General features: G+C 51.2%; 56 protein-coding genes and 1 tRNA gene. 6 read left to right on the plus strand and 51 right to left on the minus strand.

Going from position 1 to position 56,308, the window contains the following annotated elements; genetic code table 11:
* Positions 1 to 105 precede the first annotated feature (105 nt).
* Positions 106 to 900, minus strand: a complete 795-nt coding sequence (locus EFBL_RS10505; RefSeq protein WP_096182094.1) for a 2-keto-4-pentenoate hydratase — start codon at positions 898 to 900, stop codon at positions 106 to 108.
* Between the two features lie 17 nt (positions 901 to 917).
* On the minus strand, positions 918 to 2,393 hold the full coding sequence (locus EFBL_RS10510) for an aldehyde dehydrogenase (RefSeq protein WP_096182095.1): 1,476 nt from the start codon (positions 2,391 to 2,393) through the stop codon (positions 918 to 920).
* Positions 2,394 to 2,585: 192 nt separating this feature from the next.
* Here EFBL_RS10510 and EFBL_RS10515 point away from each other — a divergent pair, with 192 nt between their 5' ends.
* Together EFBL_RS10515 and EFBL_RS10520 are read left to right on the plus strand one after the other, a co-directional pair.
* Positions 2,586 to 3,482 (plus strand): LysR family transcriptional regulator, encoded by an 897-nt coding sequence (locus EFBL_RS10515; RefSeq protein ID WP_096182096.1) that lies wholly within the window; start codon positions 2,586 to 2,588, stop codon positions 3,480 to 3,482.
* Positions 3,472 to 4,383 (plus strand): LysR family transcriptional regulator, encoded by a 912-nt coding sequence (locus tag EFBL_RS10520; protein WP_096182097.1) that lies wholly within the window; start codon positions 3,472 to 3,474, stop codon positions 4,381 to 4,383. The genes EFBL_RS10515 and EFBL_RS10520 overlap by 11 nt, the downstream gene beginning before the upstream one ends.
* A gap of 54 nt (positions 4,384 to 4,437) precedes the next feature.
* Here the strand turns inward: EFBL_RS10520 and EFBL_RS10525 are convergent, their stop codons facing one another.
* The 3 genes from EFBL_RS10525 to EFBL_RS10535 all read right to left on the minus strand — a co-directional run bounded on the left by EFBL_RS10525 (position 4,438) and on the right by EFBL_RS10535 (position 6,550).
* Positions 4,438 to 5,529, minus strand: coding sequence for an ABC transporter substrate-binding protein (locus EFBL_RS10525; protein WP_096182098.1), 1,092 nt, complete (start codon positions 5,527 to 5,529; stop codon positions 4,438 to 4,440).
* A 71-nt stretch (positions 5,530 to 5,600) separates the two neighbouring features.
* Positions 5,601 to 5,912, minus strand: a complete 312-nt coding sequence (locus tag EFBL_RS10530; protein WP_096182099.1) for a hypothetical protein — start codon at positions 5,910 to 5,912, stop codon at positions 5,601 to 5,603.
* Entirely contained in the window at positions 5,912 to 6,550 is a 639-nt protein-coding gene (locus EFBL_RS10535; protein ID WP_096182100.1) for a non-oxidative hydroxyarylic acid decarboxylases subunit B, read from the minus strand. The genes EFBL_RS10530 and EFBL_RS10535 overlap by 1 nt, the downstream gene beginning before the upstream one ends.
* Before the next feature lie 199 nt (positions 6,551 to 6,749).
* On the opposite strand from EFBL_RS10535, the gene EFBL_RS10540 reads away from it, so the two are divergent.
* A complete protein-coding gene (locus EFBL_RS10540; RefSeq protein WP_096182101.1) occupies positions 6,750 to 8,162 on the plus strand; it encodes a UbiD family decarboxylase in 1,413 nt (470 codons plus the stop codon).
* Between the two features lie 5 nt (positions 8,163 to 8,167).
* Here EFBL_RS10540 and EFBL_RS10545 read toward each other — a convergent pair whose 3' ends face one another.
* From EFBL_RS10545 to EFBL_RS10725, 36 genes are all read right to left on the minus strand, one after another.
* Positions 8,168 to 8,368, minus strand: coding sequence for a hypothetical protein (locus tag EFBL_RS10545; protein ID WP_096182102.1), 201 nt, complete (start codon positions 8,366 to 8,368; stop codon positions 8,168 to 8,170).
* Between the two features lie 208 nt (positions 8,369 to 8,576).
* Positions 8,577 to 9,860, minus strand: a complete 1,284-nt coding sequence (locus tag EFBL_RS10550; protein ID WP_231705765.1) for a Rieske 2Fe-2S domain-containing protein — start codon at positions 9,858 to 9,860, stop codon at positions 8,577 to 8,579.
* A gap of 221 nt (positions 9,861 to 10,081) precedes the next feature.
* Positions 10,082 to 10,843: an ABC transporter permease gene (locus EFBL_RS10555; protein WP_096182104.1), complete on the minus strand. Its 762-nt coding sequence runs from the start codon at positions 10,841 to 10,843 to the stop codon at positions 10,082 to 10,084.
* Positions 10,843 to 11,646, minus strand: a complete 804-nt coding sequence (locus EFBL_RS10560; RefSeq protein ID WP_172899685.1) for an ABC transporter ATP-binding protein — start codon at positions 11,644 to 11,646, stop codon at positions 10,843 to 10,845. Before EFBL_RS10560 ends, EFBL_RS10555 begins: the two co-directional genes overlap by 1 nt.
* Positions 11,647 to 11,716: 70 nt before the next feature.
* Positions 11,717 to 12,754 (minus strand): ABC transporter substrate-binding protein, encoded by a 1,038-nt coding sequence (locus EFBL_RS10565; RefSeq protein ID WP_165912446.1) that lies wholly within the window; start codon positions 12,752 to 12,754, stop codon positions 11,717 to 11,719.
* Positions 12,755 to 12,876: 122 nt separating this feature from the next.
* Positions 12,877 to 13,869 (minus strand): substrate-binding domain-containing protein, encoded by a 993-nt coding sequence (locus EFBL_RS10570; RefSeq protein WP_096182106.1) that lies wholly within the window; start codon positions 13,867 to 13,869, stop codon positions 12,877 to 12,879.
* Positions 13,870 to 13,995: 126 nt separating this feature from the next.
* Positions 13,996 to 15,093 carry a zinc-dependent alcohol dehydrogenase gene (locus EFBL_RS10575; RefSeq protein WP_096182107.1) on the minus strand — a complete coding sequence of 366 codons (1,098 nt, stop codon included), beginning with the start codon at positions 15,091 to 15,093 and terminating at the stop codon, positions 13,996 to 13,998.
* Between the two features lie 63 nt (positions 15,094 to 15,156).
* Positions 15,157 to 15,957, minus strand: coding sequence for a DODA-type extradiol aromatic ring-opening family dioxygenase (locus EFBL_RS10580; RefSeq protein WP_096182108.1), 801 nt, complete (start codon positions 15,955 to 15,957; stop codon positions 15,157 to 15,159).
* A 447-nt stretch (positions 15,958 to 16,404) separates the two neighbouring features.
* Positions 16,405 to 16,767 carry a c-type cytochrome gene (locus tag EFBL_RS10585; protein WP_096182109.1) on the minus strand — a complete coding sequence of 121 codons (363 nt, stop codon included), beginning with the start codon at positions 16,765 to 16,767 and terminating at the stop codon, positions 16,405 to 16,407.
* The gene (locus tag EFBL_RS21255; RefSeq protein WP_269432694.1) at positions 16,764 to 17,213 is read right to left on the minus strand and encodes a PCYCGC motif-containing (lipo)protein; all 450 of its coding nucleotides are present in this window, start codon (positions 17,211 to 17,213) and stop codon (positions 16,764 to 16,766) included. Before EFBL_RS21255 ends, EFBL_RS10585 begins: the two co-directional genes overlap by 4 nt.
* A 164-nt stretch (positions 17,214 to 17,377) precedes the next feature.
* On the minus strand, positions 17,378 to 17,653 hold the full coding sequence (locus EFBL_RS10600; protein WP_096182111.1) for a hypothetical protein: 276 nt from the start codon (positions 17,651 to 17,653) through the stop codon (positions 17,378 to 17,380).
* Positions 17,654 to 17,936: 283 nt separating this feature from the next.
* Positions 17,937 to 26,240, minus strand: coding sequence for a glycoside hydrolase family 94 protein (locus tag EFBL_RS10605; RefSeq protein WP_096182112.1), 8,304 nt, complete (start codon positions 26,238 to 26,240; stop codon positions 17,937 to 17,939).
* A gap of 271 nt (positions 26,241 to 26,511) precedes the next feature.
* Entirely contained in the window at positions 26,512 to 26,904 is a 393-nt protein-coding gene (locus EFBL_RS10610) for a type II toxin-antitoxin system death-on-curing family toxin (RefSeq protein ID WP_096182113.1), read from the minus strand.
* Between the two features lie 3 nt (positions 26,905 to 26,907).
* A complete protein-coding gene (locus EFBL_RS10615; protein ID WP_231705766.1) occupies positions 26,908 to 27,147 on the minus strand; it encodes an AbrB/MazE/SpoVT family DNA-binding domain-containing protein in 240 nt (79 codons plus the stop codon).
* Positions 27,148 to 27,354: 207 nt separating this feature from the next.
* Positions 27,355 to 27,431 (minus strand) — tRNA-Leu (locus EFBL_RS10620).
* Positions 27,432 to 27,549: 118 nt separating this feature from the next.
* Complete coding sequence (gene trmD, locus EFBL_RS10625; RefSeq protein ID WP_096182115.1) at positions 27,550 to 28,305, minus strand: tRNA (guanosine(37)-N1)-methyltransferase TrmD; 756 nt, start codon at positions 28,303 to 28,305, stop codon at positions 27,550 to 27,552.
* Positions 28,305 to 28,823 (minus strand): ribosome maturation factor RimM, encoded by a 519-nt coding sequence (rimM, locus tag EFBL_RS10630; protein WP_096182116.1) that lies wholly within the window; start codon positions 28,821 to 28,823, stop codon positions 28,305 to 28,307. The genes trmD and rimM overlap by 1 nt, the downstream gene beginning before the upstream one ends.
* A gap of 77 nt (positions 28,824 to 28,900) precedes the next feature.
* A complete protein-coding gene (locus EFBL_RS10635) occupies positions 28,901 to 29,128 on the minus strand; it encodes a KH domain-containing protein (protein WP_096182117.1) in 228 nt (75 codons plus the stop codon).
* A gap of 28 nt (positions 29,129 to 29,156) precedes the next feature.
* A complete protein-coding gene (gene rpsP / locus EFBL_RS10640; protein WP_096182118.1) occupies positions 29,157 to 29,420 on the minus strand; it encodes a 30S ribosomal protein S16 in 264 nt (87 codons plus the stop codon).
* A 68-nt stretch (positions 29,421 to 29,488) separates the two neighbouring features.
* Complete coding sequence (gene ffh, locus EFBL_RS10645) at positions 29,489 to 30,847, minus strand: signal recognition particle protein (RefSeq protein WP_096182119.1); 1,359 nt, start codon at positions 30,845 to 30,847, stop codon at positions 29,489 to 29,491.
* Between the two features lie 19 nt (positions 30,848 to 30,866).
* A complete protein-coding gene (locus EFBL_RS10650) occupies positions 30,867 to 31,229 on the minus strand; it encodes a putative DNA-binding protein (protein ID WP_096182241.1) in 363 nt (120 codons plus the stop codon).
* Positions 31,230 to 31,319: 90 nt separating this feature from the next.
* Positions 31,320 to 32,231 carry a signal recognition particle-docking protein FtsY gene (gene ftsY / locus EFBL_RS10655; protein WP_096182120.1) on the minus strand — a complete coding sequence of 304 codons (912 nt, stop codon included), beginning with the start codon at positions 32,229 to 32,231 and terminating at the stop codon, positions 31,320 to 31,322.
* A 158-nt stretch (positions 32,232 to 32,389) separates the two neighbouring features.
* Positions 32,390 to 32,596 (minus strand): hypothetical protein, encoded by a 207-nt coding sequence (locus EFBL_RS10660; RefSeq protein ID WP_096182121.1) that lies wholly within the window; start codon positions 32,594 to 32,596, stop codon positions 32,390 to 32,392.
* Positions 32,597 to 32,738: 142 nt separating this feature from the next.
* Positions 32,739 to 33,080, minus strand: coding sequence for a YqzG/YhdC family protein (locus EFBL_RS10665; RefSeq protein ID WP_165912445.1), 342 nt, complete (start codon positions 33,078 to 33,080; stop codon positions 32,739 to 32,741).
* A gap of 392 nt (positions 33,081 to 33,472) precedes the next feature.
* A complete protein-coding gene (gene smc, locus EFBL_RS10670) occupies positions 33,473 to 37,048 on the minus strand; it encodes a chromosome segregation protein SMC (RefSeq protein WP_096182123.1) in 3,576 nt (1,191 codons plus the stop codon).
* Positions 37,049 to 37,202: 154 nt separating this feature from the next.
* Positions 37,203 to 37,892 (minus strand): ribonuclease III, encoded by a 690-nt coding sequence (gene rnc / locus EFBL_RS10675; RefSeq protein WP_096182124.1) that lies wholly within the window; start codon positions 37,890 to 37,892, stop codon positions 37,203 to 37,205.
* A 65-nt stretch (positions 37,893 to 37,957) separates the two neighbouring features.
* Positions 37,958 to 39,202 carry a beta-ketoacyl-ACP synthase II gene (gene fabF, locus EFBL_RS10680; protein ID WP_096182125.1) on the minus strand — a complete coding sequence of 415 codons (1,245 nt, stop codon included), beginning with the start codon at positions 39,200 to 39,202 and terminating at the stop codon, positions 37,958 to 37,960.
* A gap of 132 nt (positions 39,203 to 39,334) precedes the next feature.
* Positions 39,335 to 39,568, minus strand: coding sequence for an acyl carrier protein (gene acpP, locus EFBL_RS10685; RefSeq protein WP_096182126.1), 234 nt, complete (start codon positions 39,566 to 39,568; stop codon positions 39,335 to 39,337).
* Between the two features lie 53 nt (positions 39,569 to 39,621).
* Positions 39,622 to 40,362, minus strand: a complete 741-nt coding sequence (gene fabG / locus EFBL_RS10690) for a 3-oxoacyl-[acyl-carrier-protein] reductase (RefSeq protein WP_096182127.1) — start codon at positions 40,360 to 40,362, stop codon at positions 39,622 to 39,624.
* Entirely contained in the window at positions 40,362 to 41,303 is a 942-nt protein-coding gene (fabD, locus tag EFBL_RS10695) for an ACP S-malonyltransferase (protein WP_096182128.1), read from the minus strand. The genes fabG and fabD overlap by 1 nt, the downstream gene beginning before the upstream one ends.
* A gap of 12 nt (positions 41,304 to 41,315) precedes the next feature.
* Positions 41,316 to 42,302 carry a beta-ketoacyl-ACP synthase III gene (locus tag EFBL_RS10700; protein WP_096182129.1) on the minus strand — a complete coding sequence of 329 codons (987 nt, stop codon included), beginning with the start codon at positions 42,300 to 42,302 and terminating at the stop codon, positions 41,316 to 41,318.
* Positions 42,299 to 43,297: a phosphate acyltransferase PlsX gene (gene plsX / locus EFBL_RS10705; protein WP_096182130.1), complete on the minus strand. Its 999-nt coding sequence runs from the start codon at positions 43,295 to 43,297 to the stop codon at positions 42,299 to 42,301. Before plsX ends, EFBL_RS10700 begins: the two co-directional genes overlap by 4 nt.
* Complete coding sequence (gene fapR, locus EFBL_RS10710; RefSeq protein ID WP_231705773.1) at positions 43,294 to 43,869, minus strand: transcription factor FapR; 576 nt, start codon at positions 43,867 to 43,869, stop codon at positions 43,294 to 43,296. The genes plsX and fapR overlap by 4 nt, the downstream gene beginning before the upstream one ends.
* 205 nt (positions 43,870 to 44,074) lie before the next feature.
* On the minus strand, positions 44,075 to 44,275 hold the full coding sequence (locus tag EFBL_RS10715) for an alpha/beta-type small acid-soluble spore protein (RefSeq protein ID WP_096182132.1): 201 nt from the start codon (positions 44,273 to 44,275) through the stop codon (positions 44,075 to 44,077).
* 124 nt (positions 44,276 to 44,399) lie between these two features.
* Positions 44,400 to 44,576, minus strand: a complete 177-nt coding sequence (gene rpmF / locus EFBL_RS10720) for a 50S ribosomal protein L32 (protein WP_096182133.1) — start codon at positions 44,574 to 44,576, stop codon at positions 44,400 to 44,402.
* 36 nt (positions 44,577 to 44,612) lie between these two features.
* Positions 44,613 to 45,119 (minus strand): YceD family protein, encoded by a 507-nt coding sequence (locus tag EFBL_RS10725; RefSeq protein ID WP_096182134.1) that lies wholly within the window; start codon positions 45,117 to 45,119, stop codon positions 44,613 to 44,615.
* A 111-nt stretch (positions 45,120 to 45,230) separates the two neighbouring features.
* Between EFBL_RS10725 and EFBL_RS10730 the strand changes: the two genes are divergently transcribed.
* The gene (locus tag EFBL_RS10730; protein WP_096182135.1) at positions 45,231 to 46,472 is read left to right on the plus strand and encodes a nucleotidyltransferase; all 1,242 of its coding nucleotides are present in this window, start codon (positions 45,231 to 45,233) and stop codon (positions 46,470 to 46,472) included.
* On the opposite strand, the gene EFBL_RS10735 is transcribed toward EFBL_RS10730, so the two are convergent.
* The 4 genes from EFBL_RS10735 to rsmD are packed head-to-tail and all read right to left on the minus strand — an operon-like array spanning position 46,444 to position 49,342.
* Positions 46,444 to 47,493, minus strand: coding sequence for a SepM family pheromone-processing serine protease (locus EFBL_RS10735; RefSeq protein WP_096182136.1), 1,050 nt, complete (start codon positions 47,491 to 47,493; stop codon positions 46,444 to 46,446). The genes EFBL_RS10730 and EFBL_RS10735 overlap by 29 nt on opposite strands.
* The gene (locus tag EFBL_RS10740) at positions 47,459 to 48,274 is read right to left on the minus strand and encodes a patatin-like phospholipase family protein (RefSeq protein WP_096182137.1); all 816 of its coding nucleotides are present in this window, start codon (positions 48,272 to 48,274) and stop codon (positions 47,459 to 47,461) included. The genes EFBL_RS10735 and EFBL_RS10740 overlap by 35 nt, the downstream gene beginning before the upstream one ends.
* A gap of 17 nt (positions 48,275 to 48,291) precedes the next feature.
* Positions 48,292 to 48,783 carry a pantetheine-phosphate adenylyltransferase gene (gene coaD, locus EFBL_RS10745; RefSeq protein WP_096182138.1) on the minus strand — a complete coding sequence of 164 codons (492 nt, stop codon included), beginning with the start codon at positions 48,781 to 48,783 and terminating at the stop codon, positions 48,292 to 48,294.
* The gene (gene rsmD / locus EFBL_RS10750; RefSeq protein ID WP_096182139.1) at positions 48,752 to 49,342 is read right to left on the minus strand and encodes a 16S rRNA (guanine(966)-N(2))-methyltransferase RsmD; all 591 of its coding nucleotides are present in this window, start codon (positions 49,340 to 49,342) and stop codon (positions 48,752 to 48,754) included. Before rsmD ends, coaD begins: the two co-directional genes overlap by 32 nt.
* Positions 49,343 to 50,056: 714 nt before the next feature.
* On the opposite strand from rsmD, the gene EFBL_RS21655 reads away from it, so the two are divergent.
* Positions 50,057 to 50,188, plus strand: a complete 132-nt coding sequence (locus EFBL_RS21655; RefSeq protein ID WP_269432695.1) for a hypothetical protein — start codon at positions 50,057 to 50,059, stop codon at positions 50,186 to 50,188.
* A 13-nt stretch (positions 50,189 to 50,201) separates the two neighbouring features.
* Here EFBL_RS21655 and recG read toward each other — a convergent pair whose 3' ends face one another.
* The 3 genes from recG to EFBL_RS10770 are packed head-to-tail and all read right to left on the minus strand — an operon-like array spanning position 50,202 to position 54,312.
* Positions 50,202 to 52,256, minus strand: coding sequence for an ATP-dependent DNA helicase RecG (gene recG, locus EFBL_RS10760; protein ID WP_096182141.1), 2,055 nt, complete (start codon positions 52,254 to 52,256; stop codon positions 50,202 to 50,204).
* Between the two features lie 12 nt (positions 52,257 to 52,268).
* Entirely contained in the window at positions 52,269 to 53,936 is a 1,668-nt protein-coding gene (locus EFBL_RS10765; protein ID WP_096182142.1) for a DAK2 domain-containing protein, read from the minus strand.
* Between the two features lie 10 nt (positions 53,937 to 53,946).
* Positions 53,947 to 54,312 (minus strand): Asp23/Gls24 family envelope stress response protein, encoded by a 366-nt coding sequence (locus tag EFBL_RS10770; RefSeq protein WP_096182143.1) that lies wholly within the window; start codon positions 54,310 to 54,312, stop codon positions 53,947 to 53,949.
* Between the two features lie 207 nt (positions 54,313 to 54,519).
* Between EFBL_RS10770 and rpmB the strand changes: the two genes are divergently transcribed.
* Complete coding sequence (gene rpmB / locus EFBL_RS10775; RefSeq protein WP_096182144.1) at positions 54,520 to 54,711, plus strand: 50S ribosomal protein L28; 192 nt, start codon at positions 54,520 to 54,522, stop codon at positions 54,709 to 54,711.
* A 31-nt stretch (positions 54,712 to 54,742) separates the two neighbouring features.
* Here the strand turns inward: rpmB and spoVM are convergent, their stop codons facing one another.
* The 3 genes from spoVM to rsgA all read right to left on the minus strand — a co-directional run.
* Positions 54,743 to 54,826 (minus strand): stage V sporulation protein SpoVM, encoded by an 84-nt coding sequence (spoVM, locus tag EFBL_RS21875; RefSeq protein WP_103143249.1) that lies wholly within the window; start codon positions 54,824 to 54,826, stop codon positions 54,743 to 54,745.
* Positions 54,827 to 55,014: 188 nt separating this feature from the next.
* Positions 55,015 to 55,668, minus strand: a complete 654-nt coding sequence (gene rpe / locus EFBL_RS10785) for a ribulose-phosphate 3-epimerase (RefSeq protein ID WP_096182146.1) — start codon at positions 55,666 to 55,668, stop codon at positions 55,015 to 55,017.
* A gap of 2 nt (positions 55,669 to 55,670) precedes the next feature.
* Positions 55,671 to 56,308: ribosome small subunit-dependent GTPase A (gene rsgA, locus EFBL_RS10790; RefSeq protein WP_231705767.1), on the minus strand; the 638-nt coding region annotated here is incomplete at its 5' end.

Consider the following 56,308-nt stretch of genomic DNA (forward strand, 5'->3'; position numbering starts at 1 on the left):
AAAATGGCTTTCAAACTAAACAAAAATGAACGATTGTAGCCACTTCACCCCTTATTCAGACTCAGAATCATGTCTCTAATTCCGAGCTACTATAATATCACCTGATCAAGCAGTAAATCGAACGCTCACTTCTCCCAAATGTGCAAAACGGGCGCTGAAAATGTCTCCCGGCTCAGCGTTGACGGCGGCAGACAGAGCGCCGGACAGAATGACTTCACCCGCCTTCAGCGCAATGCCGAACTCGGACAACTTGTTGGCCAGCCAAGCGACGCATGCCGCCGGGTTGCCCAAAGCTGCCGCTCCAACTCCGGTATTCATGATCTCCCCGTTTTTGCAGAGCACCATGCCTGTCTGGGCAAGGTCAAGCGATTCGACCGCAAGCGGTTTGCCTCCCAGAACAAAGAGTCCGGAGGACGCATTGTCCGCAATCGTGTCCGAGAGTTTGATCTTCCAGTCCTTGATGCGGCTGTCAACGATCTCGAGAGCAGGGAGCACATAATCGGTTGCCAGCAGGACATCGAGCTGGGTTACTCGCGGTCCGGCAAGATCCCTTTTCAGCACAAAAGCGATCTCTCCTTCCACTTTCGGCTGCAGGACTCGGTCAAACGGAATGCTCCCGCCGTTTTCCACAACCATGCTGTCCAGCAAATGACCGTAATCAGGCTGATCTACACCCAGCAGCTTTTGCATCGCCAGAGAAGTGAGGCCTATTTTCTTTCCCACGATGCGGTGGCCGGACTCCACTTTCCGTCCGATTGTCACCAGTTGAACCTGGTAGGCTTCTTCCATGGAGATGTGCGGATCCAGTTCTGTCAAAGGAGCGACGCCGCTTCGGCTCACTTCAGCCTGTGCCAGATGATCCGCCCATCGTCTGATTTTTTCCGTATCCTTGGCGCTCAAATCCGATCCCCCTCTTTTTACAGCTTGATGCAGATGTTGGACAGCTCGGAATAAAACTCAAAGCTGTGCATACCGCCTTCACGTCCGATTCCGCTTTGTTTCATTCCGCCGAACGGAGTCCGCAAATCCCGCAAAAACCAGGTATTTACCCAGATGATGCCCGCTTCGATCTGTGCGGCCACCCGGTGCGCACGGCGCAAATCGTTTGTCCAGATCGAGGCGCTCAACCCGTAATGGGTGTCATTCGCCTGGTCGATCACTTCTTCTTCGGTGTCAAACGGAATCACGGTAACCACCGGCCCGAAAATTTCTTCCTTCACGACACGGCAGCTGCGGTCGAGCCCGACAATGATTGTCGGTTCAAGGAAGAAACCTTTGTCCAGCCCTTCGGGTCTCCGGCCGCCGGTCAAGATCTGCCCGCCCTCCTGCTTCGCCAGTTCAATATAACCGGTTACCCGTTCGTAATGCTCTTCGCTGACCAAAGCTCCTATTTTGGTTTTGGGATCAAAGGGATCACCGACAACCAACTCTTTCGTTCTCGCAACAAACTTGGTGAGAAACTGATCGTACACAGATCGTTCCACATAAATGCGGGAACCGCATAAGCAAACTTCCCCCTGGTTGACGAAACTGGATTTCAAAGTGGTTTCAATCACTTCGTCCAGATTGGAATCGGCAAAAATGATGTTCGGATTCTTGCCGCCCAATTCGTAGGAGAGTCGTTTTAACGTTTTTGCGGCAGCCGCCATGATGATTTTTCCGGTGGTGGTTTCTCCCGTAAAGGAAATCGCGTTGACATCCGGATGTTCCGTTAGCGCGGAACCGGCTGAATTTGGGCCGAAGCCGTGCACGATGTTGACAACCCCATCTGGAACACCCGCGTCGCTGCAGATCTCTCCCAGAACGGTTGCGGTCATCGGTGTCAATTCTGCAGGTTTCAATACTGCAGTATTCCCTGCAGCCAGGCATGGAGCCAGCTTCCAGGTCAACAGCAGCAAAGGCAGATTCCACGGGTTAATCAAGCCTACGACGCCGACAGGCCGACGAATCGCATAGTTGATTGCCACATCATCCATCTGATAAGCTTCAGTTCCCAGAGATCTCAGATAGTCGGCAAAAAAGTGAAAGTTATAAGCGGAACGCGGGATATCAATGCTGCTTGAGAGCCAGAACGGTTTCCCCGTGTCCAATGATTCCAGTGCCGCCAGTTCATCCTTTCTTTCCAAAATGATGTCTCCGATACGACGAATCACAGCTATGCGGTCATTAGCGCTCATTTTTTTCCAGGGACCGTTAAGAGCTTTCCTGGCAGCCTGCACAGCCAGGTCAACTTCCTGTTTTCCGCCTTCTGCCACGATTCCGATTTTTTCGCCCGTTGCCGGATTCACATTGTCAAATGTTTTCCCGTCAAGTGAAGGAACATATTTTCCATCGATATAATGCAAACAGTCGATGGCTTTCACTTCCGTCGGTGCCGCTTGTTGTATTGCCATTTTCACAGCCTCCCCGCGTTTACAATATTTGTACTGTTTTGAACTTATGATAGATTTCTGCCAATATCGAAACAATATCGTTGTTCTTCTATGTGGAATCAGGAGAAAAATCCGGATCAAAGCAAGAGTAATATAAAGAAAGACCCTTTTGACGCATGTGATATCAGTGTGTAAAAATTGTGGAGGATTGCGATGGATACGCAACAGCTGCTGACCTTGCAAAAATTGGCCAGGGAAAAAAGCTTCAGCCGTGCTTCCCGCGAACTCGGGATTTCACAACCTACCGCTACCATGCGCATCAAAGCACTGGAAGACGAACTCGGGGAGACTTTAATTTTACGCACAGGACAAAAAGCCGTGCTCACGCCGGCGGGAGAAATATTTCTGTCGCACGTCGACCGTGCCCTGAAAGTGCTTCAATCGGCGGTTGACCGTATATCCGCCGGACCGGACGGAAATTTTTTGGCGATCGCCGGCACGCCTTCCTTTAATACTTTCGTGCTGCCGGAAATCCTGCAGGAATTTCGCGTTCTTCATCCGGACATTCAGTGGCAAATCTATACGGACGGGACAGAAAACATTCTGAAAATGATTGCAGACGGCATCATAGATATCGGGCTGGTTCGCGGAATGGTGCCAAACAGCACTGTTTCTTCCTTTCCGTTATTTTTCGAGAAGTTTCTGCTGATTCTCCCGAACAATCACCCCCTGGCATTAAAGGAATCGGTAAGCTTGCCCGATCTGCAAAATGAGCCGATTGTGTTTTACCGGCGAAATTCGGATACTTGGGGTGAAATTGAAAAACGTTTTCTTGCGGCGGGAGTCCAGCCAAAAATCACTATGGAGCTGAACCATACTGTGACGGTCAAACAGATGCTGCTGGCAGGGGAAGGAGTCGCCTTTTTGCCGGAGCTGACGGTGAAAAATGAACTTGAAACCGGTCTTTTGACTGCAGGAAGGATAGAGGGGCCGCCAATCCTCCGTCCGATTTCCGCCGTGATTCCGCAATGGGAACTGCCGGAAACCGCAAATTCTTTTCTGCTGTTTTTAAAGAGCAGATTCGTTTTGGGGGATCACGATGGATATTGAACTCCTGAGAACGTTTCAAAAAGTGGCTCATCTGCAGAGTATCAACAAAGCATCCGAAAAGCTGTTCATGAGCCAATCCTCAGTGTTCAGCCGGATCCGGACACTTGAAGAGGAACTGGGGTGCATGCTGTTTTCCCGAAAAGGACGAGGCATTCAGTTGACTTCACGCGGAGAACAACTGCTTCGTTATGTGAATCGGACCCTTGAGCTGATTGACTTGGGTGTTCACGAGATCAATAAAATGAAACATTCCCCCCACATGATTCAACTTTCGTCGGTCCCGACTGTTGCCAGCTATTTCCTGCCCACGCTGATCCAATCATTTCGCGAAATTGATGGCCGGGCTCGTTTTCATGTCACAACCGCATCCACATCGGAGATTGTTGATTGGGTGATGACCGGCCGGGCTGAATTGGGTTTGATTCGCGGTCCGTTTCAGTTGATGGGAATTGAGGTTAAGTGGTTATTTGCGGATCCCATCATTCCGATTGTTTCCCGGCTTCATCCATGGGGTGAAAAACAGTTCGTGTGTCCCGATGATTTCAACCAGGAAACGATTATCGCTTTCGCCCGCAAATCTTCGATTTGGTCATCGGTCACCGCCTGGTTTAAATCAAATGGGGTTGCGCCAAGGATCGGCATGGAACTTGATCATGTGGAAACGACAAAGCAAATGGTCAGCTGCGGACTCGGAATCTCATTTGTCCCCTCAATGGCGGTCCAATCGGAAATATTGGAAGGACGACTGAAAACGGTTCCCCTGAAACCGCCCCTTAATTTGTCGAGGGATACGCTGCTGATTCGTCATCGCAGGAAACCGCTGTCGCCCCACGCCGAAATGTTTTGGAATTCCGATCTTAAAGCCCCGTGCCAACAACAGCGGCATTGTGATCCCCCATAAGAAGAGGGGAATGAAGCGGCATTGCTGTCCGCCACTCCCCTGGCTCCGCATCTTCTATTTTTTCGACTTTAAAAAAAGATCTTCCCACATTTTGTTCCACTTGTCCCATTCGTCCAGGACCACTACAGGATCCGCCATTTTATACTTGAAATTGTTCAGGTTGGTTTTCACCTTTGTACTTGATGGCACCCTGCCGCGGTTATTGATGATTTCCTGTCCTTCAGGCGACAGGACGAAATCTGCAAACAGCAGAGCCGCATGCGGATGCGGGGCATTTTTCATGACTGATATCCCGTTTGGCCGGCCAATCGTCGGTTCCAGCGGCACCCATTCGATCGGGGCTCCCTTTTTCTTCAACTGTTCGGCATAGTGGTTGTACACGGTCAAGGTAATCGGGATTTCGCCGGAAGCAACCAGTTCACCCATCAGGGTATGGCCTTCCCGGATGATCGGGTTCATGTCTGCCAGTGCTTTGAAGTATTGCAAGCCTTTTTCTTCACCCCAGATCTTTGCTAGAGTGGCAAACCATTCGGTATCGGAGGACTCGAGGGCTATTTTTCCCTTCCACTTCGGGTCAAGAAAATCCTGATACGTCTTTGGGGCTTCAGCAGGGCTGACCTTGTTGGTGTTGTACGCCATCACAAAAAAGTTAAAGCGGTCTGCCACCCATTTTTTATGAGCGGGAATCGCTTCCGGCGGCAAATCGCTGAAGTAAGGACTGTAGAACTCATGTGCAAGCTGCTCCCGTGCCAGCATTTCCATTTCCGGACCGTTTGTCTCAATCACGTCGACATCAAATCGTTTAGCTTTTGCTTCTGTGATGGCCCGTTGAACCACTTTTTCGCTGCCGGCCCGCCATAGTACAATCTTAATCCCGTATTTTTTTTCAAACGCATCGGTAAGGGGTTGGGAGTCGTCCAGATTCATTGACGTGTAAAGTGTGACTGTACCTTCTTTTTTTGCGTTTTCAACCAGTTTTTGATCACGGTCGGAACCTTGATAAAGATATATTTGTTCACTTGACGTTTTCTCGGTTGAATCAGAGGGTTTTGGACTGTTGACCGTTTGACCGCAACCGGCAATCAGCGTTCCTGTCAGCAAAGCGATTAATGAAATTGCATTTGACTGCTTTCTTTTAAGAAACATCGCAACCAATGCCCCCTCTCGGTTAACCTTAAAATCCGCCTCTCTCCGTTTGACCCCGATTGCTTTATGCCTCACTCCTTTGCCGTAATTTCCCGAAACGCCCACATATGGACTTTTGCGGATCCTCCGGAAACGCATTCGTTAAATCTGTTCCAAAACGGGGAGTCCCCGGTCTGGCGGATTGTCTTTATCTTGCGGTACTGCTCCATATCCTCTACGGAAAATTCTTCAACAAACAGACCGGCCTGATCTGCCCCTTCGTATGCCCGAAATCGCTTGCCCCCCCATGCCTCCAGTTCCTGCTTCAGCTCCGGAACAAGTCCCAGAAACACATCCCGCTTGTCATCCTCCACCCTGTATTCGACTAACACTGTGATTGCCATTACACTGCCCCTCTCTTTCTGGGAACGGTTCTGTCAGCAAGCTGGGGAACTGTTGAACATTCCGAAACTTGTCCGGGAGGGGCATGATCTTTCCACCGTTTGGTCAGCCGATTCTCAATTCCAAACTGGTCCAATGTCCTTGCGATAATGTGGTTCACAATGTCATCAATGGTGGCCGGATGGTTGTAAAAGGCCGGAACCGGCGGCAGGATTACGGCACCCATTCTGGAAAGCGCAAGCATATTCTCCAGATGGATATCGTTGAATGGCGTTTCCCGGACCAGCAGGACCAGTTTTTTTCTTTCCTTGAGCATTACGTCAGCCGCCCGGTTGATCAACCCGTCAGCCAAACCGACACGAATGCCGGCCAATGTTTTCATGCTGCATGGCGCAATCACCATGCCGTCAACCCGAAATGAACCGCTTGCAATTGACGCGGCTTGATTGGTGGAGGAATGTACAACGGATGCCAAAGCCGCAACTTCAGAAACTGTGTATCCGGTCTCCAACCGGATCGTAGCCTCAGCCCATTTTGACATTACAAGGTGGGTTTCCGCACCGGCAGCCTTAAGCTCTTCCAAAAGACGGATTCCATATATGGCTCCGGTCGCTCCCGTGATTCCAACAACGATTTTCAAACAGCTCACCACTCCTTCCCGACAATTTGTTTTGAATTTTCCATCTTATCTATCCTCTACAGGAATTATATTGGTCATCAATGTTATAAACCATTTCGATTTCATAATGGTCCTATAAAGAGGTTCGAATGATAGATTTTCCTTTTTCATGCTAGGATAAAAGCGACAAACGAAAAACAGAACAAGGAGGAGCGAAATCATGCCTTATCAAGATCTGCGTGAATATCTGGATGCACTAAAAAAAGCCGGAAAATTGAAAATCATCGAAAAAGAGGTTGACAAAGATTGGGAAATTGCAGCAGTGGGACGCATTGCTTTCCAGACGATCCACGAGTCGGAACGCCCTGCTCTTATGTTTACGAATGTGAAAGGTCACGAATCACCTGTAGTGTTTGGCATTTTGGGAGGATCCCGATCGATATACTCACTCGCATTGGAAACGACACCTGACGGGATCCAGGAAAAATGGGCACAGGCACAAAAAAATCCGGTTCCTCCCAGGATCGTTGAAACCGGTCCTTGCAAAGAAAACATTTTGAAGGGCGACGATGTGGATATATTCAAATTTCCCGTTCCGACCTGGACTGTAGGAGAAGATCCTGCCCCTTACCTGACTTCGCCTTTTGTGTTCACGAAGGATCCGGAAACAGGGGTGCAGAATGTCGGGGTATACCGTGTAATGTTGAAAGAACGGAACAAGGTCGGAGTTTGGATCAATTTTGTGCAGCATGGACGCAAACATAAAGAAATGTGGGACGCAAGGAATGAACCGACACCGGTTGCGATTGTTCTGGGAACCGATCCGTCGATCGGACTATGTTCCGTTGCGCGGATGATCTACGGATTGGACGAACTGGCGGCGGCAGGCGGATTGCGGGGAGAACCGGTCGATGTCGTGAAATGCGAGACGCATGATATTTATGTACCGGCCACGGCCGAAATAGTGATTGAAGGGTATTTTCGACCGAATTACCTGGAAGAAGAAGGTCCTTTTGGAGAATATCCCGGTTACATGGGTCCGACCGCGATGTCATATGTGATGGACATCACCTGCATTACTCACCGTGACAATCCTATTTATCAAGCATTCCTCAGTCAGATGCCTCCCAGCGAATCCAGCATGATTCGCAGCATTGGCAGAGAGGCGGCAATCTATAAACATCTGGTACACGACCTCAAGCTGCCTGTCAAGGATGTACACCTGCTGGAAGCGGGTGGAGCGGCCGCTTATCTGGCGATCTCAATGAAAAAAGAGCATGAAGGACAAGTGAGGCAGGTGATGCTGGCTGCATGGTCGGTCGACCCCACATTGGCTAAATTCTGTGTGGTTGTGGATGACGATATCGACATCCGGAACCAATTCATGCTCAACTGGGCTATCTCCTGGCGGGTTCAACCGCACAAGGATGTGTTCATTATTGAAGATATGCCGGCTGTTCGCCTTGACCCGTCACAAGCAGCAGATGAAGTAGCCCAGTTGGACAACTCGAGGAGAACCTCATCGAAAATGGGGATCGATGCGACCCAAAAACACAAGTTCCCTGCAATTGCGCTTCCACCAAAAGAACATTTGGAACATGTGCGAAAAAATTGGCATGAATACTGGAACTGACCACATCAAGAGTACTTTTCTGCCTCATTCCAAGCTGTCCGGTCAGTTACTTTCCGCAAGCCATGACAAATAACAGAAGGGGTTCTGTCTTCCAAATCCAGTTTTTTCAGGAAATTGCAATCAAAACAACGTTCAATGTCAATGTCTCCCTTTAACGGACACGACACCCGTTCTTTGTTGACGTACAACTTACATTGATTAAACATCGCGATTCTCTCCTTTCATGGCTCTACTTGATAAAACTTCGTTATAACAATTATAGACAGAACAAAGTTCAGAAGACATCGGGGAATCCCCTGGTAATTGCCCGTAAAATCCCTGATCTTTTTGACAGCCTATCCTACAGGAAAAGGGCGGTTTCCCGCCCTTTTTGTCGAATTACGCTTGCGTACCCTTTCCCATAGAAAAGAAAACCTAGTAAAGCGCAGTCATCTCTTCCTTTAATGCTTCTTTCCAATCTACTCCTTTAGGCAGTATTTTATCGCACCCCCGTATTCTGTTGTATGTTTGGGAATCGACTCCCCGGGGTTTGTTGCCATTCTGGACTTCTCTTGTAGCCTCAATCAGCAGATGTCTTGCGGCGATAATTGCAGCGTCCGCTGTACCTAGCCGTTCTATGGTGCGATCGACAATTGCCCCGTCCATGTTTTCCTGAAACGCCATATCCTGTGTATTGATTCCTTCAATTCCGGTGAAGGTTTTTGTTCTCTGCACTTCGCGATCGATCAGATAGTCATTGGTTCTGTTTCGCTTCAACCGGTATCCGGAACCGGGAATATAGTCGTCGGGACCCCGACCGAAATATTTCTCCTGTTCCATTACGAATTCATGCGGAAGCGGGACTGACGGATCAGCCGAATACATGAAATTGTATACGTAAGTATTGTAGTCATCGATGGGAACCCACATATGACCTCTGACAGTTGGATACTCTTCTCTGCTTCCATCCGTCCATTTGCACATCTGTCCCCTCATTTGCTGAAACGGCATAACGAACTGGTAAGCCCGGACGTAATTTCCCTCCTCTCCAAGATCCCGTATTCCCGCATAATTGTAACCGTACGGTGTCTTGACAACTTCAAGCTTTGGCGCCGTGGCACGGTTGCGCAACATATTTTTGTCAGCAATGTTGTTGTTATGGGCAAATGATGAATGGGAGGTATCGATGCCTCCTTCCAAAGCCTGCAGCCAGTTGCTTTCCTGATAGGTCTTGGAAATGAACCTGTGTGTCTCCGGTGCTCTTACCCACTCGTAATCAGGGAGCGGAGGTATTTCGGATTCAGGTCCCATGTATGTCCAAACTACTCCTCCCGCCTCATGAACAGGATAAGATTTTATCTTTACTTTATTTTTGAAGTTGCTTTCCGCCGGTTCATTTGGCATATCCACACAATTGCCCTTGACATCAAACTTCCAACCGTGATATACACATCGCAGTCCGCACTCTTCATTCCGGCCCCAGAACAGCTCTACTCGGCGATGCGGACAGTACCTATCCAACAGGCCGACCTGACCGTTGGAATTTCTGAAAGCTACCAGGTTCTCGCCCAGCAGCTTCACCCGAACCGGAGGACAATCCGGTTCCGGCAACTCTTCCGACAAGACGGCTGGAATCCAGTACCTTCTGAACACCTCCCCCATTGGAGTCCCGGACCCCACAAGTGTAATTCTTTCATTGTCTTCCCGTGTCAGCATCATTCATCTCTCCCTTTCAGAATTTTTTGGAATCACTTTGAAACTCACTTTGAAACTCCTTGCTTATTTTTGATTTTACATGGTATAATTTATAACTCGAAATATATGCGTTCTTACATATGAAACATACTGACGATTTTTACGATCAAACTGCAATTCTTCATACAATCAACAAAAAGACTGCGCATGCAGCGCAGTCTTTACAATTTATCGCCATACCTGCTCTAGATTCGCCAAGGGGCTATTTTTCGTTCCACCGCTTTTAACAATTCAGTCAAGAGAATGGAAAGAACCATCAACACCACAACATAGGCCAGATACTCGGCCGTACGGAAAAGCTCCGAAGCATGGCGAATTGCGTATCCGATTCCCACATTCGCGGCCAGCATTTCGGCCACAACCACTGCAATCAATGCCCGACCGATCGCCAACCGGATACCGGTTACAATAAACGGAATAGTCGACGGGAAAATCACTTCCTTAAACATTTGGAATTCACTGGCACCGTAAGAACGAGCCGCTTTGATAAGGGAAGGATCCGTTGTCTTTACACCTGCCATTGTATTGATCAATATCGGAAATACGGACAAGGCAAACACCATCATGATTTTAGATAGTATATCAAGACCAAACCATAATACAAATAAAGGCGTTAAAGCAATCATGGGAGTTGTATATAATGCGGTCACGAATGGGTCAAAAGTATACTCCATTTTTTTCCAATGGCCCATGGCAAGTCCTATCGGAATTCCGATTAAAGCCATCGCAAACCCGATTCCCACTTCCACTGCGCTTACCGCCAAATGCTCAAACAAACTGCCGTCGGAGGTAAATTCCCAAGCCTTTACCATGATTCTGCTAGGCCAACTAAACATAAAAGGATCAATCATTCCGGTCTGGCCAAAAAATTCCCAGATCGCCAACACTATTAGCAATGCACCGAACGGATAAGAGAAAGCCGGTGAAATCTGTAATCTTCTTTCCATTACGCTTCCCCCCTCAGATATTGTCGTGCCACCTCTCCTTTAAGGTGATCCCAGATTTTCGCCTTGTAACTCTGGTATTCGGGTAACGTTTTCGTTTCCAATGTTCGGGGATAGGGAACGTCGATTTTCAAATCATCCACGATCTTGCCTGGCCGAACGGACATTAAGAAAATCCGGTTTGACAGGAATACAGCTTCATCGATGGAATGGGTGATAAAAATGACCGTTTTTTTCTCATACAACATAATTTTCAGGACTTCTTCCTGCATGATTTCCCTGGTTTGTTCATCGATCGCCGAAAATGGTTCATCCATCAACAGGACTTTCGGGTCAACGGCAAAAGCCCGGGCAATCCCTACACGCTGCTTCATGCCGCCTGAAAGCTGGTGCGGGTATTTGCCTTCAAAACCTTCAAGCCCCACCAATTGAATGTAGTGCATAACACGTTCCCGGATTTCCCGATCCGGTTTGCCAGCCAATCTTAAGCCAAAAGCTACATTTTGATAAACCGTATGCCAGGGCATTAACGCAAAATCCTGAAACACCATCGCCCGATCCCCGCCGGGGCCCTCCACTTGCCGACCGTTCACATGGATCGAACCGGATGTCGGCTTTATCAAACCGTCCAGTGTATGCAATAAAGTACTCTTCCCGCAGCCGCTCGGTCCGATAATGGAAACAAACTCCCCTTCATGGATTTCGCCGGATACGTCTTTCAGGGCATGAACCTGGTTCGCTTTTCCTTGGTTGTACACAACGTTTATGGAATCAAACTTGAGCAACGGAATTCGTGTATCCGCCATTGATTTTCCTCCTGCCATCTGTAAAATCGAGGACATTCTCTTGTCGAAATCTGCCCTCAATTGTTTCACGTTACTTCACGTAGTACCTTTCGTCTACCACATGGTCCACCGGAAGATTTTTTTTCAGGACTCCGGCTTCTTTCGTGGTATCGATCGCCCATTTCACTCCCTCAAGATTCATCTTTCCCTGATCCGCCAGGGCGGGCAAAACAAATTCAACCGATTTGGCCGCTGCTTCCTTGCTCATTTGCAATTCTTCCATGACCAATTTGACTATTTCATTCCGGTTAGCCGGATTTTTGATGAAGGCTACAGCCTCCGCTTCTGCCGCCATAAACGCTTTGGCCACCTCAGGCTGATTTTTCAATAAATTCCCATTGGCCACAATCATGTTATGGTTATAGGTCTTTAACTCGTCACGCATAAGAGCCAACCGTTTCATACCGGCTTCTTCCGCTTTTAAGTCTGTAGGCTGGCTTAAAATCGTGACCTGGGCTTGACCAGTAATCAGCGCTTGCAATCGACCGGGGTTTTCACCTGCTTCAATAATTCGCACGTCTTTTCCGGGCTCAAGACCGTTTTTCTTCAACCACCAGCGAAGTTGAATATCCGTTCCGTTGCCGGGGCGATTCGTGGCGGCCACTTTTCCTTTCAAATCCTGCACGCTTTTAATTTCCGGCAGTACAAAAATCGAATACATCGATTTATCATCCAACGTGCCGATCAGTTTTACATTTGCGCCTTCCGCAACGCCTGTGATAACCGATTCAGGCAAACTGGAGATTATTTGAAACTCTCCCGTCTGCAAACCGCGCAATGCTGTAACTCCACCTTGTACAGTGGTATAACTGACATCCAGGTTGTACTTCTTAAAAATCCCTTTTTTATCCGCCACATAAAAAGGAAGGTAACTCACATTTTTGGACGGAAGCGCAACCTTTAGCTGAGTTGTTTGATCCGGTTGACTCTTGGCTCCCGCACCTGACGAGGAGACAGGTTGATCTCCGCCGGAAATTGGTGCAGTTCCACAACCGGCCACAAGTACACCCAGCACGAGAACAAACAGAACACGCAGTGCTGTCGAATGTTTTTTCTTTACCGACCACATAACAGGTGACCCCCTTCTGTTTCGAACAATCCAAATATTAAGATTTTTAAACTGTAAATGAAATCGTGATCTGGAGAAAACCATCGTTCTTCCATATGGAACAGAAAAAAGAATTTTGGCCGCTAAATCACAAACTCTTCCAATGTCGTTTTAGCAAATAAATCTTCCACTTCCAGCTTCCGGGAAACCAGCCCCTGTTCATGGGAATAGCTGATCGCGGCTTCAAGTGTTTGTCTGTTTTGTTTCACTCCGTAAGGCCAAAAATCATTTCCCATGAGTTGCTTGGTTTTTTCCAGTTCGGCCAACAACCAGGGAAGGGTGACCTTCAAAGCGGCAGTCTGGTTAAATCCATCGTAGACTCTTTGCTTTGCCTCCACAAAGGCTTGATACAAATTCACAGCCACCCAGGGGTCTCTCTCCAAAATTTCGTCTTTGATCGCCACAATATGCATAATCGGAAAGATTCCCGTTTTTCGGTAGTATTCTTTTTCAACGGATACATAGTCCGGGAACAGACGTTTGACATTGGGAGAACCTTTTAAAAAACAGGAGGGGGCCCGTGGCGCGATCAGCACATCCAATTGGCCCGATTCCAGCATTTCATTTAATGTTTGATCGGGAGCGATAGATTGAATGTTTATCTCGGGCGGCAACCGGAGAGCGACTTTTTCAATGCGTCCGGGAGTCTCTTCCCCGCCGGTGAACCACCACATATCAGACGGTCTGACACCGTATTCATGCTGCAGTATCCCCCGAATCCAAAGACATGCGGTTAATTGGTATTCCGGGATTCCGACCCGTTTCCCCCGCAAATCGAAAGGCTCTTTGATTCCGGAATTTACATTAATGTAAATGCCTGAATGGCGGAAGGAACGTGACATAAAAACCGGAATCGCTGTGAATTTTGGAAAACCACGATCTTTCGCGATTAGATAGGAGGACAGAGATAATTCGGACACGTCGAATTCCTGATGACGCATCATCCTCCAAAATGTTTCTTCCACCTGCATATTGAGCCAATTCAATTCAATTCCCTTGACAGGAACCGTACCATCCGTCAGGGGTCGAATCCGATCATAATCCCAGCAACCGAAACTCAAACGCAACTTCTTCATTTTATGCCTCCTGCCGCTATTTTTATTAAGTCAACTGTTTTCATCACAACTTTTTGTGTATCTATGTTTCTCTACGGGAATTCTGATATATAGAATGATTAAGAAAATTTTTAACTTGTTTGGTTCTCAGCGCTTCCACGGTGAAACAGTGACAAGCAACGGAGAAGGTTCCCCCTCCCCTCCGGCAGTTTTCAGAGCCTTATCAGTGTCATGCAACGGATAATCATGGGAATTCATTTTTCTGAGTGGAAATTTCCCCGAAGCAATGAACTCGATCGCCATCTTGACCGACTCATAGCTATGGCCACGTACTCCCTTCAGGTTTAATGTTTTTGCAACCACCATATCAATGTTAAAGTCAGAAATGGTCTGGTATTTGTAAGAGCCAAAAATCACGGTAGCCCCTTTGTTGGCTGCTTCCATCGAGGACTGAACCGGATCGCTTCCACCAGAAGTGACATCAATTACCACATCCGCCATTTTTCCTCCGGTAATCTCGTAGACGCACTCCTTTAAATCCTCTGTTTGAATATTCACCGTATAGTCCGCTCCCAGCTCGCGAGCCAGCTCCAATCTCCTTGCACTGGTCGTACGACCTGTAACGATGACGCATTCTGCTCCGGCAGCCTTGGCGGCCAAAGCACAGGCAAGTCCCTGCTGACCCGGTCCTTGAATCACAACCACTTTCCCCGGTCCCACTTTGCCCACAATGGACATCCACTCAAAACCGTTCGCCAGCGGCAACGTGAGTGCAGCCTCAACAGCGGGCACGTGATCGGGCATCTTGTGCATGACCGCATTTGGATGAAGATACATATATTGGCTGAATCCACCCCACAGGGACGGGGAGAGTGTTACAGGGGTTGCTCCATAGCGGATGCCGCCTGCCCGCGGATCGGTAAATAAGCATGAACGGTACTGCCCTTTGCGACAATGCTCGCATTGTCCACAAGGTATATATTCTTCCATGGCAACCCGGTCTCCCTTTTTTACCCCCCATCGCTTCGCGGCAATTTCACCAATCCTTTCGATATGACCCACTACATGGTGTCCTAAAATTTTTGGTTCCTTAATCATTTTGTAGTAGGACACATCCGTTCCGCAAACTCCTGCGATTTCCACCTTTAACAGCCCTGCATCAGGAGGGATGTCCGGAACGTCAAATTCTCTCAGTTCAGTCTGTTTCTCTCTTACAGCGACCGCAGCCACTATTTTCTGAACCATATCAGCTACTCCTTTGCACAAAAACATATCAGCGGCAGATGAACTAACCGCCGCATCGGTCATTTATGCTTGAAACGTCATAACCACATTTCCGCTCCCGGACGATTGGCCGTATGCCAAAAAGTTCCCGCGATAATCCCCTTCCAGAACACCAAGAAGCATCGCAAGATGGCGTCCTCCGGATTCGACTCCGGCCGCTCTCGCATATTGGGGAAGCATATTTCGGGCAGATGTGAAGTCGCCATTAATTAAATACTCGGTAAACTGCTTATCCAAAGCCTGCTCGGATAAAGTCGGCATCAATTCCGGACCTCTCACAAGATTGTGGGAAAGAGCGCCGCTGCTGACAAATACCGCATGTTTGTCGCTTTCACGCAAAACCTTGCCGATCTGCTGTCCCCAAGTGTAGGTTTCATCAAGACTGGCCGCCCAAACGACCGACAAGTCGATTATAGGTATGTCTTCATTGGGAACAAGATAACGAAGCGGTACCACTGTCCCGTAATCCCAGACATATGTCGGATCATTGACTTCGATAACGGGAAGTCCCGCTTTTTTCCCCGCTTCCACCAGTTGTTTTCCAAGTTGCTCATCGCCCGGGTAGTTATATGGAACATCAGAAATTAGTTCCGGACATTCGAATGCGGTCAGAATCCCTTTGTGCCGCTGTGTGGTATCCACAAAATGGTGAAATGTGGAATTCCAGTGGCACGATACAATGACGAGTACATCCGGTTGAATACTGTATATTGTTTTTGAAACTTCTTTCATTGCCTGCACCATGGGCTTTTGGAAATCAGCCACATGATCTTCGTGGCAAATCCTGGGAACATGAGTTGTCAATACTCCCATTTCGATTGTCATCTCAATCCCTCCTTGTTCAAGATAATCGGAATCGTCACATTCTCATGTTTAAATTACCAAACAACTGACAGGAGCATAAGACAACTGTTCTCTTATATGGAACAGAAAAATAAAACATCGTATTTCTCGGATTCAAGATTGTTCATTGTAAATGCTCGACAGACTGCAAAGACCAACCTCCTCAAACCACTTGTTTGGCAACGCAAAGTTGACGTATTCGCAATTAGAACTTCTCCACGCTGTCATTCTCACTTCCGGCAGTTCCCTTTTCCAGCCTCTGCGTCTCATCTCTTGATGCAATTTACGTACTTTTCGCCAACTCCGAAGCTGTACCATACGCAGGCGTCATCGTATCCACCCGTCTAGGGACTTACACCCGTTAGAACGATGCGCTGCCAAGCGCACAAAAGACCGCCATGCGAAGCAGGCGGTCAGTTGGTTGAATCATTACTTTTGCAGCGAACGGAGATAAGCCACAATATGGCTGATTTCCCGTTCTGACAGTTGTTTGACGCCGCCTTGCCCCTTCAGGGCGGGGCCCATTGTGGTTCCCGGGATGCCATAGGCTGTGGCGTTCCAAATCTGTTCATCACTCGTGTTTTTCAGATACTCCGGCGTGTTAAGAGCCGATCCAGTGGGCTTCCCTTTGCCTTCCAGTCCATGACAGGCTGCACAATAGACGTCATACAGTTCCTTTCCTTTTGCCGTATCACCCGAATTAAAGGACGGCTCCGGTTCCCTCATGGCATAGGCAACTGCTCCCAGCACCAAAATTGCCAGGATGGTGCCGGCCAGGAACTTTCTCCTCATGATTGAGGCACCGGCGTTGGCGTCGGTTTGCCGGATTTCCCGTATTTGTCCTTGATATAGAAGTGAATGTCTTTCAGGGATTTGCCATCTTTGTGTTGTTTTACCGCATCACGTGCGATATCGACACAGATGTCTCAGCCAATGCCCATGGGATCCCATTCCAGCACTTCCTTGTTGGGACCCATCTTGTCGACAAAGCAGTTCAGATTGCTGGTATGCCCGTCCTCTTCATAACAACCGCAATAACAAGGAACGGCAGCCAGCGCATCCGGATCTTGGGCTGCCATTATATAGGTCTCCTGAATCATGGCAGGAGCTTTCGTCACATAATCAGGCAGGGGTTTGTGCTTCTTGTCCAGTTCGAACCTGGTGGAGGCGGTGTTCGATCCACATCCCGCCAGCAACAGGGCCGCAGCCGTTGCCACAATGAGCCACGTTTTCTTCATGTCTTTCCCTCCTTTGATCCTACTTCTATATTAGCAAAAATAGCTTGCAATCGAGAGTGAATAAATGGTGAATAATGAAGAACGGATGGTTGTCAGTTGAACAGGGCAAATGCTGGTAGCAAGAGATCCATCCCGGTAAACTTCGGAATGAACCTCTTGCCGTTTCATTGATTCGACTTTAAAGAATTTTGCTCCCCAATTATGTTCACTGTTGTGTCCTGCACCGCGTCTGCCCGAACCGGATAAGGACCCACAAGCCGGGAGTAGATCAGTCCCAGCAACCTGTTATTTTCACGAACAATCCTTAAAACCTCGTTTGTGACTGCCATATGCTGCTCCATCATCCGCCGCATTCGTTCCATTTCAGTCCCGGGCATAGGCATGGGCATTTGCCGTACATCTCCTGTATGGAAATAATCAAACTGAGGATACCAATACATAATCTTTCCTCCCTTCGAATTCAACACTGTACTCTACGCAACACAAAGCCTATCCTGTGAGCCCAAATTTATGAGACCACCGATTTCCGTCCATAGTAATACGGGGACCAACCCCAGGTACTTATGAGAATGATTAGGCGGGCACACAAGAAGCATGCCCAAGCCCTCGTTGCTGGCAATAATCGGGTTCCGAAACCGGCTAACGGGATAATTGCCTTACGTATATTTTCACCGTGCAAACTTCCCTTCTCCCTTTTTTTTCATTTTCTCCACTACCCTGCACTTAGATCGTCAGAACGACATGGTGGACCTGCCCATCGTCACGCAATTCGATGCAGGGATCTCCCTGCACAGTATGTTCTACGAGATCCGCTTCCTGTCCGTCGATGATTAGTGCGATCCCCCCACCGGGCTGGTATGCCGAATTTTTGACGTTGATGAGGTAACTTGCACTTCCAACACGGTATCTGACAGAATACTCCGGCCATTCTTTTGGAATGCAGGGGCGAATGTACAGCCGCTCTCCTCGCCGGCGCAGGCCAAGGATCCACTCGACGCCCGCTTGGTACATCCATCCCGCAGCGCCAGTGTACCACGTCCAACCGGCACGACCTTTACGAGGGTCAGCCGTGTAAATGTCCGCCGCCATGACGTACGGCTCGCCGGCATACAGTCGAACTTCGCCGGACGTCCGGGTGTGAGTCAGCGGATTTAACATGTGAAACAACTCAAACGCCTTGTCTCCGTCCCCAAGCCGGCACCAGGCGATGACGCTCCAAATGACACCATGCGTATACTGGGCTCCGTTCTCGCGAATTCCGGGCGGATAGCCCTGAATGTAGCCGGGGCTCGGATCCGTGCGGTCAAAAGGGGGCGTCAACAGACGGGCGACGGATAGATCCCGATCCACTAGTTCCCGATCGAATGCCTGCATCGCCTGCAACGACTTGTCCTTTGGCGCCGCTCCAGAGATGACCGACCACGACTGGGCAATAGCATCAATACGACATTCTTCGTTCTGGATGGAGCCCAACCATTGCCCGCCGTCGGTGAAGGCACGCCGAAACCACTGCCCGTCCCAGGCGTGTTTGTCGAGAGAGGCGGCGAGTTGTTCCCGCACTCTCCTATAGCGGCTGGCCCGTTCGACATCGCTGCGCCGCTTGCACAAATCCTCGAATCGATTCAGGATTTCGCACAGAAACCAGCCAAGCCACACACTCTCTCCACGGCCAGAATCGCCGACGCGGTTCATTCCGTCGTTCCAGTCTCCGATTCCGATCAGGGGAAGCCCGTGTTCTCCGAAGCCCAAAGACCTGTCAATCGCCCGCAAGCAGTGCTCGAAAATCGTTCCCTTTTGATCAGAGATTCGTGTGGGCTCGTACCTTTCATGTTCGCCATCACGTAAAGGTTCACTATGAAGAAACGGTGCCACCTCTTCAAGTAAACTGTCGTCCCCCGTGTGTTCAATGTACCGTGCGACGGCATACGGCAACCATAGCAAATCGTCGGAGATACGTGTGCGAATACCGTATTTCGTCTCTTCATGCCACCAGTGCTGCACATCCCCTTCCTCATATTGATGCGCGGCGTGGAGCAAAATTTGTGCCCGCGTGAGGTCGGGGCGGGAGTGAAGCAAAGCCAGTGAATCTTGCAACTGGTCGCGAAAGCCGTACGCACCACCCGCCTGGTAAAAAGCGGTACGCGCCCACATTCGGCAGGCAAGCGCCTGATAGATCAACCAGCCGTTCAATAGAACATCCATCTCCGGGCAGGGCGTAGAAACCGAGATCTGGCCCAACACACCGTCCCAGAACTCTCGTACGAGTTCGAATTCCTGCTCGCATACGCGGGTTTGGCTGTATTTTTGCGCGAGCTTCATGGCGGCGTCGGGCGAGTGTTCGCAACCTAGCAGGATGTAAACTGTCCGTTCGCTATTAGGTTCCATCGTGAGCCTGGTCTGCACTGCACCGCATGCATCATACTGTGGCCCCGTATTGCCCGACAGCCCTTCCCGGGTCATTGCAGCAGGATGGTCCAATGTGCCATTGCGACCGAGAAATTCCTTGCGGTCCGCCGTCCAAGACAGATCTTGAGTCTCGATGGCGGTGGCTTCTTGCGCTTCGGCTTCTGTCGGATCCGTCCGGGCAGCAGACATATCCAACTGCGGAAATACGCCCAAAAAGGCTGTTGCATCTCGAAATGCCTCTTGATAGGTGTTGCGTGCCACCAAGATTTTGGCAGATTCGCTCCACTCCGTGACGATGAAGGAGGCGTTCGCTTCACGCCGCACGCCCAATACCCATTCCGCGTAATACGTGACGGACAGACGCCTCCGCTCGGAAGTCCGGTTTTGCAGTCGCAATTTGACCACCTTGACGGGGTCATTAAGCGGGACAAAAACGGTTGCTTCCTGCACGAGACCGTGACTTTCATGGCGGAAGCGCGTGTACCCCCGACCGTGTGAAACGACGTAAGGTCTGTCTGCAGGAGCGGGAGATGGCGTGACGGACCACATTTCGCCGCTTTCTTCGTCACGCAGATAGCACACTTCGCCGGGTGGATCCAGCACAGGATCATTCGACCACGGGGTAAGTTTGCACTCACGGCTGTTGCGCCACCATGTGTACCCCGTGCCGAGTTCGGAAACAAGGCAGCCGAAGTGTGGATTGGCGATCACATTGATCCATGGCGCCGGCAGATGATTTCCTTTTTTGAGCACGATCCGGTACTCCCGGCCATCTGCTGAAAACCCTCCCCAACCGTTGAAGAAAATCAAATCGTGCGTGTCCTCTGAAGCTTGGTTGCCGTTTCCGTTTGCGAATCTGAGCAACGGCGCAGTTGGCACGAGCGGCGCCGGCAAGATGGTGTCCGCCTGCGGCAATTTGATTTGCGTTCGAAGACTGGGGCCGTCTGCACGCAGCACAATGCGTGATACGGAGAGTAAAAGTGTCTTGTCATCGTCCGGCAGCTGATTGGCGGAAACCACATGAACCCCCCCGGTCCCTGTACCATGGTGTCCGACGCTATGTTCCACCAAACGTCGCAGCGCTTCCTGCAAATCCTGCTGGTAACCGCCAGCCGATTCGTTCAGGATGACCAGGTCGATCGGCAATCCCTTGCGGCACAAATATTCATGTCCAATCAGCAGCTTGACGATAAACTTGATATTGGCCATATCTGCGATTCGCACCAGTACAATTGGCCAATCCCCGGAGACTCCATACGCCCACAGGCCGGACTGCCCTTTTGCATTCGTCACAATACTTTTCTCTCGCTCTCCCCGCAGCGGTGCCGCGTACAACGCCTGGCCCGCCAAACGTTGAAAGACCCTCGCCTCAGCGGCAGTCAGATGCAAGTGCCGAAGCTCGATTTGACTGCGGGTCCAGGCGAGTTGAAACGTCCGTTCTACCTGAAGGTCCCCAGAGAACCGTTGAACGATGCTGATCGCCTCCTCCTTCGTCTCCGCGACACCAGTGATAGCGAACAGTTGCACCCGTTCACCCGGCTCGATGGTTAATCGCCGTCGCATGATAAAGGCAGGGTCCGCTACAGCACCTACCGTTCCACGCAAGTGGGAACGAATCCCCTGCGGTTGGGCAAGCGTGTGGCCCCGGCCAATGAAGCATGCACGATCTGTCTCGTATTCCACCGGTCCGAGAGACTGACCGCCGACCATCAGCGAGTGCACCGCCCACAGCGCTTTCTCACCTTCATTGTAAGGCCGCCGGCGGGCGAGCAGGCATTCGGCATCCGCTGCATATTCCGTTTCGACGAACAATTTGCTGAAGGCCGGGTGCGCCTCGTCGGCGATCGGAGGTGCCAGGGATAGTTCAAGAAACGTTGTGACTTCGATAATCCGCGTTTCACTGCCTGTATTCGTGATCGTTAACCGGCGAACTTCCGCATTCCATTCCGGCGACACGCAAATTTCAAGGCTCGTCTGCACGTCTCCGTCCACACGCATGAAGGTGGCCTTATCGAGCGAAAATTGTACGCGCTGTTCAGGGGATGGGACACGGCATGGCTGAAACGTCGGGGACCAGACCGTGTCGCGGGTGACGTCCCGGATATACACGTAGCTCCCCCAATCGTCCGTCACAGGATCCTCTCGCCAACGCGAGACGGCCACACCTTCGTACCGACTGAACCCACTGCCGCTGTTCGTCAGCATGGTCATGAATGTCCCGTTCGAAAGGACGCATACCTCGGGCGTCGGAGTATCCGCGGAGAGGTACTCTCGCAGTGCGACAGTCTGTGCTGGCCTTGTATCCGGCAGACGCTGCGATGCTTTTGCCGGATGTTCAATGATTCCGGGCAGCGCGGGAACCCGTTCCTGCAGCAGCAGTTCGGCCGCCTGCACGCGCTTGTCGCGGTGAAAGCGCTCGTACATTTTCGACGGCAACAGCATATTGGCCAAGGTGAGCAGACTCATCCCTTGATGATGTGCCATAAAACTTCGGATGACCATGCAAGTCTGACCTTTCGGCATCCGCTCGGGCGTGAAGTCGATGGCTTCGTAGTAACCGTATTTTCCACGCCCGCCAAGCTCATCGATTTTGTGCAAATCCTTTAGCACTTGGTGCTTCGAAAAGGGTAAGGCCAGGACTGTCGCGTACGGTGCGACGACCAAATCCTGTTCAAGCCCACGCTTGAATCCGAGACCGGGAACGCCAAACGCCCGGTATTGATAGTTCATTTGATAATCAAACGCGTAATAGCCGGACTCCGAGATGCCAAACGGGACTCCCCGCTGATGCGCGTACTCAATTTGTCGGTTCACGACGGCACGGTAGGTACTGTCCCAGACGGTGTTCCGATAGGTGCGCATAATGAGCCATGGCATTAAATATTCAAACATCGTCCCGGACCACGAGAGCAGTGTGGCCCCCTGCCCAATCTTTGTCATCGTCCGACCGAGTGCATGCCAGTGTGCCACAGACACTTGCCCAAGGGCGATGGCAACGAAACTTGCCTGCCTTGCCTCTGAAGCCAGCAGGTCATACAGGATCGTATCGCGCTCGCCCACCGCCACGTGATACCCCAAGGTGAACAATTTCGCCTTGGGGTCGTATAGCGGGTGAAAATCGGTCTCGTCAATCAACGCCTCTATGCGGGCAATCAGGTTTTGCCCGCGTTCCAACCAATTCTCGCGGGCAGTCTCCTCAGCAAATGTCCCGCTGTCGTCTGTCTTGAGCCACTCGGCCAATCCCTCTTTGACCACCATCAGATAGGCGACAAAGTTGCCGGAATCCACCGTTGACACATACAGCGGCGGCAGCGGCTCGAGCGTGACCGTATCGTACCAGTTGTAAAGATGTCCTTTCCATTTGTCCAATCGCTCAACCGTATGGATCGTGCGTTCCAGACGCTCAACCAACCCGGGCGTATCGATAAACCCGAAATCTCGCGCAGCCACGGAACAGGCAAGATAAAGTCCAATATTGGTGGGCGACGTGCGATGCGCGACCCCGTTGGGCGGATCGATCTGAACGTTGTCGGGTGGCAGCCAATTTTCTTTTTCAGTGGTGTAGTCCTCGAAAAACGACCAAATCTGTTTCGCCAACACCCGTAGTTCTTCCTCCTCATCCGGCTCGAGCGGCCGCTCGGGCCGTGCCGCCGGTTGATCCAACCAGCGGATGCCAAGAGGAGCGAGAGCCCATAGAGCGCTGAGCGCCAAGCCCGTCCACTGCAGCGCCAAGTTGCTGCGCATCGCCACAGCCAATAGAAAGAGCAGCACCATTGCGTAGCCGCTCCGCACCCCGAGCAGTGCAGGGTGACGCCCCCCGCGGTTGCGGCGTTCAATTTCCGCAGAGGTAACCCACTCGAGCAAATGACGTTTGGAGATGAATAACCGATACAGACTTCTACCGATTGCATCAAGCAACAGCGCACTTTGAAAAGGAAGCGTCGAGATGATCACCAAAACTTGCCCGAACGCGGCCAGCAATCCACGAGGACGCCAAGCTGTTCGTCGAATCGCCGCAAATTGGAGGATCACCGGCAAAAACAATGTAGCGAACACAATCACAATCCAGCGTCCCGGTAAGCCGGGAAGAGCGGTGATGCCAAGAAGCAGAATCATAAACAGAGCAGGCGGGAGCAGACTGCGCCGCAGGTTATCAATCATCTGCCAGCGAGTAAGGGCAGACAAATCAACCGGAACCAGAGCTCCCCGTCGGTCGCAAACGCGGGGAAACAACCAGCAGAGCAACTGCCAATCCCCGCGAACCCAGCGGTGCAGTCTCTTCTGATATGCACTGAACGCAGCGGGGTGGTCGTCGATCAATTCAATGTCTGACAGCAGGCCAGCGCGCAAAAAGCCGCCTTCCAACAAATCATGGCTGAGCACCCGGTTTTCAGGTATCCGCTCGCACAATACCTGGGCAAACATATCAACATCGAAGATGCCCTTCCCCGTAAAAATGCCCTGTCCCAGTCCGTCCTGGTAGGGATCGGAGACGGCAAAAGCGTATGGATCTATTCCCGGCTCCCCCGACCACAAATAAGCGAATCTCGAACGCATGGCCGCTTCGTGACTGATTCCGATGCGCGGCTGCAGTACGCCATATCCCTCGACGACCCGTGTCCGCCTGCGATTTAACCGTGGTCGATTGTAGGGCAGATGCAGAGTGCCGATCATCCGCTGCGCGCTGCCTACCGGAAGCCTCGTGTCCGCATCGAGCGTGATGATGTAACGAATGCGTGAAAGGACAGTTGAGTCCCCGACTGCAAAGTCGTAAGTTGTATCTGTACGTCCTTTGAGCAGTTCAACAAATTCCACCAATTTGCCGCGCTTGCGTTCCCATCCCATCCACACCCCTTCGGACGGGTTCCACAGTCTGCGGCGCTGAAACAGGTGGAAGGTCGTACCGCCAGGGCGGGAATACTTTCTGTTTAACGCCTCAATGCTGGTTCGTGCGGCCGCGAGAACGGAAGCATCCCCCGGAAGGCTCTCCGAATCGGCGTCGACGAAATCCCCGAGAAGGGCGAAATGGATATTCGGGTCACGGCTCGCCAGGTAATGCAGTTCCAGCCGATCCGCCAATTCCTGCACTTCCTCGACGGTCGACCAGATGACGGGAATTACGACCATAGTGGTTGCTTCGACCGGTATTCCACGCGAGAAATCGTAGCGCAACAGTGGACGCGGAAGCATTGCGCGCTCTATAAGCCAGTGTACCGCCGTGACAGCCCACTCACTCGCGGGAAACAATAGTGCGAGCAGAATCACCGCCCACTCGGCCGGTGTGTAGCTGATGCCGCCGCCAATCCACGCGGCGAATCCAAAAAGGGCGAACGAGAACAATCCTGCGAGCAGAGTGAAATACGCACCAGTGGCACGACGCATTATACCTATTTCCGGCAATAGCCGGGGCCTGCTGCAAGTTTGCAGCGCACTCCGCAACTCCCTGACGCCAGCCGGATCGAGCAGGTAGTAAGCCGCAAACGCCTGGCGCGGCAGTTCAGCCAGGTCTCTCGAACTGCATACGTCGGCATCCGTCCCTTGGTTATGTTCTCTATTCTCCTCTGCTCTATCATCCGTAACCCCAATGTTGGTTCGCTCGCTTTCCGCACACACCCGCTCGTGCTCCTCCGCCGCGAGATCCACGGCCTGCTTTGCGACCAGATTTTCCGGAATGTGCAGGCGGCGGGCCAATTCCTCCACGCGTTTTCGCAGCACGTCGCGGCTGGAAAAATCGAGGAGCGGATAGACACCTGTGCTTTCTTGGCGCAGAGTGTGCTCAACCAAACAAATTTGCTCGAACGGGCGATGCCAGTCCCAACGGGTGATTTTGCGCAGACTGCTGATGATGTTGCCAGCCGCCACTTGATAGGCGGCCTGAAGCTGATGCTCGTAGGATACGATTCGATCCAGGCTGTCGGGACCGTTTTCCAGTTTGCAGATCAGCCATTCGCGCACGGTTGCGGAATCGTCCGCCCACTCGCGTAAGTGACTGACCAAGTGAGCGATCAACGGACCGGAGAGCGGAATATCTTGCCCCGCGTCTTCCAGCGCATCCCTGAGTTTATCCGGACTCACCTTTGACGGCTCTATTCTCGCCAGCAAACGTTCGACCAGCACACACACCTCTCGTCGTTCTCGAACGAGATCCATGATCTCAGCCAGGCGCCGGATCAAAGCCACGCGCAGGATAAGAGGGATCGACCACGCCTCAGCAATCTTCAAAACGGATACTTCTTGGTAACAATTGATGTATGTAACAAATGATTCCTCGTCCAGGATGCCGTCCGCATGCCCAAGATAATCAGAGCAAAGAGACAGGACGCGTGGTTTGCCGCTCTTGCGCAGATATGGCAAACAACGCAGAAAGGCACCGGAGAGTAGGTGTCTGACTGCCAAAGCCTGTTCCTCGATGAACTCGGCGTTGTCGAGCAGCCATTCTTCCGCGGGCTGCGAACAACTTGCACGACCGTCTCGCAAGGAGCGTACGAACGCCCGCAAACTCTCAATGTCGGCATAAAACTCCCGCCACAAGTGCTTCGACGGCCGCCATCTCACGTAGGGATCGTGTTTCAGTGCGAGTTCGTGCGCTTTTTGTCGGAGTTGTTCAGTATTGAGAATCATAGCTCCTCCCGGAGAAAGTCAGTAGTTGATAAGTGTTCAGGCAGCGCCTCACCGCCCGATGCTGCGGAAATCCACAACCAAAATATTCCCATATTGGCTGCGTGTTATTAATTTCGTTTTTGAACTTGTGAAGGGAGGACAAAATAGCAGCGCGGTAACCGTGGAAAGATTGAATGACCGCAAAACGGAGGGATTAACTGACGAGAGTTTATAACATCCTAAAGAACTTAAATAAAAATTCCCGGATCATCAAATTGATCAACCGGGAATTTTACATTGGAACAGTGTGCTCCTGAATAATGGCTGCGATTTGTTGAAAAGAGTATACGTGATTCACGACATCAACCGTGAAATCTTCGGCTTTCTTTTTGCTCATTTTAAATTCGTATCCGTTATAATTAAGGAACTGGAGCAAAGCCAAGAAAGCCGTTCGTTTGTTGGCATTGTGGAAAGCGTGATTTTGCGCCAATGATTCAAATAACGCAGTCGCCTTTTCAAAAATGGTCGGGTAGGCGTCTTCACCAACTGCAGATTGCCGTGGTCGGTTGACCGCTGATTCCAACAAATGCGGGAATTTTACGCCCTTTTGTTCGTGCGGGGAAATCGTTCTTATAACGTGTAGGTTTATTGCCAAGACTTCTTCAGCAGTTAGGTAATAAACCATCTGTTATCGATCTTTCAATCCTTCAATGGTTTCGCGATATTCTTCCATGTTTTTGGTAAGAATGTCAAAAAACCGGGGATCAAAACCTTCCGGTACTGTTACACGTTTCCGAATCACGATTTCTCCCTGCTCTTTACGAACTACAATATCTACATCATCGCCCAAACCCAGCCCGACTTGTTTGAGTGCATCGGTAATCGCCACACCGAGACTGTTCCCAATACGGGTTACTTTACGATTCATAGTCGTTACTCCATTCATAATGTTTTATTCCTATCCTCCCACTCTCTGATATACGTTATACGTGTTATAACGATTATAACCTTTTAGAGAAAAGAAGGAAAGCCCAAATTTTTATATTCCCGTAACTTACCTATAGTAACTCAAAATGCAACCCGAGCGGCTTCGGCTGCTCGGGTTCTGTTTGCGGGGGCCTTAAAGATTGGTTTATGGTGCCGGAGGTGGGACTCGAACCCACAAAATCACGATTTTGAGTCGTGCACGTATGCCAATTCCATCACTCCGGCAATATGGGGTATCATACCATGAGTTTGGGCTGAAATTCAACTGGTTTTGAGAACCAAACCGTCACGTGACGCATAATGTAAATTGGGGTCTCCTCCAAGGACAGCTCAGGGATACAGCTCAAGATGTCCGCGGAGGGGACCTGCGTTCTTCTTCCTCGATTTCGGCCAGCCACTTGCGGTCCCGGTCAGTCAGCTCCGCCTTGTCCAGCAGGTCGGGACGGCGCAGGTAGGTTCTGCGCAGAGATTCACGCCGGCGCCACTGTTCAATTTTTTCATGATGGCCGGAAATCAGAATCTCGGGCACTGTCCAGCCGCGAAATTCAAACGGTCGCGTATAATGCGGGTGTTCCAGCAAACCGTTGCGGAAAGAATCAAGCTCAGCAGACGTATTGTTGCCAAGCACCCTAGGCAGCAACCGGACCACCGAATCGACGATCGCCATGGCGGGAATCTCTCCCCCGGTCAGTACATAGTCGCCAATTGAAATCTCATCGGTGATGAGATGCTGTCGGATCCGTTCGTCATACCCTTCGTAATGGCCGCAAATAATGATCAAATGATCCTCTTTGGACAGCTCCAGTGCCAGTTCCTGGGTATAAGGCACCCCCTGCGGGCAGGTCAGAATCACCCTCGGTTTCTTTCCGGCATCCATCAGGGACTCCACCGCGTCAAAAATCGGTTGGGGCTTGAGAACCATTCCCCCTCCGCCGCCATAAGGGGTGTCGTCAACAGTGTGATGCTTGTTGTCGGAAAAGTCCCGGAAGTCAGTGACATCAATCTCAACAGCCCCTGCCGCCCGGGCCCGGCCGATGATGCTATGCGACAGCACTCCGGCAAACATTTCGGGGAATATTGTCACGATGTCAATCTTCATCAGTCCATCAAACCTTCCATCAGATGAACGCGCACCAATTTGTTGGCCACATCCACTTCCTTGATGCATTCAGGGATTGCCGGCAGCAGGATACTTTTGCCCTTGGGAGGTTTCACCACATACACGTCATTGGCTCCCGGCTGCAGAACTTCGACCAATTCGCCGAGTTCTTCCCCATCTTCTGTCTCCACGCGGCAGCCGACCAGTTCGAATATGTAATTGCTTCCTTCCGGCAGCGACTCCAGTTCCGTTTCCCGGATCTTCAGTTCCCCGCCTTTGTATCTTTCCACGTCATTGATGGAAGGATGACCCACAAATCTCAACAGATAAAAATTTTTATGCTTGCGGGCCGACGCCACTTCCAATTCAATTCGTGGGAGCTGCGGGTGGACAAGAATCAGGCGGGAGCCCCTGGCAAAACGCTTTTCAGGGAAGTCCGTATGGCTGATCACCCTTACTTCCCCTCTGATTCCCTGTGTATTCACAAGAGATCCGACCCGGATCAACCGCTCTTCCAACTTATACTCCCCCTTCTTCACGTCACTTTGCGGGGTAAATTTTTGAAAGGGCCGGGAACCCTGGGGTTTCCGACCCTTTACATGATATCCACGGTTACCCGCTTGTCTTCCTGCAAGGCTCCCGCAGCTACCACCGTCCGAATCGCTTTTGCGATCCGGCCTTGTTTTCCGATGATCTTACCGGCATCACCCGGTGCCACATGCAGTTGGTAGGTTACGGAATGGTCTCTTTCCACTTCCGTAACCCGCACCTGATCCGGGTGATCCACGAGCGCCTTGGCAATGATTTCAATCAATTCTTTCATTGGCCAGCCCTCCACGGACGGAATGGACTTACTTCATCTCGTGAACTTTCTTCATGATGCCAGTTTTGCTGAACAGGTTGCGAACGGTGTCGGACGGCTGTGCGCCGGTCTGCAGCCACTTGATCGCCTTCTCTTCGTCGATGTTGATTTGGGCCGGTTGAGTAACCGGGTTATAGGTACCAATCTCCTCGATGAAACGACCGTCGCGCGGAGAACGGGAATCAGCAACAACAACGCGGTAGAAAGGAGCTTTCTTAGCACCCATACGCTTGAGACGGATTTTTACTGCCATTGAAATTCACCTCCTAGTCAAAGTCAACTTTTGTATTATATCAATTCATTCCCGAAAAGGGAATGAGTTTAAAACGGGAACTTGAAGCCGCCAAACCCTTTCTTTCCTTTTTTGCCGAACTTCTTGGCAAGACCCGGAAGCTGTTTCATCATCTTCTGCATTTCGGCAAACTGGTTGAGCAGGCGGTTCACATCCTGAACGGTGGTTCCGCTGCCTGCGGCCACCCGCCTGCGGCGGCTGGCGTTCATGACTTTCGGATCCTGCCGTTCCCTGGGTGTCATCGAGCGAATGATCGCCTCAACGCGTGCAATCTGTTTATCGTCAATGTTCACATTCTGCATCGCCTTGTTCATGCCCATACCCGGCAGCATGCCCAGGATATCCTGCAGCGGACCCATCTTCTTGAGCTGCTGCATCTGATCGAGGAAGTCATCCAGCGTAAATTCCCCGCTCATCAGCTTCTTGCCGGCTTCCTGAGCCTTTGCCTGATCCACGTTGGCCTGGGCTTTCTCGATCAGGCTAAGTACATCGCCCATCCCCAGGATCCGGGATGCCATCCGATCCGGATGGAACGGCTCCAGCGCATCCAGCTTCTCGCCCATCCCTGCAAACTTGATGGGAGTTCCGGTTACGGACCGGATGGACAAGGCGGCTCCGCCCCGGGTGTCACCATCAAGCTTGGTCAGGATTGTGCCCGTTATGCCCAGCTGTTGGTGGAAGGTTTCTGCCACATTCACCGCATCCTGTCCGGTCATGGCATCCACCACAAGCAGGATTTCGTCCGGATTCACCGCTTCCTTGATCCGTTTCAGCTCGTCCATTAACGTGTCGTCAATGTGCAGACGACCCGCAGTATCAATCAATACATAGTCAAACCCGTGCATCCTGGCGTGCTCAATCGCGTTCTTGGCAATCTCAACCGGGCTCACCTTGTCGCCCATGGAGAATACCTGCGCCTTCACCTGTTCGCCCAATACCTGCAATTGTTTGATGGCAGCCGGCCGGTAGATATCTCCTGCCACAAGCAGCGGGTAGCGATTTTGCTTTTTGAGGAGGTTGGCAAGTTTACCGGTGGTGGTGGTCTTCCCTGCCCCTTGCAACCCGACCATCATGACCACCGTCGGAGGCTTGGCCGCCTGCGCAATCCGGCTCTGGGTGCCGCCCATCAGCTCAGTCAGTTCATCGTTCACAATCTTGATCACTTGCTGGCCCGGGGTAAGGCTTTGCAAAACTTCCTGTCCGATTGCACGCTCACGGATTTTTTCCACAAACTCTTTTACAACTTTGAAGTTGACGTCCGCCTCGAGCAGCGCCAAACGCACCTCTCGCAGGGCTTCTTTCACGTCATCTTCCGTCAGCTTCCCTTTGCCCCTCAGGCGCTGAAACGTTTCCTGCAGCCTGCTGGACAGACCTTCAAATATCGCCATGCTCACCCTCCTCTCCGGTTTATTCCCGAGGTTCCGTCTCCCCATCCTCTGCCAACAACCTGGCAAACCCTAACAGTTCCTCTTTGTCTGCTTCAGACAAAGGCAGAACACCAATTTTCTCCGCCATCTTTTCGCATAAATGAACGCGGTTTTGGTATCGCTCCAGCAGTCGAAGCTTTTGCTCGTACTCTTCCAACTGTACTTCCGACCGGCGAATGTTGTCATGAACCGCTTGCCGGGAGACCTGAAACTGTTCGGCGATCTCCGCCAAAGACAGATCGTCAAGATAATACAATTCAAGAAACGTACGCTGTTTATCAGTCAACAGTACGCCGTAGAAATCGTATAACAGGTTCATGCGTGTAGTTTTCTCAAGCATGATCCCACGCCTTTCGCCTGTCAAGATAGAATCCTTTACAGAACAAAAATGATCATACTGGAAATGGTGCGGAATGTCAAGGAAAAAACATTGTCAGGCAGTAAATATTGCTTCTACGAACTGTTTTGGATCGAACTCAGCCAGGTCGTCCACTTTCTCACCAAGTCCAACAAACTTCACCGGAATCTCCATCTGATCCCGAATGGCGATGACAATGCCGCCTTTTGCGGTTCCGTCCAGCTTCGTCAGCACGAGACCGGTCACACCGGTCGCTTCTCCGAAGATCTTGGCCTGCTGCAACGCGTTCTGGCCGGTGGTAGCATCAAGTACCAGCAGCACTTCATGGGGGGCATCCGGGATTTCCCGCTTGAGCACCCGGTACACTTTGTTCAATTCATCCATCAGATTGGTCTTGTTGTGGAGTCGTCCTGCCGTGTCCACAATCAACACGTCCGCTTTGCGGGATTTGGCCGCCTGCACTCCGTCATATACAACAGCAGCCGGATCTGAACCCTGCTGGTGCTTGATTACGTCCACTCCCACACGCTGCCCCCACACTTCCAACTGCTCGATCGCACCTGCCCGGAATGTGTCTCCGGCGGCGAGGACCACCTTTTTCCCTTCGGACTTTAATCGATGGGCAAGCTTGCCGATGGTCGTGGTCTTGCCGACTCCATTGACCCCGACGATCATAATCACCGTCATTCCAGTCGGATTCAGATTTAAGGCAGCCATTTCCGTGCCCATCAGTTCAACCAATTTTTCCTGTAAAATGGGCTTGAGATCGGTCGCATCCTCGATCTTTCGCCGCTTCACTTCCGCCCGCAGTTCCTCCATCAGCGTCATGACGGTGGTGACCCCGACATCTGCCATGATGAGCTGTTCTTCCAGCTCTTCGTAGAATTCTTCGTCAATCCTGCGCCGGTTGAAGACGGCCCCCACCTTGTCCATAAACGAGTCGCGGGTTTTCGCCAACCCTTCCTTAAACTTGCTGAAAAATCCCATTCAGAATCCCTGCCTCGCCAATATCGATTGCAATTTGAAACGGACCCGAGTTCTCAGGTCCGCCTTTGTTTCTCGCTATTATACCATTATATCCTATTTTGCCTCCAAGGAAAGGAGTGCCAGATCAAGCCACAAGCGAGCAATCATTTTATGCGCGGTTAGATCACAAATTTGTCGATATCGACTCTGGTTATGGCCACAACTTTTAACTTGGCCATTCTGCCGCTCGGAGTGGGACCCACGACATGATCTCCAATGCGGAATACGTCACTGGATACCTTTTTTGCATAACGTACCGGTTTCGAAGCAGCCACTTTCTTGGCGGTTGCTTTCTGGGGGACTTTATCTTGATTTAGACGCGACATCAGAACCCCTCCTTTCGCAGATCTCCTTTACCGTTTTGAATAATAATGGATCAATCAAAACTATCCTCTCCCGCTTGTCCGGTTCCTTTTCTTTGGAAACTATTAACATTTTATCATTGTTGGTGGACTATTCAAACATGTGTCACTGGGATATTTCTTGAAACCGCACCAACAACACCCGGTCCGTCTTGATTTCAAAAGTAATTCGGACAAAGACGCCCAATTCCCTGCCGTTTCGATTTAGCCATAATTTGAATGTTTCTTCCGCCACGTCGGTGGATTTGTTTACACGCCCCACATGCAAATAATCAACAATTTGCGCATCAGGATACCGCTTCCTGGTTTCCGTCATGGCCAGTCGGCCCCATTTGGCATAAGCAGGTTCGGCCAGATGGACACCCTCTTTTCCTTGGGCAAATGAAACCGCGGCAGTCGACAGTAATGTGAAAAGGAGTGAAGCTGTCAATGCCAATATTCGTCTCAATCTGATCCCTCCCCGACATGTTTGACATTAGGTTGCCAATTCACGTCCAAATTGATTTATCCATCCGTTGGGTAAAAATGGTCTGGCAGACAATAATGCTTGACCAGACAACTGCTAATTCCTGGGGAAAACCGGTATTCTCCCTGGGAGTCCGTGTGTGAAATAAGAGATTTTGGAGGACTAATTTTGTAAATTTGAACCTTGGTTTTGAAAATAAGGGATTTTGAAGGTCTAATTTGGCCGTTTTTCAATACCAGCCCCCACCCCCACCCAAATAAGTCCCCGAAAGTCCCCTATTTCAAATTTCACCTGCAAAAATGGGGAAATAAGTTCCTGAGAATCTCTTATTGCACAAGCAGCAAAAAATAGCGGGGCGGTGGAACCGCCCCGAACTAGGCTGTCTGCACATCATCCTCTTCCACCATCCTGACGGATACCAGCTTGGATATGCCGGATTCCTGCATGGTTACTCCATACAGGACATCGGCCGCTTCCATTGTGCCTTTCCGGTGCGTGATGCAGATAAACTGGGTTTGAGTCGAGAATTCTCGCATGTACTCGGCGAAACGGGATACATTTGCTTCATCCAGCGCCGCTTCCACTTCGTCCAATACACAGAATGGCACTGGTTTGACATGCAGGATCGAGAACAGCAGCGCCATTGCGGTTAAAGCGCGTTCGCCACCTGACAGGAGCCCCAGGTTCTGCAGCTTCTTGCCGGGGGGTTGTGCCATGATGTCAATTCCGGTAGTCAAGGGATTGTCCGGATCGACCAAAATCAGGTCCGCACGCCCCCCGCCAAACAACCGGTTAAACACGATATGGAACTGGCTGCGGATAGCGTCAAAGGTTTCATGAAACCGCTTGGACATTTCCTGGTTGATCTCCAGAATGACTTCGTTCAGCTTGTTTCGCGCTTCTGTCAGATCGTCCCGTTGGCTTGTAAGGAATTGCAGACGTTCCTGCATGCGGGCATGTTCCTCAATCGCTCCCAGATTCACTTCACCCAGCAGTTCCATTTGCCTGCGAAGTTCGGCCGCTTGCTTCTTGGCAGCGGGAACATCTTCCGGCACCGGGTATCGTTCCTTTGCCAATTCGAATGATATATGGTACTCCTCAGCCAATTTGGTCAGCATATTGGTCAGTTCCACGTCCAGCCGGTTGACCTTAACCTCAATCTGGTGCAGCTGATTCTCCAGGTTTCTCAGTACCAGCCGGGCTTCCCGGACTCGATGCTCCTCTTCCGCGATTTTCCTGTGAAGCTCCTGCTTGCGCGCAAGCTCCTCGTCCAGCGCCTTCTGCGCTTCCGTACGACGTTGTTCAAGCAAAGCCAACTGACCGGCCGCCTCTTCCAACTCTTGCCTGGTTTGATCAATTCTCTCTCCAATCAGAGTCATTTCGCTTTCTTTGGCTGCAAGCTCTGTCTGATTGGCTGTGATTTCCCGTTCCATGCGGGCAATGTTCGCTTTGGTCGATGAGATTTCCTGATCCAGCGCCGCCAGGCGAACTTTGTATTCGGTTACTTCTTCCGAAATATCTTCTTGTGCGCTTTGCTGTTCTTTCAACTTGGTCTGAAGTGCGTCCACTTGGGCAGTCATTTCTTTCACCATCTCGTCCAATTGGACCAGTTCCACCTGGGTGTTTTCCCCTTTGCGGATCCATTCGGACAGTTCCCGCTCATACTGCTCTTTCTCAAGTGTCACCAGCTGCAGACGCTCCTGAAAGGCCTGTCGCTGTACGTCCAATTCCCGGACCTGGGATTCAACGGAATGGATTTGCCCTCTTGTCGCCTCCATTCTTTCACGGATTTCCTGCAGGTTGGCATCCGCTTGCCTGGCGTTTGTTTCAAAGCTGTCCAGCTTCTGCTGGACTTCGGCCAACTGGGAGTCGATGGATTTCAGCTTTTGCTCCATTTCGTCTACTTCCCGTTGCCGTCCAAGGAGGCTGGTTCCTTTTTTCTGCTGGCTTCCCCCGGTCATGGCACCCCCCGGGTTCACCACGTCTCCATCCAAAGTCACAACGCGAACCCGGTATTGCAGCAATCGGGCCAAAGCGTTGGCGTCTGCAATGGTTTTTGCAAGTACCACCTGACCAAGAAGATACTCTGCGATCGGACGATACTTTTCGTCAAAGCTGACCATCTCGGCCCCGATTCCCACATAGCCGGAATGTCCTTCAACAGCCAACCGTTCGCTTTTGCCAAGCATCCGTCCTTTCATAACGTCCAGGGGCATAAAGGTAGCCCGTCCACCACCGCTTGACTTGAGGAACATGATGGCGTCCCGGCCCGCTTTTTCCGATTCCACGACAACGTTTTGCAGAGCCCCTCCCAGTGCGGTTTCCACCGCAACTTCGTATTTTGCAGGCACTTGGATCAATTCCGCCACCGCACCGCAAATACCGCTAAGACGGTTTCTTCCCGCAGCCTGCAGGACCGTTCGGACTCCTTGTGAGAACCCGCCGTATTCCTGCTGCATGTCCCGCAAAAGCTCATATCTTGACTGAAATGACGCCTTTTCTGTCTGCAATTGCCGCAACAAGGCTGTCAGCCGGTCTTTCTCGGCCGCCCTGCCGGAGACATTCCCTTGCAGTTCCCGCAAGGCAGCATGCATTTCCCCTTCCTGCTTTCTAAGCTCCTCCAGAGTGGCAGTCCCTGAAGCAAAGGACTGATTCAACAAACCGATTCTTTCCTGCAGTTCCGCTTCGTCTTGCTGCATCTTTTCGATCCGGCGTTGACAAGTCCCGATGTTGGTTTCAATGTTCTTCAGTTCATTCCGCCTGCCGGCCGTCTCGTTCATCTTTTCGATCAGGTCGGCCTTAAGCCTCTCCACTTCCGCTTCCATCCCGGAACGGTCAAACAATCCCTCAGTGGCTGACATTTTTGCTTCCAGCTCTGTTCGGAACCTGTCCCGTTCAGCCGTAAGCGCCGCCAGCTTGTCCTTTTCCTCCTGGTGCTGCCCTTCCTTGTCACTCCGGTCCTTACCCAGCTTGGCCAAATCGGACTGCAGGTCATCTCTCCCTGTCAGCAGGTTCTTATACCTTTCCTGCAGAACCTCCCGGCGGCCCTCCGCCTTCTCATATTCGGCCACCACTTCCACATGGCGCCTGTTGCTGGATTCCATCATCTTGTCCAGCTGTTCCGCCTGCCAGCGAAGCTGTTCATATTGGGACTCCATGGCGGAGACAACGGCGGCTTGCGAGGCATGCTGATCCTGCAGCTTGCTTCCTGTTTCCTTCTCTTGCTGCCAACGGGAATGCAGATCTTCTATGTCATGCACATACAAGGCAATTTCAAGATTCTGCAATTCCCCTTTGTACCGCTTGTATTGTCTGGCGATTTCCGCCTGTTCGGACAGGGGCCCGATCTGGGTCTCCAACTCGCCAATGATATCCCCGATACGGACCAGGTTGCCTGCGGTTTCTTCCAGTTTCTTTTCCGCTTCCCGTTTGCGCGTTTTGTATTTGACGATTCCCGCCGCTTCTTCAAAGATGCCGCGTCTGTCCTCCGCCTTGTTGGACAGGATCTCGTCGATCCGGCCCTGGCCGATGATGGAGTATGCCTCTTTGCCAAGACCCGTGTCCATGAACAGCTCGATAATGTCTTTCAGGCGGCAGGGCTGTTTGTTTATGAAATATTCTCCCTCCCCGGACCGGTATACCCGGCGGGTAACGGTGACTTCGTTATAATCCAGGGGCAAAGTACTGTCACTGTTATCGAGAGTGAGTGACACTTCGCAGTAATTGACCGCTTTGCGTGTATCGCTTCCGGCGAAAATAACGTCTTCCATCTTGGCGCCCCGCAAGCTCTTGGCACTTTGTTCGCCAAGCACCCAGCGAATCGAATCGGAAATGTTGCTCTTTCCGGAACCGTTCGGCCCCACAACAGCTGTGACACCCGGAACAAACTCTAGTTCGGTTCGATCGGCAAACGATTTGAAACCCACAAGTTCCATTCGTTTCAGGTACATAGAGTCTCCTCCAGTCATCCAAATTGCTTGTTCTAGGATATCGGATTCCCAGAAAAATAAAATCCGTCCTCAGACCTATAAAAACCTGCAACCCTTTTTTACCAAAAAACAGCCGCTCAAGTGCAAGAGCGGCTGTTCCCTGTTTTCTGGTTGTTCAACGACCAAGCATGGTCAATGTCTCATTGGCCGCTCTTTGTTCCGCTTCCTTCTTGGATCTGCCGGTTCCGGTACCATATGGGACGTCATTGATGAACACTTGTGACACGAATTCCCGGTTATGGGCCGGGCCTCTTTCTTCCAAAATCTTATACGTCAAAGAACCCAGGTTCTCCCTTTGGACATGTTCCTGCAACAAGGTTTTGAAATCAGAGAGCAGCAGGCCGTGCACGTTTTCCAACTCTGGAAACACATGAGTCTGCAAAAACGATCTCACCGCCTCCAGCCCCTGATCGAGATACAACGCCCCTACGAACGCTTCAAACACGTCCGCCAAAAGAGCGGGTCGTCTTCTGCCGCCGGATAATTCCTCCCCGCGTCCCAACCGAATATATTTGGTAAACTGCAATTTGTCGGCAAACTTCACCAGGGAAGGTTCACATACGATCGACGCCCGCATACGGGTTAATTCGCCTTCCGGGAGAGTCGGATAACGGTTGAACAAATACTCGCTGACCAGCAATTCAAGAACCGCATCCCCCAGGAACTCGAGCCGTTCATTGTCCTGCCCGTTCTCTCCCCGGTGTTCGTTCCGGTAAGAAGCATGGGTAAAGGCTTGCTTAAGGAGAGACAGATTCTGAAAACGAATTTGTAAGGATTGTGTGAACACTTCAAACTTACCAGCCACGATAGCTCACCTGCGTAGAATTAGATAGACCCTGATGTGACAGCCTGGTCACATCAGGGCAAACATCACTCTTGGTATTTTCGGAAGATAATTGACGCATTATGTCCGCCAAATCCAAAAGAATTGGACATAGCTACGTTGACTGCCATCTTCCGTGCAACATTTGGCACATAATCAAGATCGCACTCGGGATCCGGATTCTCCAGGTTGATGGTTGGAGGCAGCATTTGTTCCTGGATGGCCTTCACACAGGCTACCGCTTCAACTCCCCCCGCAGCGCCCAGAAGGTGCCCGGTTACAGATTTGGTGGAGGAAACGGCCAGTTTGTAGGCATGATCCCCAAACACTTTCTTTATGGCCATTGTTTCCAGTTTGTCGTTAAAATCGGTCGAAGTGCCATGCGCATTGATATAGTCAACCTCAGTCGGGTTAATACCGGCGTCACGCACCGCTTCCCGCATGCAGCGGGCCGCGCCTGCCCCTTCCGGTGCCGGCTGTGTGATATGGTAGGCGTCACCGCTCATTCCATAACCGATAATCTCGGCATAAATGGCAGCCCCCCGTTTCTTGGCGTGTTCCAGTTCTTCCAGCACCAGGATGCCGGCCCCTTCCCCCATCACGAACCCATCCCGGTCCCGGTCAAAGGGTCGGCTTGCCTTCTCCGGCGTGTCATTGAAAGCAGTTGCCAGAGCCCTAGCCGAGGCAAATCCAGCCACAGCCAAAGGCAATACAGTTGCCTCTGCGCCCCCGGTGATCATGACGTCAGCCGCACCGCGTTCAATGATCTTGTAAGCATCTCCAATTGCGTTCGTACCGGTTGCACAAGCGGAGATCGGCGACGAATTGGGTCCCTTTGCCCCCAGAAAGATGGAGATCTGCCCGGTTGCAATATCACCGATCATCATGGGGATGAAGAACGGAGACACCCGGCGGGGACCCTTCTCCAACAGAATCTGGTGCTGCTCCATCAGCGTTTCGAGGCCTCCGATACCCGAACCCACATAGACTCCTACCCGTTCCTCGTTTTCTTCCGTGATTTGCAGCTTGCTGTCATCCATAGCCATTCTCGCTGCAGCTACGGCGTACTGGGCGAACCGGTCCATCTTCCGCGCTTCTCTCTTGTCCATGTACGCTTCGGGGTTGAAGTCTTTCACTTCAGCCGCAATTTGACAGGGATACTCGGAGGCATCAAACCTTGTAATCTTGCCGACTCCTGATTTTCCGGCAACAAGACTCTCCCAGAAAGCGGAAACCGTATTTCCTACAGGGGAGATAACCCCCATTCCCGTGACAACCACTCGTCTTCTCATGTAGGTGATCACCCTACCTTTTTTCAAGTTAAGATGTATTGGATAAAGTTCTCTTGAAGAGACACGTTCTTGTCGAAAATAGAGCCCCGAGGATGCCCGCGGGACTCTGCAATTCAATCAGACAAACGAAGGTTACGCCTTGTGGGACTCTATGTACTTCACCACATCCCCGACGGTACTGATTTTCTCCGCATCTTCGTCAGAAATCTCCATATCGAACTCGTCTTCCAGTTCCATTACGAGTTCCACAACATCGAGCGAATCCGCTCCCAGATCATCCTTGAAGGATGCCTCCAGTGTAACAGCCGATTCCTCGACATCAAGACGGTCCACGATGATTTTCTTAACTCTGTCAAAAGTTGACATGCCTTTCACCTCCTCCTCAGAGTATACACGATTCTTCCTTTTAAGTCAGCTTTTTACATGACCATGCCGCCGTCAACGGTCAGCACCTGTCCGGTCATGTAAGAAGCGTCATCAGAAGCCAGGAACGCCACTACCTTGGCAATATCCTCCGGATCGCCAAGCCTTCCCAGCGGGATCTGTTTGCTGAGTGTTTCCTTGACATCGTCATTCAAAACGGCTGTCATATCCGTTTGAATATACCCCGGGGCCACCGCATTCACCGTAATGTTGCGGGATGCCAGTTCCCTGGCGTTCGACTTGGTGAGCCCAATCACACCGGATTTGGCTGCCACATAGTTGGCCTGACCGGGATTTCCCATCAGGGCCACAACGGAAGTGACATTGATAATCCTGCCATAACGTTGCTTCATCATAATCCGAGCTGCCGCTTTCGTGGTGTTGAATACACCTTTCAGATTGGTATCAATCACCGAATCCCAATCCTCTTCCTTCATTCGGATCAGAAGATTGTCCCGGGTGATGCCCGCATTGTTGACAAGAATATCAAGTCGTCCGAAAGCTTCGGTGGCTGCATTGACCATCCTGTCCGCATCTTCCGGGCTGGCCACGTTGCCCTGCACCGCAACGGCCTCTCCGCCCATCTCACGAATCTTTGCAACTACTTCTTCGGCAGCAGACTGATTTCCTGCATAGTTAACCACCAGTTTGGCACCGCGTCGTGCGAGTTCCAGTGCAACGGCACGACCAATGCCGCGAGACGCGCCCGTCACCAGAGCCACTTTTCCCGTTACCATTACGAATCCCCCTTTAGAATCGAAACCGTCTTATCGAATGAGGCCGGATCCTGAATGGACAATGTGGGTGTCCGGCGGCTGACTTTCTTGATGAGACCGGATAAGACCTGTCCCGGCCCAATCTCCACAAAAGTGTCCACGCCCTGTTCCAGCATGTAGGCAACGGAGTCCTCCCACAGGACAGAGGAGGCAACCTGTTCATACAGGGCTCCCCGGATTTCGTCAGCAGAGATGACCGGCTTGGCAGACACGTTGGCTATTACGGGAATCCGGGCATCCCTGACAGTTACGTCATCCAGGACGTCGATCAGCTTCTCGGCAGCGGGCTGCATCAAAGAACTGTGAAACGGCCCCGAAACTACCAGCGGGATGACGCGGAGACCGGCATCCGCAAGCTGTTCGCCTGCCTTGGCCACTGCCTCCGCAAGTCCCGAAATCACGATTTGTCCGGGACAATTGATGTTGGCCAATTCAACCACACCGGTTGATTGGGATACTTGTTCGCATATGGATCGGATACTCGCGCGATCACCGCCGATAATGGCTGACATGGCGCCCCGGCCCGCCGGAACCGCTTCGTCCATGAGTTTGCCCCGGGCATGTACCACCTTGACCGCATCGGCAAAATCAATTGCGCCCGCAACCACCAAAGCCGAGTATTCTCCCAAGGAATGGCCTGCAGCATAGGCAGGTTGGAATCCTGCTTTCTCAAAAACCCGGTACATGGCGATACTGGTGGTCAGGATCGCAGGCTGGGTGTAGTAAGTCAAACGGAGTTTCTCTTCAGGACCCTGAAATATGATTTCGCTTAAAGAGAACCCCAGCGCTTCATCCGCCTCCTCGAAAACGGAACGGGCTTCCGGATAGGCATCCGCCATTTCTTTTCCCATGCCCACCGCCTGTGTTCCTTGGCCCGGGAATACAAATGCAAGCTTTGTCATCTGGTCTCCTCCTTACCAGCGCAGGGCAGCCGCGCCCCAGGTAAGTCCGGCGCCAAAGCCGACCATCAATAACACATCGCCTTCCTTGAAGCGTCCCTGCCTCTTCGCTTCATCCAAGGCAACCGGGATGGAAGCGGAAGACATATTCCCGTACCGGTCAACATTCACAACCACCTTATCCTGTGGAAGCCCCAACCGTTCGCGCGCGTAGTCAATAATTCGAATGTTGGCTTGGTGGGGAACGAGGAAATCGACATCTTCCTTCGTCAAGCCCACTTTTCTTAACACATCCTCAGTTGCGGTGTTCATGACCCTGACAGCAAATTTGAACACTTCTTTGCCGTTCATGGTGACCGAATGCTGCCTGTTCAACACCGACTCCTGGGTGGCGGGGTTGCGGGATCCTCCGGCAAGCTGCATCAGCTGCTCACCGCCGCTTCCGTCCGCTCCCAGGTCAAAGCCCAGAAACCCCCGGCCTTCCGGCACCTGTCCCAGGACAACCGCTCCCGCACCGTCCCCGAACAACACGCAAGTGTTTCGGTCGGTATAGTCTGTAATCTTGGACAGCGTATCGACGCCAATAACAAGGGCATTCTTTGCAACACCCGCCTGAATCATCGAAACGGCGCAGGAAAGCCCGTAAAGAAATCCGCTGCAGCCGGCAGACAGATCAAAAGCACCTGTCTTTTTGATTCCCAGCCGGTCCTGAACCAGGCAAGCGGTGGCTGGGAACATAAAGTCGGGAGTCACCGTGGCGCATATGATCAGATCGATGTCATCCGGTGAAATTCCTGAGTCTTCAAGCGCTTTATTAGCTGCTTCCACGGACAAATCGGAGGCAGCGGTGTTCTCGTCCGCAATGCGCCGTTCACGGATGCCGGTTCTTGATACGATCCATTCGTCGGAAGTATCGACCATTTTTTCCAGATCCGCATTGGTCAATACCCGCTGCGGCAGGGCCGACCCCGTTCCCAAGATGCCTACGCGAATCCCGTTCATCTACTCTCATCTCCTTTGGCTCCCATTCGGATTTGATCAAGAACGCCATGATGCAAAAACTGCCGTCCCTGATGAATGGCCATTTCAAATGCCCTTGCCTTGGACGAACCGTGGGCTTTGATGCAAACTCCGTTCACTCCAAGCAACGGAGCGCCCCCATATTCGGCATAATCAAATTTCTTCTTGAATTGTTTGAGGCCAGGTTTGAGTGCCAGAGCGGCCAGCTTGGATACGGTTCCCGCCATGAACACTTCTTTCAGGGCGTCAAACATGCCAAGTCCTACACCTTCTATTAGTTTCAGCATAACGTTGCCGACGAATCCGTCACACACCACAACATCACAAACACCGTTGAGAATTTCCCTTGACTCAACGTTTCCGACAAAATGAAAGTCTTTCCCTTCCAACATTGGATACGCTGCTTTTGCGAGGGCGTTTCCCTTGCCGGGTTCGGTTCCGACATTCAGCAAACCTACCCTTGGTTTGTCAACAGAGAGCACATACCTGGCATAGAGATTCCCCATGGCGGCGTATTGAAGGAGATGAAGGGGCTCCGCATCCATGTTGGCTCCCACGTCCAAAACCAAAACACCTCGTCCGTCGAAAGTGGGCCAGACGGAAGCCAGCGCCGGTCTCTCAATCCCTTCAATCCTGCCGATGATCAGGAGTCCCGCAGCCATCAAGGCCCCAGTGTTACCCGCAGACACGAATCCGTCCGCGAGTCCTTCTTTCACCATTCTGGCAGCCACCGTCATGGAAGCGTCCTTTTTGCGTCTGACAGCGCGTACAGGTTCATCATCCGCAGATATTATTTCGGTAGTATGTACGATTTCAATGTTTCTTGAACTGCCAGATCCCAGCAATTGCTTAATTCTTGGTTCATCACCTACCAATGCCAACTCCAAGTCAGGGTATCGCTCTGCAGCCTGTACAGAACCTTTGACAATCTCCTCAGGAGCGTTGTCTCCTCCCATGGCGTCTATTGCCAGCTTCAAGCTTCCCTACCTCCAACGACCGTTTCCAGCCTCATTTTCACAACTGTAAACGCACCTGAAAAAACAATATCTTCCCCCACGCGAGTTGTGACTTCCACATGGGCGCGCTCTGTCTGGTTGGACGTGACAACGGCCTTGCATACAAGCCGTTCACCAAGCCGTCCCGGACGAACAAAGCGAATCTTGGCGGTCCGCGTCAGCACGACATCCGCATCGATTACCGCAACTGCCAGTGAATTGGCCTGGGCAAACAAATGGTGGCCGCGGACAATTTGAGTCTTGGCGAACACATGAACCGGTTCAATGTCAAGTATGGAGATGGCCCTCTCGTTCAGGTTCAATTCGATAATCTGGCCAATTACTTCAGTTCCCTCCAGAGACCGGAGCTCGGCTTGTTTCGTCTCGGCAACCGCCTTGATTCTTTCTCTTACCTCAGGAATCCCCAGTGCCAACCGATCAAGGCGAATGGTTTGGATACTGACCCCAAACTGATTGGCCAACTCTTCATCTGTCACAAAGGGGGCTTCCTGCAACAATTGCATCAGCGCCGCCTGGCGATCCCGCTTGCTCATTCCCGCCAATTCGCAGCACCTCCACATAAGTATGTGATCTTATTACCTGGTGCTAATAACAGTATACATTTTTTTTCGAAGTCTCTCAAGAACTAACTGCGAAGGACAATGGGCAATCCGTTATTTCCGGCAAAGATGAAACAAGATGCTTAAACAAAAACAGGAAGGCACCCGAAGGTGCCTTCACCATTTATAGCTTTACTTATTAACGACCTGCAAGCGCCTGCTCAGCAAACTTCACCAAACGCTTGGTAATTTCTCCACCCACCGAACCGTTGGCGCGGGAAGTTTGGTCTGCACCGAGCTGTACGCCAAACTCTTGAGCAATTTCGTACTTCATTTGCTCCAGCGCCTTTGAAGCCCCTTGGGCTACATAGTTGTTGGAATTGCTACGTCCATCTGGCATTGTGGTTTCCCTCCTTTCCAGTGGTGTATCTATACAATGTGCAGATTTGAGGAGGTTTACACTAGTAATTTTTGGTGAATAAAAAAGCGAAATCCCGCAGGATTTCGCCTTTGTTCCTGATTCATTATTCGGTTTCAACAACAGCGCGTCCCTTGTAGTAGCCACAGTTGCTGCACACACGGTGAGCCAACTTCGCCTCTCCGCACTGCGGGCAAGCTACCATACCCGGAACGGTCAATTTGAAATGAGTGCGACGCATGCGCTTGCGGGTCTTCGATGTACGCCTTTGCGGTACTGCCATGAGTTCCACCTCCTCAAACCGATAAAGACAAGAAACTTACTCTTGTTTCAACAACTTCGCCAAGTCTGCAAGACGGGGATCGATGCGTTCCGTTTTGCATTCACAGACCTGTTCATTCCGATTGGTGCCGCATTCAGGACAAAGTCCGGCACACGATTCCCTGCATAAAGGAGCAAAGGGCATCGACAGCAGGATCTCCTGCTCGAGATAGGGATCGAGCTCAATCGAATCTCCTGTTACCGGATTGCGTTCATCCTCTTCACTCAGCTCTTCCGGATTTCCCCGAACGAACTGTTCGGAAAAGGATGCCGAAATCGAATCCGAAAAATCAGTCAGGCAACGGGAGCAGCGATAAGTGACCGGACCGGTAATATTCCCGTTAACCGTAAGGGTATCGGACACTACTTGTGCGTGCAAATCCACGACCATTGGACCCAGGGCGATGATTTGCCGGTTTTCCTTCACCAGATTCGGAAACTCAACCGATTCGCGCAAATGAACGCCCATCGGCTTGTCGTGAACGTCTCGCCATTGCAGTCTCACGATATCACCTCATTGAGCAACGAAATTCATTATATCGGCTCGTTGTCAAATTGTCAACGATACAAAGGATTGCTATAATATCCAGCAATTAGGACGAGGGAGGTTCGAATCATGCTCGCTGCCGGAGTTGTGGTCGAGTACAACCCCATGCATAACGGCCACTGTTATCATCTGCAAAAAACCAAAGAAGTAACGGGGGCCGATGCACTGGTCGCTGTCATGAGCGGTCATTTCCTGCAGCGCGGCGAGCCGGCGGTGATTAACAAGTGGGCACGCACCGAAATGGCTCTGCGAAACGGCGTTGATTTGGTGCTTGAGTTGCCTGTTGTTTACAGCACGCAAAGCGCCCGGTTGTTCGCCTTCGGTGCCGTTGCCACCTTGCATTCCCTTGGTACTGTCGGCTCCATCTGTTTTGGCAGCGAGCACGGGGATTTGGACAGCCTGCTGGAACTTTCCGAAATCATCGCCTCGCCTCCCCTTGCACTGCAGACCGAACTTGAGAGCAGCCTGGAACAAGGCTTGGCCTATCCGGCTGCGTTTGCAGGGGCACTTAAACGCTACGTGTCACAAACAGGGGTTGTGAAACCTGATCTGGTCAACCATCCCAATAACATGTTGGGACTGGAATACCTGCATGCGTTACGGAAACTGAACAGCCCCATCCGTGCCTTCACCATCAAACGGATAGCTTCCGGTTACCGTGATCTGACCCTGCACCACTCCGAAATTGCAAGTGCCACGGCGATTCGAAAAGCAATTGCCGAGAACCGGAAGATGGACGCCTATCTTCCGACATCCAATCTGGCAATCCTGCAAAAGGAGTTTGAGCAGGGCCGGGGCCCCGTTACCTGGGATTGTTTTACACAACCTCTGTTCTCGCTGATTGCCCGTTCGACTCCGGATGAGTTGCGAACCTACGCCCATTTTGATCAGGAAGGATTAGCCGAAAGAGTGGCAAATGCTCTTCCTAATGCATCCTCCGTGACAGACCTCGTTTACAAGGTGAAAACCCGGCGTTATACATGGACCAGAATCCAACGGGCTCTGACTGCCCTGTTGCTCGGACTTCGCAGGGAACAACTTGATTCGATGGACCTTGAAAAGGGACCCGATTCGATTCGTGTCCTCGGGTTCACAGAAAAAGGACGCGCCCTCCTGAAAGAAAGCGCATCCGTCGCCAGTTTGCCAATATTCACCAACATTTCGAGAAACGTCCCGGCAATGATGGAAGCCAATCTGCGGGCAACTGCCCTCTACAGTCTTGGATATCCCTGCCGCGAAGCATCCAATCGGGGGAATGAAACCCAAAAACCCGTGATCTTCATCAAGGAAGATTCTTCAGATATTCAATAGCTTCCGTCAAGGTCCTGACAGGAACAATCTTCATGGAGGTGCCGATCTCGGCAGCTTTCTGCCGTGCAACCTTTGTATTCGAGTCGTCCTTGTCCACATCCGCAGGGCTGAAGAAAATTTCAGCCCCTTTTTTGTGTGCCGCGACGATTTTATGTTCGATGCCGCCGATCTGTCCTACTGTTCCTTCTGCATCAATTGTGCCTGTTCCCGCAATTTTTCGGCCTTTTGTCAAATCACCCGGCGTCATCTGGGAGATAATCTCCAGTGCAAACATCATGCCGGCGGAAGGCCCGCCAATCTGTTCCGTCTTGAAATCGACCGGCAGCAGGTTCTCTGTCTTCTGTTTCGTAATCAGATCAATTCCAAGACCGATACGTTTGTCTTCCAACGGTTTGCCGTAACGGTCCAGCAGTTGGACCAGTTCCACCTCTACCGTACTGCTTTGGTTGTTGCGGTTGATCTGGACCTGTACTTTGTCACCAATTTTCTTGGTTTGCAGGTATTGAATCAGATCTTCCCGCTTGGCAACATCACGCCCGTCCACCTTCTCGATCAGATCCCCCGTCTGCAGTTTGCCCTTGGCTTTGGAGTATGGGGCCACACTGCTGACAACCACACCCAGGTATCGGACTGTGACCGGCATATTCAAATACCGCATGGCAGCTATGATCGAGCTTTCCTGCGAACCGCTCATCATGTGCTGCAGCAGGTTTTTGTATTCTTCATCGGACATCCCCCGGTCAACCTGCTCCCTTGGGACAAGTTCCCGATTGGGAAACAGCAGGCCGTATCCGTAGTAGTAGATATTTTTTACCGGAACCGTCATCACGGTTGTCAGCATGAGCGATCCCTTCTCATCCTTCTGACCGCCCGCAACCGTCACCATTGGCTGCAGTTCCTCCGCCGAGCCAGGTTGGTATACGTAATAGGGCAAAGAGATAAACCAGGAAAGAATCAGAAGCAGCGGCAACAGAATCCGTATGGCCCTACCCCTTGTTGTCAACCGATTCACCAACCGCATGTTCCCCTTTCCACTCCTCAATCGTTTGCCAGATGTGATCCAATACTTTCCTGGCCGCCACGCGCCCTTCCTCTATGCATTCGTCGACATTTACAAAAGCAGTGGTTGAGATATGCCCCACATCCGGCCGTATGACAATATCCGCATCAAGGATTCTTGTTTTTAAAATTTCCCGCTCCATGATTTCAATTGACTGGAAAAACACATCAAAAATATTCTTGACCGGCAATTCCTTGTTATACAAACCCACATCCACCGCAATTACCAGGTCGACATCAAGCTCCCGGCACACAGAAACGGGGACCCTGTCAATCACTCCCCCGTCCACCAGAACCCGGTTTTCATAGAGATAGGGTACAAAAACTCCCGGAATGGAGATGCTGGAGCGCACCGCCCTGTAAATCGGCCCTTTTCGGAACACCACCCGTTCTCCCTTTTCGACATCGGTTGCAACCACTGCGAACGGGATGGCAGCATCTTCGATTGCCATATCTTTTGTTAACAGCCGGATCATTTCTGTTATTTTGTTGCCCGTGACAAACCCCAGCTTTGGAACCGTAAAATCTGTAAAATGCTTGCGTTTCAGGTTTTTGGCCAACATTTCCATGTACCGGGTTTCCATGCCGCTGACATAAAAGGCACCAATCAAGGCCCCCATGGAACTTCCCGCGATTGCATCAACAGGAATGCCTGCCTCATTCAGAACCTGCAATACTCCAATATGCGCCAGGCCTCTGGCACCTCCTGCCCCGAGTGCCAACCCGATTTTCGGCATGGTCATAGCGCTTCCTCCCAGTGTTACCCGTTAAGCTGCCTACGATACGCTTCCATCACCGCTCCTTCAACATGGGGCGGTACAAAATCCCGAATGGATCCCCCGTTGCGGGCAATTTCTTTCACCAGACTGGAACTGATATAGGAAAACTGCGTATTGGTAGGAATAAAGACCGTTTCTGCTGCCGGATACATTTTCCAGTTTATGGATGCCATCGACAGCTCCGATTCGAAATCGGAAACAGCCCGCAATCCTTTGACAATAACCTGTGCTCCCTGTCTTTGCAGGTAATGAACCAAAAGCCCCGGAAAACTGTCCACTTCGATATTAGGAATATGGGACACGGACGCCCGAATGAGTTCCGTTCTTTGGACAATGGAAAACAACGGATTCTTGTGGGGATTCACCATAACCGCAATAATCAGTTTGTCAAAAATTTTGGCCGCCCGTTCGGCAATGTCAATGTGTCCGAAGGTGACCGGGTCAAAACTGCCCGGATAAACCGCTATCTTCATTTGTGAACGTTCCTTTCCGATAGAAACTGACGGATGTATCTCCGTACGTAACCAATTTCCAGCGACGCAACGATTCCAGTTGGTCGGGAAGGACTGCATCCTTGCTGTGTTCCGCTACAATAACAGCGGTATCCCGCAGCAGATCGTGCCGGTCAAGAGAAGCTGCCAAATCCGGAATGATATGGAAATGGTAGGGCGGGTCCATAAAGACCAGATCAAACTGCTCCTTTCGTTTTGCCAGGACGGAAATTGCACGGCGGGCATCGTTCCGGTAGATATCTGCCCTGCTTTCCAGTTTGCATGCATCCACGTTCCTGCGCACAACCTGCAACGCCTTCGCATCCTGTTCAATGAAGACCGCCCGGTCCATGCCCCTTGACAATGCTTCAATTCCCAGCGCCCCCGTTCCTGCAAACAGGTCAAGCACCTGTCCGCCATCAAAATAAGGGCCAATGATGTTAAAGATGGATTCCTTTACCTTATCGGTTGTGGGTCGGGTGGATGACCCGGGAACGGGAGTCAGTCGCCTGCCCTTGAAGTCCCCAGCAATCACGCGCATCTGCCGTCTTCAACTCCTTGTGACTACTTTACCACAAGTTGACAGGAGAATAAAAGTGAATGATCCCTCAGTATAAAGACTTGAACAGAAGCCAAAAAATTTTTCCCGGTCTTGTATATTTTGCCATTGGACGGTGCAAGATAGTTTTAGCAACGGCGAGAGCTGTTGCAGGCAACCGCGGAGAAGACTTAGGTTTCCCCATAAGCTCTTCCTCCGGTTTCTCCTCTCCCAGTCTCTGGAAACAGAGACAAAAACCCGCGTATACCCGGACGCGGGTTTTTGTTTTCTCCAAGAAAGACATACCTAAAGGAGATAAAAATATATTTTTGCTGAATAAAATTTATATAAATAATTTCACACTACCAAAATTCCAATAATCTGTTATACTTAGATTGGGGTTTTGTCCCCAAAAATTTGTATCAGGAGGTGAATCTATGTCGGGCCTGGACCGATGGGTATGGGTAGTCAAAGTCATCGGAATTCTCTTCTCGACTTGCACCGCCATCCTCTCATTCAGGCAACGGGTAGCAGAAATGTACAGAAAAACAAGAAGAAAGAAACAGAAAAGTCCCCACCGTTCAGCACGATAGAGACTTCTTGGAAGATCGGGAGCGCGCACTCCCTGATCTTCCTTTTTTAAATTATCATATCCGGGTAATTGATGCCAGCATAGAAAGGGTAGCCGACTGCCACTCTAAAAATGAGGTGATCAACATGGAGTGGAACACCGTTACAATGTCGATCATTGGGTCGCTTGTCTTTATTGTGGTGGTACTGTTCAACTTCTTCATCGCAATGGCCATGCCTCACGAGGATAAGAACAAACGCAGAACAAAAAGGGAATGAACCTCTTGCAGTATCAATCCTGAATCGGAGCTTTCAACAGTTTCTCCCGCTTCAGATATTCCACCAGTTCCCGATATTCCGGCAAGATCCAGAAATCCCCGGACGCCATCAATTGTTGGGCTTCCTCCCTGCCAGCTTTCATGATATTCGCATCCGTCACAAGATCTCCCAGCTTAAACTCGGGCATGCCGCTTTGCCTGATTCCGAAAAATTCGCCTGGCCCCCGCAGTTCCAAGTCTTTCTCAGCCAGCACGAAACCGTTTTGCGTTGCCACCATGGCCTGCATTCTCTCCCGGCCTGTCTCGGACACAGGATCTGCAATCAGAATACAGATTGACGAATGTTCACCCCGACCCACCCGTCCCCTTAATTGGTGGAGTTGGGCCAGCCCGAACCGGTCTGCGTTATAGATGACCATAACGGTGGCGTTAGGAACGTTGACACCCACTTCGATTACCGTTGTGGCAACCAAAGCCTGGATTTCATTGGCTTTGAACTTCCTCATGACATCCTCTTTGTCACGTGAGGAGAGTCGTCCATGCATCAGTCCGATCTGAAACCCGGCAAGGGAGTCCTTTAATCGGTTGTACAGGTCTACGGCGTTTTCAACACCCTCCATTTTTTCCGATTCTTCTATAAGGGGAGCCACGATATATGCTTGTCGGCCCTTGGCCAACTCTTTCCGCAAGAACCGGATGACCTGGTTTTCCTTATCGGAAGTGACCCAATGGGTACGTATGGGCTTCCTGCCTGCCGGCATCTGGTCCAATACGGAAACATCCAAATCCCCGAACAGGGTCATGGCCAGAGTTCGGGGAATGGGAGTGGCCGACATAAAGAGCACATCCGGATGATGTCCTTTCTGGCGAAAAATGGACCTTTGTTCAACTCCAAACCGGTGCTGTTCGTCCGTAACCACCAGGCTCAGGTTGGAAAACTCCACTCCATCCTCCAGCAGGGCATGTGTACCTATGACTATATCAAGCTCGCCCTTTCCCAGCTTATCCAGCATTTCCTTCCGCACACTCTCTTTGCTGCTCCCTGTCAACAGCCCGATCCTGACACCCAGTCTCCCCAACAGTTCAGAAGCGGAATCGTAATGCTGTTCGGCCAGTATTTCTGTTGGAACCATCATGGCTGACTGATAGCCTGACAGGTAGGCGGCAAACATGGCACAAAATGCAATAATGGTCTTGCCGGACCCCACGTCACCCTGCAACAGCCGGTTCATGGGTTGAGGAGCGCGCATGTCCAACAGAATATCGCGAACCGCCCGTTTCTGTCCTGGTGTCAACTCGAAGGGCATCATCTTCAAAAAACCGGCCCATTGCTCCTTAGTAAAAGAATGTGCCACACCAGGTCTGTCGTGTTTGTGCAAGTGGCGAAAAGCCTGCAGCTTCAACTGAAACAGAAAAAATTCCTCAAACACCAGTCGCCTTCGAGCTTGTCGCAGGCTCTCCGCATCTTTCGGCAAATGAATCTGGGCAAGGGCGTCCCGTTTGGGAATCAGCTTGTATTTGGCAAGAAGGCTGTGGGGCAGGATTTCGGGGATCTGGGATTCGACCTGTTTCAGAGCTTTGGTCAGGATAGCCCTCAGGACTTTTGGGGTCAACTCGCCGCGAACTTCATAAATCGGCACAAGCCGGTTGCTGTGGACAGACGTGTCATGGGAGCCGAATTCGTACTGGGATACCACAAGACTGCGCCGTCTGGCATCGTATTTTCCGGTAATCGTAATGGAACTGCCGGGCCGAAGCTTGTCCCGCAGAAATAACCGATTGAACCAGACAGCCGTCATCGACATGCCGTCATGGGTTTTGACCTGAACAGTCATGGTCGACCTGCGTCCTTTGTGACGGACTGCCGGCGGAGCCTGGACAATCGCCTGAACGGTCACTCGCGTATCATGACCGAGGGTTTGTCCGGATTGTACCGTTCGGTCGTCATAACGGAAGGGATAATAGGTTATTAAATCCTGCACTGTAAAAATGCCAAGCCGGGCCAAGTCCCTCTCTCTGGAAGGACCTACCCCGGCAATATGGTTGACAGGAGATTGCAAGGAAAGCATCGCGCACAACACCTATTCAACGGAGAATATATATTCGTACAACGGCTGGCCGCCATAATGAAGTTCAAACTCACAGCGGGAGAACCGCCCGGTCAGTCCATCCAGGAAGGTTTCCGCCTGCTCTTCGGTCACATCCTCACCATAAAAAACAGTAATAATTTCGGAGTTCTCATCGATCATTTTATCCAGCAAAGATTGGGCGGTGTCTTCCAGATCACGTCCAACGGTTACCACTTTTCCTTCGGCAAGCCCCATGAAATCTCCTTCTTTGATTTCAAAGTCCTGATAATTGGAATCACGAACCGCACGGGTAACCTGTCCGGTTTTGATCCGCGCCGCCGCTTCCTTCATCCTTCTTTCGTTTCCATCGGCGTCAGAATCGGCGTCAAACGCCAGCACCGCAGCAATGCCTTGAGGAATCGTCTTGGTTGGAATTACACGGATCCTGTCTCCCAATACAGATTTCGCCTGTTCCGCCGCCATTACGATGTTGGAATTGTTTGGAAGCACATACACAAGATCGACGTTCAGCCCTTCAACTGCTTTCACGATATCTTCCGTGCTGGGGTTCATGGTCTGCCCGCCCTCTACAAGCTGTCCAACTCCGAGGCTTCTGAATATCTCTGCCATGCCCTCGCCGGCGACTACCGCCACTATGCCGTATGGCTGTCTTTGTTCAGTAACGGATCCGGACTCTTCGTAATCATTTTTCAGGTTGTGGTGCTGCTCGGTCATATTGTCAATCTTGATTCGGGTCAATTGCCCGAATTGGATTGCCTCTTCCAGAACTTGTCCCGGACGGAGCGAGTGAATATGTACTTTCACGATATCGTTGGCCGCAACAACCAGCATGGAATCGCCCAAATCCTTCAGCATATTCCGGATCTTCTCTTCCATTGCCTGTTCGGAATCGGGGACCTGATCAAGACGAATGATAAATTCGGTACAGTATCCGAACTCTCCTTCGTGCTCAATATTGGCACCTGCGGGTGCAGGCATGCCATGCGGGATGGGGCCGGTTACCGGTTCATCTGCAGTGGAAAGCGCTTCCTGAATGCTCCTGCCGCTTAACGCCGAAAGAAAGCCTTGATAGATATAAACGAGGCCTTGTCCGCCCGAATCAACCACATTTGCCTGTTTTAACACCGGAAGCAGGTCGGGCGTTCTCTGCAAAGAACGCTCGGCTTCCCTCAGCACCGCTTCCATAACGGAACCAATCGTGGCTGTCACACTGCGCGCAGCTTGCACAGCCGCTTTGGCGGCATCCTTTGCAACCGTCAGAATCGTTCCTTCCACAGGCTTGGCAACCGCGTTATAGGCAGTTGTTACGCCAGCCTGGAAGCTGTCGGCAAACATTTTGACATCGATTGTTTCCTGTTTGGCCACCGCTTTTGCAAATCCACGGAATAATTGAGAAAGAATAACGCCTGAATTCCCCCGGGCTCCCATCAACAACCCGGTTGCAAGAGATTCTGCCACCTTGCCCAGAGGTTGATTCAGCATCCGACGCATCTCATTAACGCCCGATGTGAAAGATAAACTCATATTTGTGCCGGTATCCCCATCCGGAACCGGAAATACGTTTAACGCGTTGACTTTCTGCTTGTTGCTCTCAAGGCTTTGGTGTCCGGCCAGCACCATCTGCACAAACAGTGCTCCGTCCAAATACTTGTGGTTCATAGAATCCTCCTTACCTGTCGCCACTCACCCGGACACCCTGAACAATGATGTTGATCTCGTCAACCTCGAGTCCCAGGGTATTTTCCAGCGTATACTTCACCTTTTCCATCACATTGTTGGCCACCACGGAGATCTTGGTGCCGTAACTTACGATAATATGCAAGTCCACGACCACCCGGTCGTCCACAATGCGGACCTCCACACCGCGCCCCGGATTATCGCGTCCCAACAACTCGCTGATGCTGTCTTTGACCCGCTTCTGGGAGGCCATTCCTACCAGGCCATAGCAATCCAATGCCGCAAAACCGGCAACCGTGGCAATCACATTCTCTTCAATTTCAATTTTGCCCAAATCGTTTTGCAAAACCTTCGGCATGTCAAGCACCTCCACTATGTGCATAAAACATCTGCAAGCTTTCCAGGGTCCCCGCATAGTGTGACCCGGTACTTGTCCCGTGGCACATGGGGGTGAATTTGCATCCATATTCTACTACAAATTCCGACAAAGGAAAAGTCATCTTGCAAGCTTTCTACGGTCTATGGTAAGATAAGCAAGTCAGTCTTATGCAAGGAGGTGCCGGTAGTGGCTAAACGTTGTGAAGTATGTGGCAAAGATCCGAAAACAGGGAACCAGGTTTCCCATTCCCATATTCTGACCAAGCGCCGTTGGTTGCCCAATATTCAACGTGTCCGTGCAGAAGTGAACGGTTCTGTTAAGAGAATTAATGTTTGCACTCGCTGCCTGAAAGCAGGCAAAGTAAAACGCGCGATCTAACGGTCGCGCGTTTTTTATTTTCTTCCCCCTCCTATTCTTTTTTCTGGAACACACTCAACATAGCCTTGACAATACCGCCTAGAAATCTGGGCAATTTGATGGTATAAAAACGCAAGTGAGACCCCTCCTCAAGTCTAATGATCAGTCCGAACCATGCACAAACCGCCTGTGGCGGGTGAGGATGCCCGCCCATAGGCGGTTCCACCGTCGTTTATATATATATTCCCGATTAAACAAAATGTGCCGTCGCAAAATGAAAAAGGGTCATGTTCTCCTTTCAGAGATATGACCCTGCAATTGATTTTATGACTCCCCCCGGATCAATCGAATCGCTTCCGCAGGATTCGGTGCCCCGTAAACCGCTGACCCGGCCACAAGGACATTGGCCCCCGCTTCCCGAACCAACGGGGAAGTTTCCGGGTGAATCCCCCCGTCCACTTCAATATCCACATGCTGCAGACCTTGTGCGTCAAGCAGATTACGCAAAGACCGGATTTTCGGGACGACGGATTCAATAAATTTCTGTCCGCCAAATCCGGGATTGACGGTCATCAACAGCACCATGTCCAGGTCCCCCAGCACATGCTCGATCATCTGGATCGGGGTGTGCGGGTTCAAGGCCACGGAAGATTGGATCCCAAGCGATTTGATCAATTGGAGAGTTCTGTGCAGATGCGGAGAGGCTTCCGCATGAACTGAAATGATATCTGCACCCGCCTTCACAAAATCGGATATGTAGCGATCCGGCTGTTCAATCATCAAATGCACATCCAGCGGCAATCGGGTATGAGGCCGGATGGCATCCACAATCAGCGGCCCGATGGTAATATTGGGAACAAAATGGCCGTCCATAACATCCACATGGACATAGTCAGCTCCCCCATCTTCGATAATCCTGATTTGTTCGCCCAATTTGGCAAAATCGGCTGACAGAATGGAGGGGGCAATCTTGATCATGTTCAATACCTTCCTTCTTTCGAATGCTTAACTTCATGCAGGAATTCCAGATAGTGTTCGTACCGTGTCCTGTCCAGTTCCCCATCCTTGACGGCTTTCAGGACAGCGCAATCATGTTCCGTTTCATGTTCGCATTCCCGATAGTAACAATCCTGGCTAAACCTGGCCAGATCGCGGAAACAGTCATCCAACTCGGCCGGCTCCATCTCTCCGAAGTCCAGCTGGCTGAATCCCGGAGTATCCGCGATAAACGACCGGTCGTCAACGGGGAGGAGCTCCACATGACGGGTCGTATGGCGACCCCTTCCCAGCTTGTGGGATACTTCCCCCATCTTCAGGTTCAGTTCCGGGAACAGCGCGTTCAGGAGAGATGATTTTCCCACACCTGACTGACCGGCTAAGACGGATATCCGGTCGGCGAACAGGGAGCGGACTTCCTCCAGTCCCTCTCCAAGTCTGACCGACACTTGCAAAACCGGGTACCCCATTTTGGCATAGGGAAGGATTGCCGCTTCCACTCCACGCCGCTCTTCCAGGAGGTCCATCTTTGTAAGGACAATAGCTGCATGAAGCCTGGCCTTTTCAATCAGTACCAGCATCCGGTCCAACAGGCGCAAGTTCAGATCCGGCTCCCTCACCG

Source organism: Effusibacillus lacus, assembly GCF_002335525.1.
GTDB classification, from domain to species: domain Bacteria; phylum Bacillota; class Bacilli; order Tumebacillales; family Effusibacillaceae; genus Effusibacillus; species Effusibacillus lacus.

What these genes read in the sequence shown, in the direction of transcription:
- EFBL_RS10600 (WP_096182111.1), bottom strand. Translation starts at nt 17,653, where the DNA reads ATGTATTGGTATCCTCAGTTTGATTATTTCCATACAGGAGATGTACGG.
- EFBL_RS21655 (WP_269432695.1), top strand. Translation starts at nt 50,057, where the DNA reads ATGGAGTGGAACACCGTTACAATGTCGATCATTGGGTCGCTTGTCTTT.
- fapR (WP_231705773.1), bottom strand. Translation starts at nt 43,869, where the DNA reads ATGAGCAAGCGGGATCGCCAGGCGGCGCTGATGCAATTGTTGCAGGAA.
- trmD (WP_096182115.1), bottom strand. Translation starts at nt 28,305, where the DNA reads ATGAAGATTGACATCGTGACAATATTCCCCGAAATGTTTGCCGGAGTG.
- EFBL_RS10545 (WP_096182102.1), bottom strand. Translation starts at nt 8,368, where the DNA reads ATGTTTAATCAATGTAAGTTGTACGTCAACAAAGAACGGGTGTCGTGT.
- EFBL_RS10550 (WP_231705765.1), bottom strand. Translation starts at nt 9,860, where the DNA reads ATGATGCTGACACGGGAAGACAATGAAAGAATTACACTTGTGGGGTCC.
- EFBL_RS10740 (WP_096182137.1), bottom strand. Translation starts at nt 48,274, where the DNA reads ATGACCATGCCGAAAATCGGGTTGGCACTCGGGGCAGGAGGTGCCAGA.
- acpP (WP_096182126.1), bottom strand. Translation starts at nt 39,568, where the DNA reads ATGTCAACTTTTGACAGAGTTAAGAAAATCATCGTGGACCGTCTTGAT.
- EFBL_RS10510 (WP_096182095.1), bottom strand. Translation starts at nt 2,393, where the DNA reads ATGGCAATACAACAAGCGGCACCGACGGAAGTGAAAGCCATCGACTGT.
- EFBL_RS10715 (WP_096182132.1), bottom strand. Translation starts at nt 44,275, where the DNA reads ATGCCAGATGGACGTAGCAATTCCAACAACTATGTAGCCCAAGGGGCT.
- EFBL_RS10730 (WP_096182135.1), top strand. Translation starts at nt 45,231, where the DNA reads ATGCTCGCTGCCGGAGTTGTGGTCGAGTACAACCCCATGCATAACGGC.
- EFBL_RS10770 (WP_096182143.1), bottom strand. Translation starts at nt 54,312, where the DNA reads ATGCCGAAGGTTTTGCAAAACGATTTGGGCAAAATTGAAATTGAAGAG.
- EFBL_RS10585 (WP_096182109.1), bottom strand. Translation starts at nt 16,767, where the DNA reads ATGAGGAGAAAGTTCCTGGCCGGCACCATCCTGGCAATTTTGGTGCTG.
- EFBL_RS10735 (WP_096182136.1), bottom strand. Translation starts at nt 47,493, where the DNA reads ATGCGGTTGGTGAATCGGTTGACAACAAGGGGTAGGGCCATACGGATT.
- EFBL_RS10765 (WP_096182142.1), bottom strand. Translation starts at nt 53,936, where the DNA reads ATGAACCACAAGTATTTGGACGGAGCACTGTTTGTGCAGATGGTGCTG.
- recG (WP_096182141.1), bottom strand. Translation starts at nt 52,256, where the DNA reads ATGCTTTCCTTGCAATCTCCTGTCAACCATATTGCCGGGGTAGGTCCT.
- EFBL_RS10700 (WP_096182129.1), bottom strand. Translation starts at nt 42,302, where the DNA reads ATGAACGGGATTCGCGTAGGCATCTTGGGAACGGGGTCGGCCCTGCCG.
- fabD (WP_096182128.1), bottom strand. Translation starts at nt 41,303, where the DNA reads ATGACAAAGCTTGCATTTGTATTCCCGGGCCAAGGAACACAGGCGGTG.
- smc (WP_096182123.1), bottom strand. Translation starts at nt 37,048, where the DNA reads ATGTACCTGAAACGAATGGAACTTGTGGGTTTCAAATCGTTTGCCGAT.
- rpe (WP_096182146.1), bottom strand. Translation starts at nt 55,668, where the DNA reads ATGATCAAGATTGCCCCCTCCATTCTGTCAGCCGATTTTGCCAAATTG.
- ffh (WP_096182119.1), bottom strand. Translation starts at nt 30,847, where the DNA reads ATGGCGATATTTGAAGGTCTGTCCAGCAGGCTGCAGGAAACGTTTCAG.
- EFBL_RS10605 (WP_096182112.1), bottom strand. Translation starts at nt 26,240, where the DNA reads ATGATTCTCAATACTGAACAACTCCGACAAAAAGCGCACGAACTCGCA.
- ftsY (WP_096182120.1), bottom strand. Translation starts at nt 32,231, where the DNA reads ATGGGATTTTTCAGCAAGTTTAAGGAAGGGTTGGCGAAAACCCGCGAC.
- EFBL_RS10525 (WP_096182098.1), bottom strand. Translation starts at nt 5,529, where the DNA reads ATGTTTCTTAAAAGAAAGCAGTCAAATGCAATTTCATTAATCGCTTTG.
- rpsP (WP_096182118.1), bottom strand. Translation starts at nt 29,420, where the DNA reads ATGGCAGTAAAAATCCGTCTCAAGCGTATGGGTGCTAAGAAAGCTCCT.
- EFBL_RS10615 (WP_231705766.1), bottom strand. Translation starts at nt 27,147, where the DNA reads ATGAATCGTAAAGTAACCCGTATTGGGAACAGTCTCGGTGTGGCGATT.
- EFBL_RS10560 (WP_172899685.1), bottom strand. Translation starts at nt 11,646, where the DNA reads ATGGCGGATACACGAATTCCGTTGCTCAAGTTTGATTCCATAAACGTT.
- EFBL_RS10555 (WP_096182104.1), bottom strand. Translation starts at nt 10,843, where the DNA reads ATGGAAAGAAGATTACAGATTTCACCGGCTTTCTCTTATCCGTTCGGT.
- EFBL_RS10660 (WP_096182121.1), bottom strand. Translation starts at nt 32,596, where the DNA reads ATGTCGCGTCTAAATCAAGATAAAGTCCCCCAGAAAGCAACCGCCAAG.
- EFBL_RS10570 (WP_096182106.1), bottom strand. Translation starts at nt 13,869, where the DNA reads ATGAAGAAGTTGCGTTTGAGTTTCGGTTGCTGGGATTATGATCGGATT.
- EFBL_RS10520 (WP_096182097.1), top strand. Translation starts at nt 3,472, where the DNA reads ATGGATATTGAACTCCTGAGAACGTTTCAAAAAGTGGCTCATCTGCAG.
- fabF (WP_096182125.1), bottom strand. Translation starts at nt 39,202, where the DNA reads ATGAGAAGACGAGTGGTTGTCACGGGAATGGGGGTTATCTCCCCTGTA.
- EFBL_RS10610 (WP_096182113.1), bottom strand. Translation starts at nt 26,904, where the DNA reads ATGGTTTATTACCTAACTGCTGAAGAAGTCTTGGCAATAAACCTACAC.
- EFBL_RS10540 (WP_096182101.1), top strand. Translation starts at nt 6,750, where the DNA reads ATGCCTTATCAAGATCTGCGTGAATATCTGGATGCACTAAAAAAAGCC.
- fabG (WP_096182127.1), bottom strand. Translation starts at nt 40,362, where the DNA reads ATGGTAACGGGAAAAGTGGCTCTGGTGACGGGCGCGTCTCGCGGCATT.
- EFBL_RS10580 (WP_096182108.1), bottom strand. Translation starts at nt 15,957, where the DNA reads ATGACAATCGAAATGGGAGTATTGACAACTCATGTTCCCAGGATTTGC.
- rsmD (WP_096182139.1), bottom strand. Translation starts at nt 49,342, where the DNA reads ATGCGCGTGATTGCTGGGGACTTCAAGGGCAGGCGACTGACTCCCGTT.
- EFBL_RS10575 (WP_096182107.1), bottom strand. Translation starts at nt 15,093, where the DNA reads ATGGTTCAGAAAATAGTGGCTGCGGTCGCTGTAAGAGAGAAACAGACT.
- rpmF (WP_096182133.1), bottom strand. Translation starts at nt 44,576, where the DNA reads ATGGCAGTACCGCAAAGGCGTACATCGAAGACCCGCAAGCGCATGCGT.
- coaD (WP_096182138.1), bottom strand. Translation starts at nt 48,783, where the DNA reads ATGAAGATAGCGGTTTATCCGGGCAGTTTTGACCCGGTCACCTTCGGA.
- EFBL_RS10530 (WP_096182099.1), bottom strand. Translation starts at nt 5,912, where the DNA reads ATGGCAATCACAGTGTTAGTCGAATACAGGGTGGAGGATGACAAGCGG.
- EFBL_RS10635 (WP_096182117.1), bottom strand. Translation starts at nt 29,128, where the DNA reads ATGAAAGAATTGATTGAAATCATTGCCAAGGCGCTCGTGGATCACCCG.
- EFBL_RS10565 (WP_165912446.1), bottom strand. Translation starts at nt 12,754, where the DNA reads ATGTGGTCGGTAAAGAAAAAACATTCGACAGCACTGCGTGTTCTGTTT.
- EFBL_RS10515 (WP_096182096.1), top strand. Translation starts at nt 2,586, where the DNA reads ATGGATACGCAACAGCTGCTGACCTTGCAAAAATTGGCCAGGGAAAAA.